Below are 57,124 nucleotides of genomic sequence, written 5' to 3' on the forward strand. Positions count from 1 at the left end.
CTCTGCGCGACGATGCGGTGACACTCGACGCCTACGTCGCCGACCGCCCCGAGCGCGTCGCCCTCGTCATGGGCTCGGAGGGCGACGGTCTCTCCCGCACGGTGATCGACAGTGCCGACACCGTCGTCACGATTCCGATGTCCGGTAGTGTCGACTCTCTCAACGTCGCCTCTGCAGCAGCCGTGGCGCTGTGGGCGGTGAAGGGCTGACCCCGGGTCAGTCCCGCGGCGGAAGGATGATCGGCGAAGGCTCAGGGCGCTTCGCGGCCAGGTTGTCGCCCGACGACTGGTGCCGCAGTCGACGAAGCACCCAGGGCATCAGGTGCTCGCGCGCCCACCCGAGGTCTTCGGATCGGGCCTCGCGCCAGGTCCGCAGCGGGTACGGCTCGGGCTGCATGGCCTCGAGGTCGTTCGGGACGTTCAGGGCACGGAGCGCCATGCGTGCGACCTCGTGGTGGCCGAGCGCGTTGTAGTGCAACCGGTCGTCGTCGAAGAACCGCATGTCCTGCACGACCTTGAGCGCCCACTGGTCCGCGACGATGCAGTCGTGGCGCTCGGCGATCGCGCGGACGTTCTCGTTGTAGATGGCCACCTTGCCGCGGAAGGCGCGGAACACCGGCGTGAAACCGGTGTCGATGCCCGTGAACAGGAGGACGGCCGCTCCCGTCGATGACAGCCGCGCCACGGCATCCTCGAGCTGACTCGCGATGGCGTCGGGGTCGGTGCCCGGGCGGATCACATCGTTGCCCCCGGCACAGATCGAGACGAGGTCGGGACGCAGCGCGACGGCCGGTTCGATCTGCTCGGCGACGATCTGCGCGATGAGCTTCCCGCGGACGGCGAGATTCGCGTAGGCGAAGTCGTCCACCTGGGCGGCGAGCACCTCTGCCACCCGATCGGCCCAGCCGCGGTGGCTGCCGGGGTGCGCCGGATCCGGGTCTCCGATGCCCTCCGTGAACGAGTCTCCGGTGGCGACGAAACGGCGCCACGGGTGTGCGGTCTCGTTGGGGATGTACGGGGTCCGAGTCGAATCCTGGTCGGTCATCCAGCTCTCCTTCGCGAACGTCTGCCGAGGCGGCGGTGGCCGCAGCGCAGTGACCGAGCCTACTCGCACGCGCCGGCCCGAGGGAGGGGCGCGCGCGAGAAGCGCGGCACGTGCGCCAGTGTCCGCAGCACCGATTATCGTGGAGTCGATGCTCTCTCCGTCCTTTCCCCAGCGTGCCCCTTGGGGAACCGCAAGCAAGCTGCGCGCCTGGCAACAGGAGGCGCTGGAACAGTACTTCGAAGCCGATCAGCGAGACTTCCTCGTCGCGGCGACACCCGGTGCAGGCAAGACCACCTTCGCCCTCACCCTCGCGGTCGAGCTCATGCGCATCGGCGAAGTGAACCGCATCATCGTGGTGGCGCCGACCGAGCACCTCAAGACACAGTGGGCGGATGCGGCGGCTCGCGTGCACATCCGGCTCGACCCGCGATTCCGCAACAGCGACTGGGCGCCGGCACGTCACTACCACGGTGCCGTCGTCACCTACGCGCAGGTGGCTGCGAAGTCGTCCGTGCATCGGCATCTGACGGAAGACGCCAAGACACTCGTGGTTCTCGACGAGGTCCATCACGGTGGGGACGCGCTGAGCTGGGGCGACGCCATCCGCGACGCCTATGGCCCCGCGAAACGCCGACTGCTGCTCTCCGGAACGCCGTTCCGCAGCGACACAGCGCCGATCCCGTTCGTGGAGTACCACCCCGACGAATCCGGCGCACGCGTCTCGCGCACCGACTACAACTACGGCTACGGCCGTGCCCTCGCCGATGGGGTCGTGCGCCCCGTGCTCTTCCACATGTACGCGGGCAAGATGCGCTGGCGCACCACCACCGGCGATGAACTCGAGACGCACCTCGGCCAGGACAACACGAAGGACGTGACGTCGCAGGCCTGGCGCACGGCGCTCGACCCCGAAGGCGAGTGGATGCCGGCCGTGCTGTCGGCCGCAGATCGCCGCCTCACCGAGATCCGCCACCATGTTCCGGACGCCGGCGGCCTCGTGCTCGCCACCGATCAGACGGTCGCGCGCGCGTACGCGAAGATCCTGCACAGCATCACGGGGCAGCAGCCGACGATCGTGCTCTCCGATGACGCGACCGCCTCGGAGCGCATCGAGAAGTTCAGCGCGAACGACTCGCGCTGGATGGTCGCGGTCCGCATGGTGTCGGAGGGCGTCGACGTACCGCGACTCGCGGTCGGTGTGTACGCGACGTCGTCGTCCACCCCACTCTTCTTCGCACAGGCGATCGGCCGATTCGTGCGGGCCCGTCGTCGGGGCGAGGCCGCCAGCGTGTTCCTGCCACAGGTGCCCGTGCTCATGGGTCTGGCGAACGAGATGGACAAGCAGCGAGACCATGCGCTCGACCGGCAGTCCAAAGAAGAAGACGGACTCGACGACTCCTTGCTCGAAAGCGCCAACCGCGAAGAGGAGACCTCGGATGCGCTGACGCAGGAGTTCAGCTACCAGGCGCTCTCCTCGGTCGCGCACTTCGACCGCGTCGTCTTCGAGGGCCAGGAGTTCGGCCAGCTGGCTGAGCCCGGCACCCCCGAGGAGGAGGAGTTCATCGGTTTCCCGGGTCTTCTCGAACCCGAGCACGTGCACGAGCTGCTCATGCAGCGCCAGTCGCGACAGTCCCGGTTGAGAGAGGCGCGCGAGGCGTCCACCGGGCCGACGGAGACGACGACGCTTCCGCCGCCCCTCCATCGCACCCTCAAGGAGCAGCGGCAGCTCCTGAACAGTCTGGTGGGCCTCTATGCCCGGCAGAGAGGCGAGCCCCACGGCGCGGTGCATGCCGAGCTCCGGCGCATCTGCGGAGGACCGGCAGTGGCGCAGGCGACCGTGACGCAGCTGCAGTCGCGCATCGAAGTCCTGCGCAAGCGCGTGCGCTCCTGAGCGATCGTCTGCCGGCCTTGTTCGGCGGCCGTGCTTCGGATCCCCGAAATGCTGTCAATCCGCGTCTGAGCGCGGTCGCGTCGAGCCTCCGAGGCTAGCGTTGAACGGTTGCCCTCGCATCGGGCACCGGACACCTGGAGGATCCATGACAGCGCCTGCTGCCGCCGACCCGACCCCTGCTGATCGCAAGCGATGGGCCCGCTACCTCGTCGAGGAACGAGCCGAGGGCGCCGTGTATCAGAAGCTCGCGGCACGCCGCACGGGGGAGGAGCGGGAGATCCTCCTGAGGCTCGCCGACGCCGAGCGCCGCCACGAGCAGCACTGGCTCGACCTTCTCGGGGCCGAGCCCGCACGGTTGCCGCGCGCCGGCTTCCGCTCCCGGCTGCTCGGCTGGATGGCGGGCCGCTTCGGGTCCATCTTCGTGCTCGCGCTCGCGCAGAGCGCCGAGGCGCGCTCGCCCTACGATTCCGAGCAGTACGCGACCCCGGCGATGCGCGCCGACGAGAAGGTGCACTACGAGGTCGTCCGCGGACTCGCCGCGCGGGGGCGGAGGCGGCTCTCGGGGTCGTTCCGCGCCGCCGTCTTCGGCGCCAACGACGGTCTCGTGAGCAACCTCGCGCTGGTGCTCGGCATCGGTGCGACCGGGGTCAGTTCCGGATTCGTCCTCTTCAGCGGCATCGCCGGGCTGTTGGCCGGCGCGCTGTCGATGGGGGCGGGGGAGTTCGTGTCGGTGCGTTCGCAGCGCGAGCTGCTGGCCGCGACAGAGGCGAATGAGGACGCTCATGCTGCAGCCGGCGACCTCGACATCGATGAGAACGAACTCGCGCTCGTGTATCGGGCGCGTGGCATGGATCAGGAGGAATCGCTGTCGCGCGCGCGACGCATCGTCGCGGCGGCGCAGGCGGGCGTCAGCCGTGCGGCAACCGGGCCTGTGAACATCCAGGCTGGAGGCGATCACGAGATCGTCGGAAGCGATTGGACGGCGGCGATCTCGAGCTTCCTGCTGTTCGCCTCAGGCGCGATCATCCCGGTCCTGCCCTGGATCTTCGGGCTCCACGGCACGGCCGCGATCATCGTCGCCCTGGTCCTGGTCGGTGTCGCACTGCTGAGCACCGGCGCGATGGTGGGCGTCCTCTCGGGCGGCCCGCCCCTGCGCCGCGCCCTCCGTCAGCTCGCGATCGGGTTCGGCGCCGCAGCCATCACGTACGTGCTCGGTCTCGTGTTCGGTGTCGGCACAGCCTAAGGGGCGTGCGCGGACTCACCCCTCCACACGATTGATCGCGGGGACCGTGTAGCGGCGGTCGAGAACGGCGGGATCGGGCTCGTACATCCGCATCACCGGCCGGAAGTCTCCGGCCGGTGCGGGAAGCCAGTTGGCCGCCGCCGTCGCGTCTTCGGGTCGCGCATGGCTGATCGTGATGGTGAGAGCGCCTTCCGCATCGCGGACCAGGCCCGCGGTCCTGTCGCCGATCGAGTACCGCGCGATGGGATTCTCCACCAGGTAGAACTCCGGAACTGAGTACATCGTCAATGACCAGAAGGCGGACACGGGCGGCTCGGGGTCCAGACGCAGCGTGTATGTCCGGGCACCGGTGAGCTGATCTCCGCGGTCGTCGACGTACGTCATGATGTACGCCGCTTCGTACGGGTGGTTGCCCCATAGACCGCCGAGCGCGGCAGCTGCGCGTTCGGCGATTCGTAGTTCGGGGTCGGTCATCTTGAAGCGGTCGTCATCCAGGGCACCGACCTCGAAGTAGTCGAGGTTGTAGTCGAAGGCGTGGAAGGTGAGCTTCCAGCCGTTCTCTTCCGGGCTGGAGCCGTGCGTCAGGATCGTATGGAGGGTCTCCTTGGCGGCGTCCATGTCGCCGACCAGGCGCGCGGCGTCGGAGAGCGGCATCGACGCATAAGGTGATGCGCCCCGCACGGCGATCCCCGTAGAGGCAAGCGAGTCCTGCAACGGACGATCACGCTGTGCGGGTGGGAACTGCTGCGACCAGACGCGGAGCTTCTCGAGGAAGAGCGCGCTCCCTGGCACGTCGGGATCCGGGATGGCAAGGCCTGCAGGAACGGCATCAGGATCTCGCGGCGTCAGCGTCGTGGCGTCCTGGAGTGCGTGTACTTCGGGGAGCTCGTGATCACCGCTCACTGCCCAGCGTCCGACTATCGAGGCGATCGTCGTCGGGAATCGGATCACGACCGTATCTCCGTCGTCGCCGGTCCAGGACGGCGGAACGAGGAGGAACGTCCCCGCGCCCGTTCCGGTCGCGCGATGTCCGACGTAGGCGAAGTTGTTCGTCCATGCGTCGACGAACTGGAGGACGTAGTAGCGGCCGGCAGTGTCAGGGACCTGCAGCGCGACCGGGCCGACACTGAGGTCGACCTGCGCCATCGAGTACAGCGTGTCGTTGTTGATCGTGACGAACGTATCGGCCGGCCCTGCGAGCGTCCGAGCGTGGCTGAAGGTGTTGAACCGGGCGGCGGGGTTGGCGCCGACTCCGGTCGTCGTGTATCGCGTGACCTGATCGAGGTTGAACACGAGCGGAAACCCGTAAAGGTAGGCCTGGGTAATCGTCGAACGATCGGCATCGAGGGCTGTCATGCGGATCAGGCTATCCAGAGCCGTTCGCGTGCAGGGGAGGAGATCATCCCCCTCGGATGAGGTCACTCGTGCGTTACCTCGCGTCGCGTGCGGACAAAGAAGAAGGCCCCGGATCTGTGGGATCCGGGGCCTTCTTTTACCTGTGCGCGGAGGGGGACTTGAACCCCCACGCCCTTACGGGCACTACGACCTCAACGTAGCGCGTCTACCATTCCGCCACCCGCGCAGGTTTTGGATGATCGTTGCCGACCGAAGAATGACATTACCACGTTCCCCGCGGCCTCTCGAACCGAGCGGTACGCCCGGGCGTGGCTCGCCGTTTCGATAGCCTGGAGCACATGACCGATCCCTCTCTTCCCGAGGTCGTGCGCATCGCCAGCGACCTCATCCGCTTCGACACATCCAACTTCGGTGGAGGGAATGCGAAGGGCGAGCGTGAGGCTGCGGAGTACGTGGGCGCCTACCTCGAGGAGCTCGGGCTGGAGGTCGAGTACTACGAGCCGATCGAGCGCCGTACCAACGTGATGGCCCGTGTTCCGGGCCGCGATCGGACCAAACCCGCACTCGTCGTGCACGGACATCTCGACGTCGTGCCCGCGATGGCCGACGACTGGAGCGTCGATCCGTTCGCCGGCCTCGTCCAGGACGGCATGCTGTGGGGACGCGGCGCTGTCGACATGAAGAACATGAACGCGATGATCCTCACCTCCGTCGCCGAGATCCTGCGGGCGGGGGAGCAGCCGGAGCGCGACCTCATCCTGGCGTTCTTCGCCGACGAAGAGAACGGGGGCGTCGAAGGTTCGGCTCTCGTCGTCCAGAATCGTCCGGAGTGGTTCGAAGGAGCCACGGCCGCGATCAGCGAGGTCGGGGGCTACTCGATCACCGTGGACGATCGGCGTGCGTACCTGCTGCAGGTCGGCGAGAAGGCGCTGATCTGGATCCGCCTGGTGGCGAAGGGTCGTGCGGGTCACGGCAGCCGCCTGCACGACGACAATGCCGTGACGAAGCTCTCGGAGGCCGTCGCGGCGATCGGCCGCACGCGCTGGCCTATCCGTCTGACGCCGACGACCACGGCACTGCTGGAGGGACTCAGCGCATTGAGCGGGCGCAGTGCCGACGACCCCGATGCCCTCGCCGCTGCCGCGGGCCCCGCGGAGGCGTTCCTGAGGTCATCGTTCCGGACGACCACGAATCCCACGGCTCTGACCGCCGGATACAAGCACAACGTCATCCCGGAGCGTGCCGAGGCACTCATCGATGTCCGCGTGATCCCCGGGACCGAAGACGATGTGCTCGCCGAGTTGCAGCAGATCGTCGGTGACGACATCGAGATCCAGACGGTCGTCCGTGACATCGGCATGGAGACACCGTTCGAGGGCGAGCTCGTCGAGGCGATGGTCGCCAGCATCGGTCGCCACGACCCCGGTGTCCCCGTGATCCCGTACCTGCTGGGCGCCGGCACCGACAACAAGGCACTCGCCTTCCTGGGGATCACCGGCTACGGATTCGCCCCGCTTCGGCTCCCGGCCGATCTGGACTTCACAGGGATGTTCCACGGAGTCGATGAGCGAGTACCCGTAGAATCGCTTGTCTTCGGCCAGCGGGTGCTGGCCGATCTGCTGCGCACGTACTGAGCGCTGCGCGCTCCGTGCCTCTCTGAACTGAAAGCTCTCCATGCACCTGCTCGAAGCACTGATCCTGGGCATCGTCCAGGGACTCACCGAGTTCCTCCCGATCTCCTCCAGCGCCCATCTGCGCATCCTCGGCACGTTCCTCCCGTCGGGCGAGGACCCGGGTGCGGCTTTCACCGCGATCACTCAGATCGGTACCGAGGCCGCGGTCGTCGTGTTCTTCTGGCGTGACATCGTCCGCATCATCGGCCAGTGGTTCCGCTCACTCGTCGGCAAGGCGCCGCGCAATGATCCCGATGCACGGATGGGCTGGATGATCATCATCGGCAGCATCCCGATCGTGGTGCTCGGGCTGCTCTTCCAGGACCAGATCGAGACCGTGCTCCGCTCGATGTGGATCGTCGCGATCATGCTCATCGTCTTCGGCATCCTGCTCGGTGTCGCCGACCACGTGGGGGCGAAGCGCCGGAAGTTGAACGACCTCACGTACCCGCACGGCATCGCCTTCGGATTCGCGCAGGCACTGGCGCTGATCCCGGGCGTCTCCCGCTCGGGCGGCACCATCACGATGGGGCTCTTCCTCGGTTACGAGCGCGCCGCCGCCGCCCGCTACGCCTTCCTGCTCGCGATCCCCGCGGTGTTCGGCAGCGGCTTCTACCAGGTGTTCAAGAGCTGGGACGAGCCGTCGTTCTTCTCGTTCGGCGACACGCTCGCGGCGACGGGCATCGCGTTCGTGGTCGCCCTCGGGGTCATCGCGTTCTTCATGAACTGGATCTCGAAGCGCAGCTTCCTGCCGTTCGTGATCTATCGGATCCTGCTCGGCACGGTGCTCCTGGTCCTGCTCGGTACCGGTGTGATCGCGGCCTGACCCGGACTCAGCGCTTGCGGTCTCCTGGACCGTCATCGCGACGGCGGAGATACCGCTCGAACGCCTGCGCGATCGCATCGCCGGACGCCTCGGGGGAGTCCCACGTGTCGCGCGTGCGCTCGAGCTGACGGATGTACTCGGCCATGTCTTCGTCCTCCGACGCGGCCGCATCGATCGAAGCCTCCCAGGCCGCGGCCTCGGTGCGCAGCGTCTGGCGATCCACGTCGGCACCGGTCAGCTCCTCGAGCCGGTCGAGCAGGGCGAGAGTCACCTTCGGCGAGGGCGTCGCCGACGCGACGTAATGCGGCACGCTGGCCCACAGGCTGGCGGTGGGGATCCCCGCGTTCTCGGCGAAGTGCTCGATGACGGAAAGGATGCCGACCGGGCCCTCGTAGAGCGAGCGCTCGAGGTCGTGAGCTTCCCGCACCTGCTCGTTCTGGCTGGAGGCGAAGATCGAGATCGGCCGGGTGTGGGGGACGTCCGAGAGCATCGCGCCGAGGGTGACGAGTCCGGTGATGTCATCGCGCAGAGCCACGTCGATGAACTCCGAGGCGAACGCCTGCCAGGTTCGCGCGGGCTCCGCGCCGGTGAGCAGCCAGAACTCGGGTCCCGGCCCCGGATCGCGGGGACGCCACAGCCCGGCCTCCGGCCATGTCAGTCGACGTCGCCCCTCGGCGTCCATCCGGCTCGACGGTCGCGTGTACTGGTAATCGAAGTACAGCTCGGGATCGACGGAGTGCACGAGGTCGTACTCCGATGAAGCCCGCAGCGCCTCGATGGCGCCACTCGCCGCTTCACCCGCATCGTTCCAGCCGTCGAAGGCGGCGATGACGATGCGCTGACCGAGAACATCCATCGTGGGCTCCCTTCGAGATCGTGGACGAGATCCTTCCAGGCTAGTCCGCGACGGCGGGATGCGGGCGGTACCCCGGCTAGCATGGGTTCAGTGAGCAGAAAGCCCAGCGCGGTCCTGTGGGACATGGATGGAACACTCGTCGACACCGAACCCTATTGGATGGCGGCCGAGACGGCGCTGGTCGAATCCTTCGGCGGATCGTGGAGTCACGAGGATGCGCTGCAGCTCGTCGGAAGCGGCCTGCTCGACAGCGCGGTGATCCTCCAGGGGGCCGGCGTCACGATGGAGGCCCAGGCGATCGTCGACCATTTGACCGACGCCGTGCAGGATTCGCTCCGCACCAGTGGCGTGCCGTTCCGCCCGGGAGCTCGCGAACTGCTCCGCGACCTGCGGAGCGCGGGAATTCCGACGGGTCTCGTGACGATGTCCCTGCGGAGGATGGCGCTGAGCGTCGTCGATCTGATCGACTTCGAGGCGTTCGACCTCGTCGTGGCCGGGGACGATGTGGACAACCCGAAGCCGCACCCGGAGCCCTACCTGCAGGCAGCGGCCCTCCTCGACGTCGACATCGCCGACGTGATCGTCATCGAGGATTCGCCGACCGGCGTCCGCGCCGGACTCGCCGCGGGCGCGCTGACGCTCGCCGTGCCGCACATCGTGCCGCTCGACCACCTCGGGGCGCACGAGCTGTGGCCGACGCTCGCCGGAAGGAACACCGGCGACCTCACCGATCTCTTCGACAGCATCAACGCCCGGACAGGAGCACCCCGATGACCGAGAGCCGCGTACCGAGGCCGAGTGGTCCTTTCCGACCAGGCGATCGAGTGCAGCTGACCGGTCCGAAGGGCCGCCTGCACACGGTGACGCTCCGCGAGGACGGGGAGCTGCACACGCACCAGGGCGTGCTGCGCCATCGTGACCTGATCGGCCTTCCCGACGGCTCCGTCGTGGCCAACAGCTCCGGACACGACTACCTGGCGCTCCGTCCCCTGCTGAGGGACTTCGCGATGTCGATGCCCCGCGGTGCAGCGATCGTGTACCCGAAAGATGCGGCGCAGATCGTGATGCAGGCCGACATCTTCCCCGGAGCGACGGTCGTCGAGGCCGGGGTCGGATCCGGGGCGCTCTCCCTTTCGCTCCTGCGGGCCGTCGGCCCGGTGGGAAGCCTGATCTCGTTCGAACGCCGCGAGGACTTCGCCGACGTCGCCCGCGGCAACGTCGAGACGTTCTTCGGCGAACACCCCGACACCTGGCGCGTCGTCGTGGGCGACCTCGTCGAGTCGCTCCCGAATGAGGTGCCGGCCGGCACCGTCGACCGGGTGGTACTGGACATGCTCGCTCCCTGGGAGTGCATGGATGCCGTCGCCGATGCGCTCACCCCCGGCGGTGTCGTCCTCTGCTACGTGGCCACGGCGACGCAGCTGTCGCGTGTCGCGGAGTACATCCGAGGCACCGGGCTCTTCACCGAGCCGGATGCCTCCGAGACGATGGTCCGCGGGTGGCATGTCGAGGGGCTCGCCGTGCGTCCGGATCACCGCATGGTCGCTCACACCGGGTTCCTGCTGACGGCGCGACGACTCGCGCCGGGCGCCGTCGCGCCTTCGGTCAAGCGACGCGCTTCCAAGAGCAGCTACGGCGACGAGGATGTCGAGGCATGGACCCCTGGAGCCGTGGGCGACCGGGAGATCAGTGACAAGAACCTGCGCAAGCGGGCGCGGGAGGCCGAGAAGGCTGCCGAGGGGGCACGCCTTGCTGCGGCGTCGCGCGATTCCGGGCACGCGACGGAATAGACTGGAGCGCGTGCGTAAAACGTCCGCCGTTCTGGCCTCTCTCAGCCTTGCCGTCCTCGCTCTGACCGGCTGCACCGCCGCGGCACCCGACGGTGGCGTCGCGTGTGATCGCGGGGCCGGATCGAACGAGATCCGTGACGCCGTGACCGTGGAAGGCGACGTCGGGTCGACGCCGGATGTGAGCGTGTTCAGCCCGCTGCACCTCAAGGAGACCGCTTTCGCCGACACGACGGTGGGCGAGGGCCGGAAGATCCTCGACAACGCGCAGGCTCTCGTGGTGGAGCTCTCGATCTTCAGCGGTGAGACCGGCAAGCAGGTCTACGCGACCTCGTACGACGAGTCCAAGGGTCAGGTCTCCACGGCCGACTATTGGGCGACGCAGTCGCCCGGGCTCAAGTCGGTGTTCGAGTGCGCGACGGCAGGGTCCCGGATCGTCGCCGCACTCACCCCGGAAGACTTCGGTGCGAACAACCTCGAAGGGTTCGGTCTCGCGGCCGACGACAACGCGGTGTTCGTCATCGATGTGGTCGATGTGTTCCTCTCCCGCGCCGAGGGTTCCCTGCAATTCAACGACGCGAAGGGCATGCCGACCGTGGTGCGCGCTCCTGATGGCACGCCGGGCGTCATCATTCCGGACAGCGCCGCACCCACGGAGCAGGTTGTCCAGACCCTCATCAAGGGCGACGGTGATGAGGTCAAAGCGGGCCAGATCCCCCTCCTGAACGTGATGGCTGTGGGCTGGGATGACAAGAAGGTCATCAACAGCACGTGGGGCCAGGGACCGACCGGTGATCTCTCGACCTCGGCACCGACCGTCGCAGAGGCGCTCATCGGCGAGACCGTGGGCTCGCAGATCCTCGTCGTGACCCCGGCAGGTGACGCCGGTCCTGCCGTGGCGTACGTCGTCGACATCCTGGGCGCAGTCACGGCGCCGACGCAGTGATGGCCAGTCGGATCCCCGCGGAAGAGCGCCTGACGAATCTCGTCGTGGCGCTGATGGCCACGGAGATCGGGCTGACCAAGCAGCAGATCCTCGACAACGTCTCCGGATATCGGCAGCGAGCGGATGCGGGCACGCGCTCCGACGCGCTGGAGAAGATGTTCGAGCGGGACAAAGACGAGTTGCGCACCCTCGGCGTGCCGATCGAGACGATCGGAGACGCGGCTGATCCGAACGACCTCCGAGAAGCCCGCTACCGTATTCCGCAAGCGGAATACGACCTTCCCGGTGACATCGAGTTCTCCGCCGCAGAAATGGCCGTGTTGCAGCTGGCCGGGAGCGTCTGGAGCGCGGAGTCCGTCTCTGGCGACGCGCAATCGGGCGTCCGCAAGATCCGTGCCCTGGGCATCGACGGGGACGAGCCGATCATCGGCTTCGCGCCGCGCATCACCGCCCGCGACGCCGCCTTCGCGCCGCTCCAGGATGCGATCGAGCGGTGCCGCGTCGTCGCCTTCGATTATCTGAAGCCCGGGGAGGATGCGCCTCGGCGGCGGCGGATCCGCCCGTTGGCACTGGTCGACTACGAGGCCCGGTGGCACGTGTTCGGCATCGACGTGGACGTCGAGGAGGACAGGACGTTCCTGCTCAGTCGCATCGTGGGCGCCGTCAAGGTGAGCCCCACGACCTTCGACTCCGCGCTCCGTGACGGAGCGGGGGAGCGGGCGCTCTCCGGCCTGGAGCGCGTGGCGGCTGCGAACTCGGCTCTGCTGGAGGTGACGCCCGGCACCGAGGCAGCACTGCGGCTCGGGCGTCGTGCGACGTCGGCGCCGCAGGGAATCCACGTCCCGTTCGTCGACCTGCACATCTTCGCCGATGAGCTCGCCTCCTACGGACCCGAGGTGCGGGTGGTCGAACCGGTCGCGTTGCGCGATGCGGTCATCGAGCGGCTGCGAGCGGTCGTCGAATCGCACACCGATCAGGCGGAGGCGTCATGAGCGCGAAGTCCAAGCCGTTGCTCGCAGCCGACCGCGTCCGCCTCTACCTCACTCTTGTGCCGTACCTGCTCGAGCACGGCCAGGTGTCTCTCACCGAAGCCGCAGAGGAATTCGGCGTGACGCCGCAGGAGATGCGCGGCATGGTCGAGAAGCTGACGGTGATCGGGCTCCCCGGGGAATCCGGTTATTGGCAGCAGCCGCAGGAGATGTTCGACATCAACTGGGATCTGCTCGACCTCGAGGACGTCATCGAGATCACCAACGACGTGGCCCTGCGTCGAGTTCCGCGCTTCACTGCCCGTGAGGCGGCGGCGCTCCTCGCCGGACTGCAGATGGTCGCAGCGGTTCCGGCCGTCTCGGACTCGGGGCTCGTCGCCGGGCTCATCTCGAAGCTGTCCCGCGGTGCCGCGGATGCTCCCGCCGAGGTGGTCGTCGCGCCGAGCGCCGTCGACGAGGTGCGCGAAGCCGTCGCTCGGGGGCTGCACGAGGGCGTCGCGATCGCCTTCACCTATCAGGCTCCGGATGCCGCGCCGACGACCAGAACGGTCGACCCGATGCAGATCCTCATCACGAACGGCCAGTGGTACCTGCAGGGGTGGTGCCATATGCGGCAGGCGATGAGGACGTTCCATCTCGACCGCGTCAGCGCACCGACCCTCACCGACATCCCGATCACCCACGGCGGTGAACACGTTCCCGAGGCTTTCGCCGGTCTCGACGACGAGCGCGAGGTCACCGTGCGTGTGCCGGAGCGCCTCGCCCCCCTTTTGAGCGGCTTCGTTCCCACCGGGCAACCCGACGTGGTCGACGGGGCGGTGACCACCACGCTCCACCTCGCCGATCCGCGCGGCGTCAAGAGGCTCGCCGGGCGATTCGGCGGCGCGATGGAGGTGTTGGAGCCGGGTATCGCCCGATCCGCCACGCGGGACTGGGCCGCGTCGGGACTCGCGCTTTATCGCCGCCCCGATGCCGAGCATTGATCTGTAGACTGAACCGAACGCTCATCGACGACGGGAATCCTTACATGTTCGCTGGAATGCAAGGCTGGCACCTTCTGATCGTGCTCGCCGTCATCCTCCTTCTGTTCGGTGCCGCCAAGCTGCCGGCGCTGGCGAAGAGCATGGGCCAGTCCGCCCGCGTCTTCAAGGGTGAGATGAAGGCGATGAAGGAAGAGGACGCGCCTCGCGCCGACTCGACCATCGCCGACCCCACGTCGGTCAAGGACTCGGGCGCAGACCCTGAGACTCCGCCTCGCGCCTGACGGCCGTGGCAGCCATCGAACCGACCGTGATGCCGAAGGCGGATCGGGATCGGCGGATGTCGCTGGGCGCGCATCTCGTCGAATTGCGCAAGCGTCTGATGTATGCGGCGCTCGCTCTGGTCGTGGGCATGGTCGTGGCGTTCATCGTCGCCGACCCGGTCATCCACTTCATCACGGAGCCCATCCGCATCATCACCGAGAAACGCGGTGATGACTTCAGCGCGCTCAACTTCGGCACGGTGACTGCCGCGTTCGACATGCGCATGCGGATCGCCTTCTCGATCGGCCTCTTCATCTCGGCGCCGGTCTGGCTGTGGCAGGTGTGGGCTTTCATCATGCCCGGCCTGACCCGCAAGGAGATCAAGTACACAGTCGGCTTCGTGGTCGCTGCCGTCCCGCTGTTCTTCGCCGGGTGCTACCTGGGCGTGATGATCATGCCGCACGTGATCGAACTCATGTGGAGTTTCACGCCCGACGGTGCGACCAACTTCTACTACGCGCAGGAGTACTACGACTTCGTCTTCAAGCTGATGATCGTCATCGGCGTCTCGTTCGTCCTGCCGGTGTTCCTCGTCGCGCTTAACCTCGCCGGGGTCATGTCGGGCCGGGCGATCCTCAAGGGCTGGCGCATCGCCATCATCATCGCGACGGTGTTCGCCGCGCTCGCGACCCCGGCCGCCGACGTGGTCAGCATGCTGATGCTCGCGGGGATCCTGATCGTCCTCTTCTTCGCCGCCGCGGGGCTCTCTTTGCTGTTCGACAGGCGCAAGCGCAAGCGCGACGAAGCGACCGGGCTGTTGCCGGACGCGGTATGAGTTCGCCGTCCGATAGGTACGCGCAGGCGCAGCAGGCAGCGGAGCACCCGGAGACCTCGGCGTTCGCGGCACTGCAGAAGTTCGAGCTCGATCCATTCCAGGTCGCGGGATGCCATGCTCTGGAGAACGGCCGCAGTGTGCTGGTGGCCGCACCGACGGGGGCTGGCAAGACGATCGTCGGCGAGTTCGCGATCCATCTCGCGATGCGGACCCCGAGCGACAAGGCGTTCTACACCACGCCGATGAAGGCGCTCTCGAACCAGAAGTTCCGTGAGTTGGTCGAGGTGTACGGAGCGGATCAGGTCGGTCTGCTCACCGGTGACACCAACATCAACGGCAACGCGCGGATCGTGGTGATGACCACCGAGGTCCTCCGCAACATGATCTACGCCGACTCCGCCGCGCTCCGCGACCTGCGCTACGTGATCATGGACGAAGTCCACTACCTCGCAGATCGTTTCCGCGGCGCAGTGTGGGAAGAGGTCATCATCCACCTGCCTCAGCGGGTGCGATTGGTGTCACTGAGCGCCACGGTCTCCAATGCGGAGGAGTTCGGCGACTGGCTCGACACGGTGCGCGGCGACACCGACGTCATCGTCTCCGAGATCAGGCCCGTGCCGCTGGAGCAGCACGTCCTCGTCCGCGATGACCTGCTTCCGCTCTTCGACGATCGTGCGGGCATCGCGACCGCGCAGGTGAACCAGGAGCTGATGCGCATCCGCTCGTCGACCGGGTCGAACTACGACAACAACCGGCAGGTGCAGTCGTACCGCAGTGACCGCCATGCCGGGCGACAGGCGAAGCGTCCGCCGCGGGGTGGACGGCGGCCCGTGCGCGCCGCCAACGCCCGCCGGATCGAGCGGATGGATCGTCCGGAAGTCGTGCACCTCCTGGAGCGAGCGAACCTCCTCCCCGCCATCTTCTTCATCTTCAGTCGCGTGGGGTGCGACGCCGCAGTGCAGCAGGTGCGGCGCGCCGGGGTTCGGCTGACGTCCGCCGAGGAACGCGCGGAGATCCGTGCACTCGTTGAGGACCGCACCCGGACTCTCCAGGACGAAGACCTCGACGTGCTCGGCTACTGGGAGTGGCTGGACAACCTCGAGCGCGGCGTCGCCTCGCACCACGCGGGTCTGCTGCCGGCGTTCAAGGAAGTCGTCGAGGAGCTGTACCGACGCAAACTCGTGAAGGTCGTCTTCGCGACGGAGACTCTGGCGCTCGGCATCAACATGCCCGCCCGCACCGTCGTGCTCGAGAAGATGGAGAAGTTCAACGGCGAGGCCCGGGTCGCGATCACTTCGGGGGAGTACACCCAGCTCACCGGTCGCGCCGGAAGACGGGGGATCGACGTCGAAGGTCATGCGGTCGTGCAGTGGACCGAAGGCATGGACCCACAGGCCGTCGCCGCGCTGGCGTCGCGCCGCACGTACCCGTTGAACTCGAGTTTCCGCCCCACCTACAACATGGCCGTGAACCTGATCGACATGTTCGGCAAGGCCAGGGCTCGTGAGATCCTCGAGTCGTCGTTCGCGCAGTTCCAGGCGGATCGCGCCGTCGTCGGACTGGCGCGCCAGGTGCGAGAAGCTGAAGCGTCGCTGGCGGGATACCAGAGCTCGATGGCCTGCGAGCACGGCGACTTCCCTGAGTACGCCGCCATTCGCCGGGAGCTCAGCGATCTCGAGAAGAAGAATCGTCAGGATTCCCAGGCGCCGCGGGCGTCGCGTGACAAACGGATGAAACGCATCCAGACGCTGCGCACGCAGATGCAGCGCCACCCCTGCCATCGCTGCCCGGATCGGGAAGCACACGCGCGCTGGGCGGAACGCTACTGGAAGCTCAAGCGCCAGACCGATCGGATCCGGCGTCAGATCGAGACCCGGACCGGGACGGTGGCGCGCGTGTTCGATCGGGTCGTCGAGGTACTCGAGACTCTGGACTACCTCACGGAAGTCGATGGCGAGACCACGTTGACGGAAGCCGGGCGCACGATGCGCCGGATCTACGGTGAGCGAGATCTCCTCGTCGCAGAGTCGCTGCGCCAGGGACTCTGGGCGGGCCTCGATGCCCCCTCACTCGCGGCGATGGCGTGCTGCCTCGTGTACGAACCGCGCCGTGACGAGGCGAACTCGGGGGAGCGGGGTCTCCCGCGTGGAGCATTCCGCACGGCCTGGGAGAAGACGACGACGCTCTGGGCCGAACTCGACGACCTCGAACAGGATCATCGCCTGCCGGGCAGCGAACCGCTCGCCGCCGGGCTCGCCGGCGCGATGCATGCCTGGGCTCGCGGCGGCATGCTCGACCGGGTGCTGATCGACGCCGACATGGCCGCGGGAGACTTCGTGCGCTGGGCGAAGCAGACGATCGACCTCCTCGATCAGCTGTCCATCGTGGCCGAGGATGCGGCTGTCGCTCGCACCGCACGCAGTGCCCTCGACGGTGTGCGCCGCGGCATCGTCGCCTATTCGTCGATGTGATGATGGCGACGACGTCCGCGAACGCCGCTGCGCCGGAGCGCGCGCTGCTGCCCCTGTGGGCAGCGGTGCCTACAGCCGCGCTCGGGGCACTGCTGATGAACCTCGCCTATCCGGGCGCCGCAGTATGGGCTCTCGCATTCCCCGCCACAGCTCTTGTGCTCGTGGCGCTGATCGGCAGACGGTTCGGCGGCGCACTTCTGGTCGGTCTGGTCTACGGCATCCTCTTCTTCGCTCTACTGGTCTCCTGGACGTCTCGCTACCTCGGGCCGATTCCGTGGGCGGCGCTCAGCGTCGTGGAAGGCGGTCTCACCGCCATCGCGCTCGTGCCCATCGCACTCGCCTACAGATGGCTGCCCCGTGCGTTTCCCGGCGCTGCAGGGCGTGTCCTGGGGCTTCCGACGGTCGTCGCGGCCCTGTGGGTCGGTCGGGAGCTCTTCGTCGGCTCCTGGCCGTACGGCGGCTTCCCCTGGGCGCGGATCGGGATGAGCCAGGCCGAGAGCCCCCTCGCGCCAATCTCCTCATGGCTCGGGGTGAGCGGTCTCAGTTTCCTGATGGTGCTGCTGGTCGCGATGCTGATCGAGCTCGTCCGCACGCGCGGGTGGCGTCGTCCGCTCGTCTTGCTGGTACCGGCGGTGCTGGTCGTGGTCCTGCTCTTCACTCCGCTGTTCCCAACCATGTCGTCGGGGTCGATGAGGATCGCCGCGGTTCAGGGCAACGGACCGACCGGGTATTTCGACGAACGCGAGCCGTTCTCGGTGATCCAGGCGCAGACCGACGCGACGGTACCGCTCTACGGGGAGGATGTCGATCTCGTCGTGTGGCCGGAGGGTTCTCTGGACGCCGACCCCTTCGAGAACGCGGCGATCGCCCGGAGGATGACTCTCGTATCGAACCGGATCGATGCGCCGCTGCTCGCGAATGCGGCGACCGCGCGGGACGATCTCTACTTCAACACCTCGATGCTGTGGACCGTCGACGGCACGGCCACGCAGACGCACGACAAACGACACCCCGTTCCCTTCGGCGAATACGTGCCCGACCGAGCGTTCTTCAACGCCCTGGCCCCCGACTTGATCGGCCTCATCCAGCGGGAGTACACGCCGGGGTCGAACCCGCCGATCGTCGAGGTCGACGGCGTCGCGATCGGGCTCGCCATCTGCTTCGACGTCATCTACGACGACGTGATCCGGGAAGGGCTGAACGACGGCGCCGAGGTGTTGGTCTTCCAGACCAACAATGCCGACTTCCGAGGCACCGACGAGAATCTGCAGCAGCTGTCCTTCGCCCGGATGCGCGCCATCGAGACAGGTCGCAGTGTCGTGAACGTGTCGACCGTCGGTACGAGTCAGGTCATCAGATCCGATGGATCGACCATGGCCAGCCTGGATGCAGGAAAGGCCGGAGCGCTGCTCGAAGATGTCGAGCTTCGTTCCGGCCTCACGGCGGGGGTTGTCCTGGGCCCCTGGATTCAGCAGTTCCTGCTGTGGGGCGGTCTGGGCGCGCTTCTCCTCGGGTGGTGGCGCGCCCGGGGCACTACGCCCCGATCTTCTCGCGGGTAGGGTCTTCTCCGGCGCCGCGGCGGGCGCGGATGAAGGCGAGTCGCTCTTCCAGCAACTCTTCGAGCTCCGCACGGGTACGGCGCTCCATGAGCATGTCCCAGTGGGTGCGAGCGGCCTTCTCATCGCTCGCTTCGAGCGTCACGGCCTGGCCGTCGACGTTCAGGCGTGCTTCGGCACCGCAGGCGCGGCATTCCCAGGTCTGGGGCGGTTCGGCGTCGGCCGCGAACATCAGGTTCGTGACGTGGCCGCAGGTGTCACAGGTGTAGGTGGTCTCACGGCGCTCCATGAAAACGACGCCCTCTTCGCTCTGTAGGCTCTGGGCGCCGAGTCGGATGCCGCGCAGGCTGCGATCTGCCATTTTGTGGTCCTCTCGTCGCTGTCAGGTATAACGCTCCAGCCTGTGCGCTTCATCCACGCGGGCGGCATCTCGGCGCGATTCACAGCTGAATCTCAGCGCCGGAGGTTATGGGGCGCGTCGGGAGTCGTCGGTTCAGGACAGAGTCCGAAGGGCGACGTCAGACCGATCCGAGACGATCCCATCGACTCCAGCGGCAACGAGACGGCGCATATCGGCGGGATCGTTGACCGTCCACACATGTATCTCGACACCGCGTCGGTGGGCGGCGCGGACGAGGGCAGGGGTGAGCACGGTGAGCGCTCCGTGTCGCTCGGGGATCTGGAGCGCGTCGATTCCCTGGAGCACGCGTGCGGAGGAGAGGCGGAGCGCGGACAGCGCGCGAAGCCCCGCGATCGTGCGGCTTCCGCCCGATGTCGCGGGCCGAAGCGAGGCGCCGGCCCGCAAGACGGAGGAGACGGCGGCGCGGCGGCTCGCGTCTGAGAAACTCGTGACGAGCACGCGGTGGGTGTGTTCGACCAGAATCGGTCCGAGCGGGTCGACAGCGGCGGGTGTCTTCACATCGATGTTGAAGCGCACATCGGGAAACGAGTCGAGCGCCTCCGCCACCGTGAGCAGTCCGCCGTGGGCGGAGAGGATCTCGCGTAGCTCCCGCGTGCGCACGTCCCGCACTGCTCGCGTGTCACCGACGAGCCTCTCGAGTGTCGAGTCGTGGAACAGCACCACATCGCCATCCGCCGTGACCTGGCAGTCGGTCTCGACATACTCGGCGCCCGCCGCGTGTGCGGCGGCGAAGGCAGCAGCGGAGTTCTCCCAGATGCCCGAATCCTCGCCCTCCGCGGTGACCAGACCGCGGTGAGCGAGGACCCGAGGATGCCGTGCCTTCGTGAAGTACGGGTGCGTCACGCGCCGGGAAGCGTGTTCGTCGGGCCCTGACCCGGCTTCGGAGTGAATGCGCTGCCGATGCCCTTGAGCGCCTCGGTGAGCTCACTCGGGATGATCCACAGCTTGTTGGACTGTCCCTCGCTGATCTTCGGCAGCATCTGGAGGTACTGGTAGGCGAGGAGCTTGTCGTCGGGCGCGCCCTGGTGGATGGCGGTGAAGACGTTCTGGATCGCCTCGGCCTCACCCTGGGCGCGGAGGACGGCGGCCTGCTTGTCACCCTCGGCTCGGAGGATCTCGGCCTGGCGAGCGCCTTCCGCCTCGAGGATCGCCGACTGCTTGGTGCCCTCCGCCGTCAGGATCGCGGCGCGGCGGTCACGCTCAGCGCGCATCTGCTTCTCCATGGAGTCCTGAATGGAGATGGGCGGATCGATCGCCTTGAGCTCGACGCGGCCCACGCGGATGCCCCACTTGCCGGTCGCCTCGTCGAGCACCACCCGGAGCTGGCCGTTGATGTTGTCACGGCTGGTCAGGGCTTCCTCGAGGTTGAGGCCACCGACGACGTTTCGCAGCGTCGTCGTGGTGAGCTGCTCGACGGCGCCGAGGTAGTTGGCGATCTCATACGTCGCCGCGCGGGCATCCGTCACCTGGAAGTACACGACCGTGTCGATCGAGACGACGAGGTTGTCCTCGGTGATCACCGGCTGCGGCGGGAACGAGACGACCTGCTCACGCATGTCGATCAGCGGCCGGAGCCGGTCGATGAAGGGGACCAGGATGTTGAGTCCGGGGGTGAGGGTCTTGTGATAGCGGCCGAGGCGTTCGACGACGCCGGCCGTCGCCTGAGGGATGATCCTGATGGCGCGTGCGACGGTGACCACCACGAAGATGATCACCGCGATGGCGAGGATCCAGCCGATCGCTGCGGGAATGAACGATGCGTCGTCCAAGGGGGTTCTCCTAGTCGTTGACGGGTCGGACGATGGCGGTCGCGCCGTTGATCGCGCTCACGGCGATCGGGGCTCCCTGAGGGATGGCGACCGGCGTAGCGGTGCGCGCGGTCCAGGTGTCGCCGTTGGCGAGCTTCGCCTGGCCGGAGATCTGCGTGATCTCGGCCAGCGCGATGCCGCGCAGATCGACGAGAGCGTCCACGTTGGACTTCGTCGGGTCTTCGCCGCGCCGGAGGCGCTTGAGCAACGGCGGTCGGAGGAAGAGGATGAACGCTGCCGCCGCCACGGCCGCGATGATCACCTGCACCCAGACCGGGACACCCAGCAGATCGGTCACCAGTCCGACGACACTGCCGAAGCTGAGCATGAGGAACGTGAAGTCCAACGAGAGCATCTCGATGACGAGGAACACGGCGATCAGGACCAGCCAGCCGATCCAAGCCCATTGGTCGATGAACGTGACGAATGTCGTGAAGTTGTCCATGCGGCCTCCTTTGTGGTCAACGTATCACGCGGGGGACCGCCGATCCGGGTGCCACAGCGCTCCCTTGATAGTGTGAGTGAGCCGTGCGATCACGGCCTTTTCGCGCATCATGAGGAGTCACCGTGACCGACGTTCTTCCCGCAGGTTCCCTCGACGGCAAGGTGGCGCTCGTCACCGGCTCATCACGCGGGATCGGCGCAGACACCGTCCGCTACCTCGCCGAGGCCGGCGCGGATGTCGTCATCAACTTCCGCAACAAGGCACCGCGCGCCGAGAAGCTCGCCGCGCAGCTGCGCGAGCTCGGACGTCGGGCGCTCGTGGTGGGGGCCGACCTCACCGATCCCGCATCCGTGGCCCAGATGTTCGACGCCGTCCGCGCGGAGTACGGACGTCTGGATGTCCTCGTACTGAACGCCTCCGGTGGCATGGAGTCGGGGATGGCCGAGGACTACGCGCTCACGCTCAACCGGGATGCGCAGCTCAACGTGCTGAACGCGGCGACCCCTCTGTTGGGCGACGGGGCGCGCGTCGTATTCGTCACCAGCCACCAGGCGCACTTCATCCGGACGACACCGACCATGCCGGAGTACGAACCGGTAGCCCTGTCGAAGCGAGCGGGGGAGGATGCACTCCGTGAGCTCATCCCGGCTCTCGCCGAGAAGGGGATCGGCTTCACGGTCGTCTCCGGCGACATGATCGAGGGCACGATCACCGCCACCCTGCTGGAGCGGGCGAACCCGGGCGCGATCGCCGAACGCCGGGAATCGGCCGGCAAGCTCTACAACGTCTCCGAATTCGCCGCCGAGGTGGCCAAGGCCGCGGTCGACCCGGTGCCCTCCGACAACACGCGGCTCGTCGGAGATGTGAGCGCGTTCGTCGCCGAGTAGCCGCAGACGAGAATCGGCCCCGTCCTGCTGAAGCAGGACGGGGCCGATTCGGCGATGGGGGGAGACGTCAGCTGACGGGCTCTCCCTGGACGGCGGCGACGTACTCCTTCTCATCCTTGCCGAGCGTGATGGCACGCACGATCTGGATGATTCCGAGCACGATCAGCGAGATGCCGAGCAGCAGCCAGAAGGCGAACCCGGCGATCAGCGGCGAGAACAGCACGATGATTCCCGCGATGATGCTGAGGATGGCGTACAGGACGGTCCAGACCCGCGAGCCGTCGCTGCCGAGGAGCGTCAGGGCGACGACGCCGTCGACGATCCAGCTGACACCGATGAAGATCACGACGACGAAGGCCAGCGTTGCCGCCGCGGCGCTCAGGTTGAAGAACGCGATGACGCCGGCGACGACGTAGAGCAGGCCGAGGACGATGTGTCCGACGCGAGCCCATCCGCCCTTCGCGCCCGAGAAGATCCCGAGGCCGATGTAGACCAGGCCCGCGATGACGAGGTAGGAGGCGAAGATCGCCGTCACGATGACCGCGGACTTCACCGGCCAGACCAGGAGGACGATTCCGGCGAGGAGAGCGAGAACGCCCGCTACGGCCAGCGAGACACGGATCGACTTGAACAGTGACTTCGCCTGGGTGAGTGGTTCAGACATGGTGGGGACCCCTTTCTGAGAAGTTCCTGTGAGGATGCACCCTCAGGGTAGCGCTCTCGCAGGCGGACGTGGGGCAAGCTCCGCCGACCGTGTTGCTCGAAGTAATCGCGGGACTCGGGGCGACATGACAGGATCGACGGGTGACAGGCCCGGACGAGACGCGTTTGCGCGAGCTCATCGTGATGCGCAAGGTCAGAGACCGGATCGATCGGGAGTACGCGAAACCCCTCGATGTGGAGGCGCTCGCACGCGGAGTGCACATGTCGGCGGGGCACCTCAGCCGGTGCTTCCGGGAGGCATACGGCGAGTCGCCTTACTCCTATCTGATGACGCGTCGGATCGAACGCGCGATGGCACTGCTGCGACGCGGAGACCTCACGGTGACGGAAGTGTGCTTCGAAGTCGGGTGTTCGTCGCTCGGAACCTTCAGCACGAGATTCTCGGAGCTGGTGGGTGTCCCACCCAGCGTGTACCGTGAACGCGCCGCGAACGTCGAGGGGATTCCCTCGTTCCAGGTGAAGCAGGTCACCAGACCGATCAGGAATCAAGAAGCACCGCGCACCGACACGCATCTAACGTGAACACCATGAAGATCAGCATCCATTACGCCTTCCTTCCCCACACCGACGCCGAGGCCGCTCTCGCCTTCTACCGGGACGCCCTCGGGTTCGAGGTGCGCAACGACGTCGGCTACGACGGTCTCCGCTGGCTCACGGTCGGTCCCGAGGGTCAGCCGGAGACCTCGATCGTGCTGCATCCGCCGGCAACCGACCCGGGGATCACGGAGACCGAGCGTCAGACGATACTCGAGCTCATCGCCAAGGGCAGCTACGCGGCGCTGACCCTCGCGAGCGATGACGTCGACGATCTGTTCTCCCGCCTCGTCGACAGCGGTGCCGACGTCGTGCAGGAGCCGATGGATCAGCCGTATGGCGTGCGCGACTGCGCGTTCCGCGACCCCGCGGGCAACCTGCTGCGTATCAATCAAGCAGCCTGAACACTCTCCGATTCACGAAGGACGCAGATGACCGACGACCAGCACCCCGCGGACACCCATGACCTGATCCGCGTGCAGGGCGCACGTGAGAACAATCTGAAAGACGTGAGCGTCGACATCCCGAAGCGGCGGCTGACGGTCTTCACCGGGGTGTCAGGGTCGGGCAAGAGCTCGCTCGTCTTCGACACGATCGCCGCCGAGTCTCGGCGCATGATCGATGAGACTTACAGCGCGTTCGTGCAGGGGTTCATGCCGTCGGTGCCGCGCCCGGATGTCGACGTCCTGGAGGGACTGACCACCGCGATCATCGTCGACCAGGAGCGTCTCGGCGCGAACCCGCGGTCGACCGTCGGTACCGTCACCGATGCGAACGCGATGCTCCGCATCCTGTTCAGCAAGCTCGGCCAGCCGTACATCGGCGGTCCGACGGCGTTCTCCTTCAACATCCCCACCCAGAAGGCCAGCGGAGTGATGACCGGGCCCGGGGGAGAGAAGAAGATCGTGAAGGATGCGATCTACCTCGGGGGCATGTGCCCACGGTGCGAGGGCAGGGGAGCAGTCTCCGACCTCGACCTGGCTCAGATCGTCGATGAATCGAAGTCGCTCGACGAGGGCGCGATCATGGTGCCGGGCTACACCGCTGACGGCTGGATGGTGAAGGGGTTCTCGCAGTCCGGGTTCTACCCCGCCGACAAGCCGATCGCGCAGTTCACCGAGAAGCAGCGCCATCTCTTCCTCTACGGCGAGGTGACGAAGGTGAAGATCTCGGGGATCAACATGACCTATGAGGGTCTGATTCCGAAGATCACGAAGGCGATGCTCTCGAAGGATCTCGACGCGTTGCAGCCGCACATCCGCGCCTTCGTCGAGCGCGTCGCCACGTTCGCGGTCTGTCCCGAGTGCGATGGGACCCGGCTGACGGAGGGCGCGCGTTCCTCGAAGATCGACGGCATCAGCATCGCCGATGCCTGCCGGATGCAGGTCACGGATCTCGCCGCCTGGGTCCGCGGACTCGATCTTCCCGGAGCCGGACCGCTGCTCCAGGCGCTCAGCGCGAACCTGGACGCCTTCGTGACGCTCGGCCTGGGATACCTCAGTCTGGAGCGACCGTCGGGCACATTGTCCGGGGGAGAGGCGCAGCGGATCAAGATGTTGCGTCACCTCGGCTCGTCCCTGACCGACATCACGTACGTCTTCGACGAGCCGACCATCGGTTTGCACCCGCACGACATCCAGCGCATGAACGGACTGCTGCTCCAGCTGCGCGACAAGGGCAACACCGTCCTGGTCGTCGAACACAAACCGGAGACCATCGCGATCGGGGACCATGTCGTCGATCTGGGTCCGGGCGCGGGAAGCGCCGGTGGAGAGATCTGCTTCGAAGGCACGGTCGAGGGATTGAAGGCGAGCGGCACCAAGACGGGAGACCACCTCGATGACCGGGCGCAGCTGAAGGATGCTGTGCGGTCGGCATCGGGGGCGATCGAGGTGCGTGGCGCCACGGCCAACAACCTGCAGAACGTCGATGTCGACATCCCCACCGGTGTCCTCACTGTCGTGACCGGCGTCGCCGGGTCGGGAAAGAGCTCGCTCATCCACGGCTCGGTGTCGAAGCGCGACGGAGTCGTGGCGATCGATCAGGCCGCGATCAAGGGCTCCCGGCGGAGCAACCCGGCGACGTACACGGGGCTGCTCGAACCGATCCGAAAGGCGTTCGCGAAGGCGAACGGTGTGAAGCCCGCCCTGTTCAGCGCCAACTCCGAGGGCGCCTGCCCCTCGTGCAAGGGCGCGGGTGTCATCATCACCGAGCTCGGATTCATGGACACGATCGAGACCCCGTGTGAGGACTGCGGCGGCAAGCGCTTCCAGGCAGGCGTCCTCGAGTACAAGCTCGCGGGAAAGGACATCACCGAGGTTCTCGATCTGTCAGTCGCCGAGGCGCGAGTGTTCTTCAGCGAAGGGGAGTCCACGCTCCCCGCCGCCACGGCGATCCTCGGCCGCATGGAAGACGTGGGGCTCGGGTACCTGTCGCTCGGGCAGCCGCTGTCCACTCTGTCGGGCGGCGAACGCCAGCGGATCAAGCTCGCGATCCAGATGGGGGAGAAGGGCGACGTCTATGTGCTCGACGAGCCGACGACCGGCCTGCACCTCGCAGACGTCGACAAGATCCTCGGACTGCTCGATCGACTCGTCGACTCGGGGAAGACCGTGATCGTCATCGAGCACCACCAGGCGGTCATGGCACATGCCGACTGGATCATCGACATCGGCCCTGGCGCCGGCCACGATGGCGGACGGGTCGTCTTCGAGGGAGCGCCGAAGGATCTGGTATCCCAGAAGTCGACAGTGACGGGGGAGCACCTCGCGGAGTACGTCGGCGCCTGAGCCGATGAGTGCGATCAGGTTCGCGGAACCGCGCCCCGCCACGTCGTGATCGCAGTGCGCGTCTCACGATCGAGGCCGGCTTCCGTGAACCAGTCGTCGATGCGAAGGTTCTCGTACATGTCGCGGAAGGCCGAATCGGGTGTGTGCCCGAAACGGCCGAGGATCTGGTGTCTTTCCTCGACCTCGAACGAGCGTCGGTGCAGGAGCGCCATCCGTTCGGCGTTCGCGAACGATCCCATGTAGTCGCGAACAGCTGCATCGCTGGTGACGTCGAGCGCACGGAGGAGCACCGCGGCTACGAGCCCCGTTCTGTCCCACCCGGCAGAGCAGTGGAAGAGGATCGCACCATCGTCGGCGGATGCCAGCGCGGTGAGCACCTCAGAGAGGCGATGAGGCAGCTCTTGCAGATGTGCCAGGTAGTAGAGCGGCGTTCCCCACCGTCCGTCCGCTTCATAGGGCGCCCAGAAACCGACGTCGTCGCCGTCGAGGTCCACCCGTACGTGGGCGAGCGGAGACGGCACCTCGCCGCTGGACTCGTCGGGGCGACGGAGATCGATGACGGTACGCACTCCGTATGCGAGCAGAGCCTCCCACCCGGAAGCATCGACTTCATCGAGACGTTCGGCGCGAATGAAGATGCGATCGGGCGTGGTCGTTCCGTCCACGCGCTCGAGCCCACCGAGATCTCGGGCGTTGGCCAGGCCGTTGATGGTGAGGGCGGGCTTCATGCTTCCCATCCTCGCATCGGCCGGGACCGTCAGCCTCTGCGACGAACCCTGCGCACGATCAGGAGAAGGGCGCCTGTCAGCAGGGTGGCGGCACCGATCAGAACCAGGGGAGTGGCGTCAGCGCCGGTGACGGCGAGTGAGCCGTCCTGTCCTGCCGGGACGTTCGGCGTGCCGGGACTGCCCGGCGTGCCAGGGCTCACGGGCGAATCGGGGACCGAAGGCGGGTCCGTGGTCGGAACCAGCGACACCGGGTTCTCCAGGCTGATCGCGACGGTGTCGTCGGTGATCGTGAACGTCGCTGTGCCGTCGCGATTGTCGGTGACGCCGGTACCGGTGTAGATCGGCGTTCCGTAGATGACGTCCTCGCCCGCGGCGGAAGCCTCAGAGAGGGTGACGACAGTACCCACGGGCAGGTCGACGAGTCCATCGGTCGCGCCATCCGTGAGCCCGAACTCGCCGGTCGTCGCGGAACCGGCAACGATGAACGAGTAGTCGATCGTGTACTGAGCCCCATCGACCGCATTCGCGCCGTTCCCGCTCACGGTCTTGGTCACATCGAACCCACCGAGACCGTCACCGTCACCGTCACCTCCGGACGCGACGTAGGTGACGGGGCTTGCGGTGACCGTACGACCGGCGACCGTCATGGTGTTGCCGAAAGCCTCGCCATCTTGGACGCCGGACGGAAAGTCCATCACGGTGATGAACTGGTAGACGCGGTCATCGCTGGTCACCGGTTCGTTGAAGGTCACCGTGAAAGTGTGAGAAGCCGCATCCGCGACGAGGGAGTAGGTCCCCGCGCCCGTGCCGTGCGAAACGGTGTGCCAGACGTCGTCGCCCCAGTCCGAGTCGAGAGTCCAGCGTGCGGAGGTCGCCGCCGGATCGAAGGTGAGCTGCTCGTCGTACTCATCGACGATCGTCACAGGTTGGCCGTCGGCCGACGCCAAGACCTCGGCCGGGATGTTCAGAGCCCACGTCATGGACTCTCCGTCGAAGTTGACGGATCCCCATTTCTCCGGACTCTGGGGGAGGCTGGCAGCGTTGTCGCCCACGCCGCCGGGAGTCGCCATGTCGAACGTCAGGCCGTTGTCCGCGGTGAAGACGACGGACTCGTCATCGAATGCAGATGTGAAACGTGCCTGGAAGTGCAGCGAACCGCTCACGTTCGTGTGGGTCTCGACATAGTCCCCGAGTGTGCAGAGGAAAGACCCGGACGAGACGACGCAGCTTCCGACCTCAGCTCCGTCGTCGTCCCGCAGTGCGAAGGACGCCGCGTATCCGGACATCGAATCGGGAAAATCGAGGCTGAAGGTGTCGCCCGCCATCGCGGTGTCATCCACCGCCCAGGTCGCTTCGACCGTGTAGGGCGTTTCCGTCATAAGGGGTGGCGCGTTCATGATCTCTACGCCGGTGATCGCAGTCACGGGCGCCGCAGTCGCGGCAGCGGTGGCGATCAGCGCCGGCACGCTCCCTACGAGGATCGCGACCAATCCCAGGGCGAGTCGGCGTGTGATGCAGCGTCCTCTTGTCACGCGTGTCGTTCGAGAGTTCATCGGCGTCCTTCGCTCGAGGGGATCAGCTGATCTGTCGCCGTCACCAATACCGTATCGCGTAACATCTTACACATGACGGCGTTGATGCCGCGCGCGAGGACATACTCGGCGAGTGCGTGGGGCTGGCATGGGGCGCGGGCGTGTTACGTGTGGGAATGCGAGCAATCCGCGGGAAAGCTTGCGTCGCTCGCGACAAGGTAACTGCGAAGTCGAGAAGTCGACGCCGATACCGGGTTCCGTCTCCGGGGCGATCGGATGCGGGAGTTGCGTGTGGCCTGAACTCGGCGGCGCGTGTCGGCTGAGCCTCGTGAGGTCTTCCTGCGCCATCGGCGCTCGATCTCCTGGAGCACGGTCTCGGTTGATCTATAGCCGATAATGTACATTATGTCAGATGGCGTCAGGATGGCCACCGCCGGCTCAGCCAGCGCTCCTCTGATTCGCGGTAGAGGCATCCCCCCTGAGCGGGACGTGAATCTACTGCGCGGACCAGACCCCGAGCTCGTTGCCGCTGGGGTCGGAGAAGTGCAGGCGTCTTCCGCCGGGGAACGCGTACGGGTCTTGCAGAATCGTGCCACCGGCGGCGATGATGCCGCTCATCGTCGCGTCGAGGTCGTCCGAGTAGAGCAGTACCAGCGGGCCTCCGGCCGGACGCGGCTCGTCGGCGAGCAGGAGCCCACCGACCTCGCTGCCGTCACCTCGCGGCGACATGATGCCGGCATAGCCCGGCCCGTAGTCGGTGAAGCTCCACGCGAACGCCTCGGCGAAGAACCGCTTCGATGCTTCGAGATCGGTGACGACGAGTTCGACGTAGTCGAGTGAGTGGTGCAGCGGTGAACTGGTCATGGCGTCACGCTAGTCGCCACCTCCGACATCGACCACGGACGGGGCGCCGCCGTCGCAGGAGTAGCGTTGATACGTGCCGCAGGTCCCCCACTCCCCCGTGTCCACACCAGGAGTTCGCGCATGGATCATCTGGTCCGTCGGTGTCGCGGCCTATGTGCTTTCCATCACGAACCGCACGTCGCTCGGTGCCGTCGGAGTGGAGGCCGCTGACCGCTTCGACGCGGATGCGTCGACACTCGCACTGTTCGCCGTCGTGCAGCTCGCGGTCTACGGAGGGATGCAGATTCCGATCGGGGTCCTGCTCGACCGCTTCGGTTCTCGCCCGATCATGACGATCGGCATGCTTCTGATGGCGGCGGGGCAGCTCACCATGGCCCTCTCCCCCAGCATCGGTATCGCGATCTTCGCGCGGGTTCTGCTCGGTGCCGGCGACGCGGCCATCTTCCCTGCGGTGCTACGACTCGTCGCGACCTGGTTTCCCGCGCAGCGGGGTCCGATCATGGTGCAGTTCACCGGGATCATCGGGCAGACCGGTCAGCTGATCGCCCTGGTCCCCCTCGCTGCACTGCTGCATGCGACGACGTGGAGCATCACGTTCGGCAGCATCGCCGGGCTCGGAGTGCTGTTCACGATCCTCGTGGCGCTCGTCATCCGCAATCACCCGGCCGAGCGCGGCGCCGACGTCACCGTGAACACCGACACGGGCGTGATCCGCGTCGTCACCTCCGCGATCGACACGGGCGTCGGCATCCGCGCGGCGTGGGCTCACCCGGGAACCCGCCTCGCCTTCTGGTCGCATTTCACCACGCCGTTCGCGGGTACCGCGTTCGTCCTGCTGTGGGGAATGCCGTTCCTCACAGCGGCCGAAGGCCTCGATGCCGCACATGCTGCGGGGATCATCTCTGTATATGTCGTTTCCGGCATGCTTCTCGGGCCCATCATCGGAGATCTCTCCCGTCGATTGCCCAATCACCGCTCGCTCGCGCTCGTGCTTCCCGCGGTCGGTGTGCAGATGGCCGCCTGGATCGCTGTCATCGCGCTGCCCGACACCGCTCCCATCTGGCTGCTCTACGTTCTCGCCGTCGCGCTGGCAACCGGTGGGCCCGCGTCCATGATCGCGTTCGATCATGCCCGCACCCACAATCCGAGCCATCGGTTGAGCACCGCCACCGGCGTCACCAACGCCGGCGGGTTCATCGCCGCTCTCATCGCGATCTTCCTGATCGGACTCGCTCTCGACCTTCAGGGCGCGGGTACGCCCGAGACATACACGCTCGAGGCGTTCCGCCTCGCCTTCCTCATGCCGATCCCCCTCTGGATCATCGGTACGACCTTCATCCTCGTCGAGCGCAAGCGGACGCGGATCCGGATGGGCCTCGACCCTGAGCGTCGTCGCTGAGCGCCGCTTCTCACGACGTCCACCGCACGCGGGCTCTACGCCCCGTGCGGCTTCGCCGTGCCGGATGATCCGAAGCGTTACATGGTGACGCAGATGACGCAGGGCGGGGCTGACTCGCCGGCGGGGGTGGCGTCGGGCTGGGGACTCAGCGGAGCAGGTGCTGCAGCGTCTCGACGATCAGCTCGACGCTCACGCGTTCGGGAACCTCGGTGTCGCCTGCTTCGAACTCCGCGAGCTCGACGCCTCGGACGGAGCCCGATGACAGAGCGGCGAAGATCGCCGCGATCTGGTGCGGCAGCAGACCACCTCCGACGCGGTACGCGGCCGGGATGTACCCCGGTTCGAGCACGTCCCAGTCGACGTGGATCCACACGGGCCGACCGGAGACGAGCTCCAGCACCCGCTCCGGTGTGCTCTCGGAGGGGGCGAGCACCGTCACGCCCGCGCCGGCGAGCAGCTCGCCCTCGGCCGGGTCGATGTCGCGTCCGCCGACAACGACGACCTGCCTCGGATCGAGCCCTGATCCGTGGCCGCTGTCCCACAGCCCGCATGCCGCCGCGAGAACCATTCCGCCCAGGTAACCGGACCCCGTCGTTTCCGGGGTGTTGAAGTCGCCGTGCGCGTCGATCCACAGCAGCATCGCATCGGGATGGTGCTCGGCGACCGTCGGAAGCGTGCCGAGACTCGCCGCGCAGGTGTTGGTGATGAGCAGCGGTGTCGCTCCTGCGCTGAGGGCACTCCGCAGCGCATCGCGCAGTCCGGTCAGTGTCTCTTCCGCTTGCGGGAGCGCGACGGACCAATCGTCTTCCGTGCTCGCCGTCGGCGTTCCGACGATCTGAGGGACGAGACCGAGCAACGACGACACCGCCTCGCCGACTCGATGAGCACCGATGAGGGCGCCGTCGGTACGGTCGGCGACGCGACCCTGAGAGACGATGAGCGAGTACGCGGATGCCATGCGTCCAGCTTTTCACTCGTGGGACGACCGACCAAACGGGCGATCACCGCACCGTCGTTGCGTCCTCTGCAGAAGTCGCCCGGCGGCGCGGCTCACTGCCTGCGTGGCGTCCACCCGGAAGGCAAGGGGCCGTCCTGCACGGCTCGTTCCCGGTCTCCCTGGGCCGACCACCCCTGGGCCTCCCCCGGAATGTCGAAGGCTCCCCGCGCAAGCCGGAGACCCACGTCCTCGTGATGCATGCGCGGCGCTCCCCCACGACGCACCGACGCGCGAACGCTCCACGCGTCGTCGGCGAACCCTCCGCCGCGGAACACGCGATAGTCGTCGTAACGGGCAGGATCCAGCAGGTCCCAGCACCATTCCCAGACATTGCCGAGCGTGTCGAAGAGACCGTTCAGGTTCGGGAGCTTGCCGCCGACGTCCTGCGGAGTGGACACGCCGTCCGCACTCGTCCACGCGGCGTCGGCGAGGGGCGCGTAGTGCGGACCCGTAGAGCCGGCGCGGCACGCGAACTCCCACTCCGCTTCGGTCGGCAGGCGGTAGCCGTCTGCGGTGGTGTCCCAGCTCACATCCTCGCCGTCGAACAGGTACACCCGGTCGAGGCCTTCCCACTCGGACGCGGCATTGCAGAAGTGCACGGCCCGCAGCCACGAGAGATCGGATGCGGGGCGCCGCGGATGGCGCATGGGGACGTCGAGAACGTCGGCGAGCTGTTCCTCCGTGACCGGATAGATCCCGATCTCGAACGGCTCGAGCTCGACCACACGCTGCTCTTTACGACGTGCATCGGTCAAGGTCACGACGCCCGCGTGGATGCGAGCCAGTTCGAGGTCGCTCACGGCCCTATCCGCCGTAGCCAGGCGGGTCTCACGCGGGAATCCGTTCGACCCAGGTGGGATACTTCGCGGCACGGCCGTCTCCGGATGACGTACGTGTCACGCGACGCCGCACCCACGGACCGACGAACTCTCGGTAGTACGCGAGACCGGAGGGACCGGCTCCCAGACGATCGCTCGGCGCCCACCAGGTCTCCGGAGGCTCGAAGCCCAGCGCGTGGAGCACCCGGGCGGCCACGCGGTGATGTCCGGCCGCGTTCATGTGCAGACGATCATCGGCCCAGTACGCGCCCCGGGAGAGTTCCCGGTCCGGCCAGTTGAGCGCTCGGATGACGTCGGGACGTTCTTCGATCCGACGTATCACCGCCTCGGAGAGCAGATCCCCCCTACGCTGCACCAGCGACCCCATCGGAAGCTGCCCGCTGGGGTTCGCGCCGGAGAGGAGGATCATCGTCACGCCCTCCTCGTCGCACCGGCGCAGCACCCGGCTGAACGCATCCGCGATGTGTTCGACATCGGTACGAGGGCGCAGCATGTCGTTGCCACCGCCGTTGAACGAAAGGTGAGTGGGTCGCAGCGCCAGCGCGGGTTCGAGCTGCTGCTCGACGATCGGCCAGGCCAGCTTGCCGCGGATGGCGAGATTCGCGTAGTGGATCGGGTGCCCGGCGGCGTCCGCCCACCCCTGCGCCGCGAGATCGGCCCAGCCGCGCTCCTGCCCGTTCGGGAGGACGTCGCCGACGCCCTCTGTGAACGAGTCGCCGATAGCCACGAAGCGCACATCTGCCATCGTCCCAGCCTATTGCGGCCCGACGACGCGGCGGTCGCTTCGCGGCGGTGCGCCCGCGTCGTCAGCGGTCGTCGAGAGCCTGTCCGCCGCGGTCGACCAAGCCCCAGGCGGCGGCGGCTGCGCCGAGGAAGCACACGCCGAACACCGCGAACAGCAGGGGCGCTCCCCCCGCGAGAAGGATGACGGGGACGGACAGCGGCGCCACGATCGAGGCGATTCGACCGATCCCGGCCGCCCATCCCGCCCCGGTCCCCCGCAGAGACGTGGGGTAGATCTCGGGCGTCACCGCGTAGAGCGCTCCCCAGGCGCCGAGGTTGAAGAAGGACAGCGCCATTCCCGCGCCGATGATCGCTCCCTCGGTGGAGGCCGTGCCGAAGATCACGGCCGACACAGCTGAACCCACCAGGAAGACCGAGAGGGTCAGACGTCTCCCCCAGACCTCGATCAGCCAGGCGGCGACGGCATATCCGGGGAGCTGGGCGAGCGTGATGATGAGGGTGAAGCCGAAGGACTTGACGAGGTCGAAACCCGCGTCCACGAGGATGCTCGGAATCCAGATGAACGCGCCGTAGTAGGCGAAGTTGACCCCGAGCCAGACCAGCCACAGGCACAGCGTCCGTAGCCGGAACTCCGGATTCCACAGGGTTGCGAGGCGTGCGCGCGCCGTGATCGCGATCGCCCGAGAGGGCGGCTCTTTCCGGATGGCCGGTGCCGAGACGACACCGGCATCCGCCTCGAACGCCGACACGATGCGGTCCGCTTCCGCGATGCGGCCCCGCGAGGCGAGCCAGCGCGGGGATTCGGGCATCCGCCACCGGACGAAGAGCGCGTACACCGCGGGAATCGCGCCGAGCGCGAAGGCCCATCGCCACCCGTCGTCGGAGGCCGGGATGACGAGGAAACCGATAACCGCCGCGGCGGTCCATCCGAGTGCCCAGAAGGCCTCCAGCACGACGATCAACCGACCACGAATCCGTGCGGGAGCGAATTCGCTCACGTAGGTCGAGGCGACGGGGAGCTCGGCGCCGAGGCCCAGACCGACCAGGAACCGCAGGACGAGAAGCGCAGCAAGTCCGCTGACCAGTGCGCTCGCTCCCGTCGCGACGCCGTAGACGAGCAACGTGAGCGCGAACACCTGCCGTCGTCCGAAGCGATCGGCGAGGAGTCCGCCGAGGGTGGCGCCTATGGCCATACCGACGAAACCGATGGACGCTATCCAGCCGGCATCGCTCTTGCTGAGATCCCACTGCTGGGTGAGCGCCGCGAGGATGAACGAGATGAGCCCGACATCCATCGCATCCAGCGCCCACCCGAGGCCGGATCCGGTCAGCAGGCGGAAGTGACGACGCGTGAACGGGAGGACGTCCAGGCGCTCAGCGAGCGACGCGCGGCTCGGCAGGGCGGTGTTGGCCATGCTCCTCATCGTAGAGCCGCGCCAACCCCGTCCCGCCTCGGATGACGCTCAGTCGCGGTCGGCGAGGATCCTGCGGACCCGCGGGATCACCTCGGTGCCGTAGAGCTCGATGCTGCGCATCATCGACTCGTGCGAAAGGGTACCGGTGGCGTATTTCAGGTCGAAGCGGCCCAGACCGAGAGTGGTGACTGTGTCGGCGATCTTCGCCGCGACGCGATCGGGGGAACCCGCGTAGATCGCGCCCTCCGGTCCGACATCGTTCTGGAATCGCGCGCGACTGTACGCGGGCCATCCGCGCTCGCGTCCGATGGTGTTGTTCATCGCCTCGAAGCCGGAATACGCGGCATCCCAGGCCTCGGCGTCGGTCTCACCGATGTGTCCTGGAGAGTGCACGGAGATCGGGTGCGATGTCGTCCCGAACGAGGCGACCGAACGGTGATAGAGGTCGACGAACGGCTTGAACCGGTGCGCAGGGCCGCCGATGATCGCCAGCATCAGTCCGAGACCGTGGCGCGCGACCCGCACGACCGATTCCGGGCTGCCGCCGACGCCGACCCAGGTGCGCAGGCCGTTCTCGGTCTTCGGGAACACGTTCGCGTTCTCGAGGGAGGCGCGCATCGTGCCGGACCAGGTGACCGGTTCCTCCTTCAGCAGCTCGACGAAGAGTTCGAGCTTCTGCTCGAACAGTGCGTCGTAGTCGCGGAGGTCGTAGCCGAACAGCGGGAAGGACTCGATGAAGGAGCCGCGTCCCAGGACGACCTCGGCCCGCCCGTTCGAGAGTGCATCGAGTGTCGAGAACCGCTCGAACACGCGCACCGGATCGTCAGACGACAGCACGGTGACAGCGGTGCCGAGTCGGATGTGCTCGGTGCGCGCGGCGATGGCGGCGAGCACCATCTCCGGCGCAGAAACGGCGAACTCGGTGCGGTGGTGCTCCCCCACTCCGAAGAAGTCCACACCGACGGTGTCGGCGAGTTCCGCCTGCGCCACGATGTTGCGGATCGTCTGCGCCCCGGTGAGGAGCTCTCCGCCCGCATCCCTCGTGATGTCGCCGAAGGTGTCCAGCCCGAATTCGATGCCCATGTCATGCCTTCCTATTCATGTGAATGAACACCTGAAGGTCGGGCCGCATTCCCGTCAGCGTGGCAGCAGCGCCGTGCGCAGGGTGTCGAGGCCGACGCCGCCGATGTCGAGCGCCCTCTTGTGGAAGTCCTTGAACGAGAACGACTCACCCACTGGCGTCCACCGGCGCTTCCACGGCCCGCTCGCCCGCCGCACCCCGCAGCAGGGCCGCGAGCACCTCGCCGAGCGCTACACCCAGTGCTCGACACTCCCTCTTAGCTGTTTGTGGTGCCAAGCCCGACCTCTCATGCGCCATCTCACGTTCACGAGCACATCAACGCTTACCGGAACATGCACACCCTCCGCCTCGAACTGGGCCCGCTTCGCATCGAACTGCGGGAGCACAGCGGGGAAATCCATGCTGATCGCGCCGCCCATCGCCTTGACAAAATCAGACCGCACCGAGGCAACGACGCCGTTCATCTCCGCGGATGCCGTCACATCGCGGGCGTTATCTAGACCCCGGTTCGTGATCGTTAACCGTGCGCGAGCCGGGTCTACGGACAGTTTCCAGTCGATGCCCGCCGCATCCTGTCGAGCCTCCACCCGATTTGCTCGGCGCTCCGCGGCGATTGCGACCACGAGCGACCCCCCGCCAAGCACACGCTCGCCACGAGCGCACAGACTGCGATGACATCCGACGCATCCATGGCGTCAACTCTAGAGAAGCCGAGACTCAAACAAGCTCGTGAACCCGAGCCGCATCCAGCTTTCCGTCGCTGAGCACGGGTGTCCGGCGCTGATCCCGGCGCGGCACCGCTCGCCAACCACGCGCGAGCGACGACCCACCCCTGGGGAGGGACTCCCCCGCCCCCGTCATCTCCCCGCCCGGAGGGGCATAGCGTCTGCCAGTGCGCGCGACTTCCAGGGTTCAAACACCGTGAACTCTGTGTGAGTGACTACCCACTCGTTGGCCATCGAAAACCGCTCCGGACGCATGGCGGCACTCCGCTACACGTCAAAGAACTTTGGCAATCCGCTGACTTCAACCGCTTCGCCGAACTCCGTAGCGACGGCCTGCGCGCACATCATGGCTCCAGCGCTGAAGATGCGCGCACACGCGATAGTCGGCCGCAGGTACAAGGCGCGCTTGCCCGCCGAGCCGACCCGGGCAAGGATGTCATCGTCATTGGCCGACGACAGCGCCGCGCCGCGTCCCTTCCTCGACACTGGGCCTGGCCAAGTCTCGCCACCGATGCCAGTCACCGCGCCATGCGCAAGGCAGTGCCGGACCTCAATCCAGCTCTCCGAGCGGGAGATGTCGACGGCTTATCCGCCCACGTTGTCGAGTGACCGTGCTGCTTTGGCAAGTTGACCAGCCACCCCGCAGGGGCCGCCACGCTAATCCCCGCGGCTTTATCCAGGTGCTGAGCCAGCGTCTTCACAGAGGGGTTCGATAAGTCGGAGTTGGCAGCGACATGCGCCCATCCATGTCCCTGACGCAAGAGGCTCGCGGCAAGCAGGTCTTCGGCGAACGCTTCAAACGCACCAGTGATACCAAGCACCACCGCGGCGCAGATAGCCGAGTGCTTCTGTGCAGGGCGTCCGCGGTCCCGCGGCGCTGGCCATAGATCGAAGAGCAGCCGGGGCCCTTTCAGTGCCTTGGCGTACTTGTCGATGACCGGCTGGACCTCAATGTCAATCGGCATCTTTGCACCTCCTCTTCACGAACTATAGGACCCCGAGAAAGGCACAACGTGACCACCGCATCAACACCGAGCACCTTCGTCGCACGCATCCAAGTCGCCCCTGGCCAGCCGGTCGTCATTCCCGCGACCCACGTCGCCCACGACACCGAGCACGGCTACCGCATCGTCCCCGACGCTGGCCGCCAGGCCTCCACCGCTGGAGCTGCCCGATGATCGCCGCGTCCGAGCCAGCACAGACCGCCGCCCACATCAAGGAACGGGGCCGCTGCATCATCGCCCTCGCCGCCGGCCTCGCCTCCGCCGCTGAGGTCCAGTGGCTCTCCCCGCCAGCGCCGCCCTCGGCTAAGCAGACCGACCGCCGCCCGCCCGCTGGCGGCATCACCCGCCCTACAGAAGAAGACGCGACCTCATCCCGCCGCCTCCGCGTGCGCGCTGCCATCGTCTCCGGCGAGCTGACCGCCGAGCGCGTCGCCGCAGACGCGACCACCGCCGCAGCCGAGCTGGAGGCCGCGGTAGCCGCCTGGGCCGGGGTCCGCGCATGACTGGACAGCACCACTACCGCCCGGAACGCTAGTTCGCCCCGGCGCGCTCCGCCGCATCGCGCTTGCTCGCAGGCAGCATCGCGTATATCTCTTCGGATCGCTTGGGGCGCGTGACAAGCTCCTCCACCAGCTCATTGATGGCCTGGAGGAAGGTCTCCGCTAGCTCGCCTTGCTCTTGGTGTAAGTACAGCGCAACTAGGTCGCCATCCTCACTGTGCAACGCATCGTTGCCCACAACGCGCAGCGCCGTAAGCACTTTCCACAGCGCTGGGTTGATACGCCCACTCAGCTCCCCAATACGCTTGTTCAAGTCGCGCTTAGCCCCGGACTCATCGACCGCCTTGAGTAACGCCTCCAGCGCCGCACGCCCCAGCGCCGCGGCAGCGCGCCGCGACCCATCAAGTACGGCAGCCGCCTCGTTGAACAGCACCGCAGCAGTTTCCGGCATGTCAGGATGCGCAGCCACCGCTGCCCGCGTCGTGCGGGGGAAGATCATCTGCGCTTCGCGCCAAAGCGACATCCGCTTGCACGCGGCACACAACGTCGCCTGCCATTGCACGCCCGGGATGTATGGGTCCCACATCTGGTCCCCTTCGCTCTCCGTTCGCCAGTCGGCGGCGACCACACTTGCGCCGCTCGGCACGAACCAGTCAGGCTCATCGACAAACGCCCAAGCCTCGCTGTCACTGCCCGACTCCACCAGTAACCGCGGTGTCACGATGAGTTGGTGAGCCTGCTTGCCACAGTGCGGACGATCCTTCGACTGAAAGACCTTGTCTCGCGCAGAGGGGTCTTCCTGCGAGTACCGGATGGATGCCATACTCGCGAGCTTAGCTACCGTCGCGCCCGATCCGGGTTCCTCCCATCACCGCTACATGCCCGCTAATGTCCGACCCGCTCCCTACGATGGCAGCCATGGGCAACCCCGGTCGCGCGACGATCTCACGGGACGAGTACCGCGCTTACATCCAGTCACCCGCATGGCGACAGGTCCGCGCCCGCTACTGGGCATCCAAACTGCCCCAGGCCTGTTACGTCTGCGACGCCCCGCGACGCCCAGGGATGCACCTTCACCACCGCACCTACAAAAACCTCGGCGCTGAGCGCCTCATGGACCTGGTCCCGGTCTGTCCGACTTGCCACGACCGCATCCACGACGCCCACAAGACGATCCCCGCAGCCGCCCGCAACGGCCTATGGGGCGCAACCAAGTATGTCCGCGCCGAGGTCCAACGACGGCGCAAGCGCTACGCACGCACGCGCTCCGAAGGCGGGGGCACTTCCGCTCCGGCGCCTCCTAAACTCCGCGCTCATGCGCTACCTAGAGACGCCGAATCCGGCCCCGTTCCCCACCGACGAGCAGCACACCGCGTCGGTACTACGGCCAGATTTAAGCCCTCAAATCACACATAACGTGAAGGTCATGACAGACCTACTCCCACCCGATGCCATTGCCCAGCTTCTCGCAGCGCGAGCCGCTCGACAGCCATTGCGCCGCGACACCCCGACGCCCGCCGCACCGCGACCCTCACCGTCGTCACGCCGTTGATCAGCAGACGGCGGCTTGTGCCGTCTCTGATTACGTGCCCAAGTGACGACGTGCACACGCTTGAACTTGAGGGCGAGTGTCCCGATTGCGGCGCTCTGGACCTCTCCACCGCCGCCTGGCGACACCGCATGTTTCAACGCATACCGAAGCCCTCGCGCTCCCGTAGACCGTCGACCACCGTGTCGCCGAGCGCCTCGGGTACGCTCAGCGCATGACCGACCTCTCCGCGCTCATCCCGCCGCACGAACCCTCCGAGGACACCTTCGCCACCGTCGGCGGCATGGCGCTGGACGCCATCCCTCTCCTCGGCCCTCTTGCCGGGCGCGCACTCGATCATGCCCTCGCCGCACGCGAGCGCGCGCGACGCCACGAGTTCGATACGGCAATCGTCGGCGAGGTCCAACGTCTCGCTGAACGGACCGAGGCGGCGCTCACGGTCGCCGACATAGTCAGCTCCGAGGAGTTCCTTGCCACGCTCGCCCGCACCCGTCGCGAGGCTGCCGAGACCGCCAGCACATCCAAGCGGCAGCGTCTTGCACGCGCCGCTGTCGCGAGTCTCGACTCGGACGCACTCACCCGCGCCGAGCGGGAGGATTACCTACGCCTCATCACCGAGCTGGACGACCTCCACGTATGGCTACTCGCGTTTTTCGCCGATCCCCGCGCATGGCTCATTGCACACGAACTCATGCACACCTTCGCGAGCGTCAGCGGAGGCAGCCCGAGCGGGCCGCTGGAGGTCGCCCTCGACCGCTTCGGCGTCACGTTCTCCGCAACCGTTGAGGCTGCCCTCGCTGACCTTGAGCGCCTCGGACTCGCCGACGTTCCACCCCGGACACTCCGCACGTTCATGACCGCAAGCGGGATGTTCGAGTCCCGCATCACTCGCCGCGGGCGAGCGTTCCTCCGATACCTGGACGAGGGCGACCCAGCCGAAGCAGAGCCGCCGAGCGTCTAGCCCCGCCTCCGACCGCGCTATCCTGCAAGGCTGCCCACCTGACCTAGGAGACGCCATGACCGCCAGCGCCGACCCCTTCCCCGCCTTCTCCTCCGAGGTCGCCGACTAACCGGCCGAGGCCGCACTCCGGCGCTACCGCGACTGTCCGACATGCGGCGCCCCTTTCGTGCCCGAGCACGTCGCCGACGACCCCGTCGGGCTGGCGTGGTCCTGCCCGGTGCATGGCATCTTGGACCTGACGCCGGACCCGTTCAACGCCGACTAACTGCACCCCGCAGCATCAACAAGGCCCCGCAGCTCACACGCGAGCCGCGGGACCTTCCGTCGTTCCGGCGCGGCGCCCCCTAGGATGGCCGCCAGAGGTCCCGAGGTGCTAACTCCACTTCGGGGCCTCTCGCGTCCGCTAAGCTGCCAGCGCCTCGCTCTGCTCCGCCTCCACTATCGCCACCAGCTCGCCAAGCTGGGCCGCGGCGATGCCTCCGCGCGCCGGACCCGCGAGCACCAGATCGGCGATGCCATAGACGCCGTCCCGGGCCAGTGCCAACTCCACCGTCCGGCGCAGCGGGTCGCCGAGCGTCCCCGCTCAACCCCAGGCCGCAAACTCCACCGCCCGCACTCCGTGGGCTGCCGTGAGTGCTCCGAGCTTGTCCATCATCGTCCCTCCCCGGCGGGCACCATGCCCGTTCCGATGAAGACATAACATCTCCGGAAACCGCTTCTGACCACGCAAGACTCCCTCCGCAAGGCTCCGCGCGCAAGACTCCTTACGTGGCCTCAGAGACCGTCGCGGCGAAGGCTACGCGCTTCCGAGCAACGCCGCGCGGAGAGTGTCCAGTCCCACCCCTCCGAGGTCCAGCGCCTTCTTGTGGAAGGCCTTCTCTGAGAAGGCCGCGCCCTCCCGCGCTTTGGTCTCATCATGTATTTTTTGCCAGATGCGCTGTCCCACCTTGTATGAAGGTGCCTGCCCCGGCCAGCCGAGGTAGCGGTTGACCTCGAACTGCACGAACTGATCGGACATGTTCACGTTGCGGCGCATGAAGTCGAGCGCGTAGTCCGCGTCCCACACACCGGTACCATCGAGGCGCGGCTTACCGAGGTGCACACCGATGTCGAGGACGACCCGCGCCGCACGCATGCGCTGCCCATCGAGCATGCCGAGACGGTCGGCCGGGTCGTCGAGGTATCCGAGCTGCTCCATCAGACGCTCCGCATAGAGCGCCCATCCCTCGGCATGGCCCGAGGTGCCCGCGAGCAGACGGCGCCAGGAGTTGAGCTCGGCACGGTTGTACACCGCCTGCGCGATCTGGAGGTGATGGCCGGGCACACCCTCGTGGAAGACGGTGGTGAGTTCGCGCCAGGTGTCGAACTCCGTGACACCCTCGGGAACGGACCACCACATGCGACCGGGACGGGAGAAGTCGTCCGTCGGGCCGGTGTAGTAGATCCCACCCTCCTGCGTCGGGGCGATCATGCACTCCAATGTGCGGATAGCCTCCGGGATGTCGAAGTGCGAGGCGCCGAGTTCGGCGACCGCACGGTCGCTGGTCTCCTGCATCCACTTCTGCAGCGCTTCCGTGCCGACGAGCTTGCGGGTGGGATCGGCCTCGAGATGAGCAACGGCCTCTTCGACCGAGGCTCCGGGAAGGATCTCGTTCGCGATCGCGGTCTGCTCCGCCACCATGCGCGCGAGCTCCTCACGGCCCCACTCGTACGTCTCGTCGAGATCGATCGTCGCGCCGAGGAACCGGCGGGAGTTGAGCGCGTACAGCTCACGCCCCACGGCATCGACGTCGCCGGCGGCCGGGGCGAGCTCCTCCGCCAGGAATCGACGCAGCTCGTCGTAGGCGACCCGTGCGGCGGCGGAATTGTCGGCGAGCGTACGAGCCAGGGAGGCGGGAAGCTGACCTTCGTCCGGGTCGGCTTCCGCCACGAAGGCGGCGAAGAACCCGTCATCGGCGGTGTAGCGGTCGATCTGGGTGGCGACTTCGACCACCTGACGACGTGCGGGCATGACGCCCTCGGCGATGCCGGTGCGAAGCGTCTCGACGTAGCCGCGGAGAGCGCCGGGGACGGCGGCCAGGCGCGTCGCGACGACGTCCCAGTCCTCGACTGTCGACGTCGGCATCAGGTCGAACACCGAGCGCACGTCCTGCGCCGCGGAGGCGATGACGTTGAGGTCGCGCAGATGCCACTTGGCGTCGTGAAGCTCGAGGTCCAGGCGGAGCTCCGCGCTGAGATCGGTCTTGGTGACCTCGTCGATCGCGTCGACGGGCGTGAGAGCAGACAGCTTGTCGAGGGTCGATCGGGTCGCCGCGGCGATCTCCTCATGGCCGGCCGGGCTCAGATCGCCGAAACGATCGTTCACCTCGTCGCGGCCGATGTAGGTGCCGAGAGTGGGCGCCAGAACCGCGATCTTGTCGACCCATTCATCGGCGACGGCGTCGATGGCGGAGGGGGTGCGAGGAGCTGAAGTCATAACTGCCAGCCTAATCCCCGCCCCCCTTCCACCGCCGGAGGTCAGTGCGCGGCTTCGTTCCAGTCGCGACCACGGCCGACCTGCACGTCGAGCGGCACGGTCAGCTCGGCCGCATCTCCCATGCGCGCGCGGACGATGCGCTCGGTGGCATCCCACTCCCCCGGAGCGACCTCGACCACGAGCTCATCGTGGATCTGCAGCAGCACGCGCGAGGAGAGCTGTTCGGACCGCAGATCGTCGTGGATGTGCAGCAGCGCGATCTTCATGATGTCGGCCGCGCTGCCCTGGATCGGCGCGTTGAGCGCCGCACGCTCGGCGTTCTCCCGCAGCACCCGGTTCGGGCTCGCGAGGTCGGGGAACGGACGGCGACGACCGAAGATCGTCTCGGTGTAGCCGACTTCCTTGGCCTTCATGACCGACGCACGCAGATAGTCGCGCACTGCTCCGAAACGGGCGAAGTACTCGACCATGAGCTGCTTGGCCTCGGACTGCTCGATGCGCAGCTGCTTGGACAGCCCGAACGCCGAGAGTCCGTAGACCAAGCCGTACGACATCGCCTTGACCTTGGTGCGCATGGCGGGCGTCACATCGCTCGGATCGACGCCGAACACCCGTGCGCCCACGAAACGGTGCAGGTCTTCCCCGCTGTTGAAGGCCTCGATCAGCCCCTCGTCGCCCGAGAGGTGCGCCATGATGCGCATCTCGATCTGCGAGTAGTCGGCGGTGAGGAGAGCCTCGTAGCCCTCTCCGACCTCGAACGCACTGCGGATGCGGCGGGATTCCTCCGTGCGCACCGGGATGTTCTGCAGGTTGGGGTCGGTACTGGAGAGCCGCCCGGTCTGACTTCCGGTCTGCACATAGGTGGTATGGACGCGGTGGTCATCGCCGATCGCCGTGTCGAGCGATTCGATGATCTGACGCAGCTTGGTCGCTTCGCGGTGCTGCAGCAGCAGGCTCAGAAAAGGGTGCGGATGGCTCTCCTGCAGGTCGGCGAGCACGGCGGCATCCGTCGAATAACCCGTCTTCGTCTTGCGGGTCTTCGGGAGCTGGAGGTCTTCGAACAGGACCTCCTGCAGCTGCTTGGGTGAGCCGAGATTGAACTCGCGCCCGACGACGGAGAACGCCTCCTGCGCGAGCCCCTCGGCGCGCGTGGCGAGCTCGCCGGAGAAGGTCGAGAGCACTTCGTGGGAGACCGCCACGCCGGCGACCTCCATGTCGGCGAGGGTGAGCAGCGTCGGCAGCTCGATGTCGACGAGGACCGTGCCGACCGACTCCGGAATGTCTTCCCGCAGCGCATCGGCGACGCGCAGGGCGAACCAGGCCTCCTGCGAGGGCGTCGCACCCTCGGTCTCGGGCACGAGCTGGGACGGGTCTGCTTCGGGCAGCTTCTCGCCCAGGTATCGCTCGACCAGGTCGGCGAGGGTCTTGTCCGGGAAACTGGGGCGCAGCAGCCAGCCGGCGAGACTCGTGTCGTACGAAAGGCCGCGGAGGCGGAGGCCCTGACGGCTCAGTGCCTTGACCTGCGGCTTCGCATCGTGGAGCACCTTCGGCGCGTCGGATTCGATCCACTCGCGCAGGGCTTCGGCAGCGGTGTCCGTCCAGTCGGCCTCGCGCAGATCGGTCAGCGTGGCCGCACCGATGCGCACCGGGACGCCGCCCTGGGCGGTGACGCGAAGGGAGACATCGCCGTCCTGCGCTGCGGCCCAGGCCGCGAGATCGGCGGGCGCGACGTCGACCGGCGCAGGGAGGACGACGACGGAGGCAGGATCATCGGCGACTTCGCCGGCGCCGACGGCCTCGAACACCCGCGGCAGGAGGGTGCGGAACTCCAGACGCGCGAAGATGTCGCGCACCGCCTGTGCGTCGATCGGGGCGACCTCGAGATCAGCAGGTCCGACCGGAAGCTCGACGTCGGTGAGCAGACGGTTGAGCTTGCGATTGCGACGCACGTCTTCGATGTGATCGCGGAGGTTGCCGCCGACCACGCCCTTGATCTCATCGGCCCGTGCGATCAGCTCGTCGAGCGAGCCGAACTGCGTGAGCCACTTGACCGCAGTCTTCTCGCCGACCTTCGGCACACCGGGAAGGTTGTCGCTGGTCTCGCCGACCAGTGCCGCGATGTCGGGGTACTGCTCGGGCCGGACCCCGTAACGCTCCTGGACGGTCGTCGGGTCATACCGCTTGAGCTGGGAGACGCCCTGCACCGAGGGGTAGAGCAGCGTGACATCGTCGTTGACGAGCTGGATGGTGTCGCGGTCGCCCGAGACGACCAGCACGTCGTAGCCCTGTTCCGCGCCCTGGGACGCGAGCGTCGCGAGTATGTCGTCGGCCTCGATCCCCTCTTTCGTCAGAACCGGGATCGACATGGCGGCGAGGCAGTCCTGCAGGAGCGGGATCTGTCCCTTGAACTCCTGCGGCGACTCGGAGCGCGTGGCCTTGTACTCCGGATACTCATCGGTGCGGAACGAGTGCCGCGAGGTGTCGAAGGCGATGGCCAGGTGCGTCGGCTGCTCGGCTTTGATGAGGTTCACCAGCATCGACAGGAACCCGTAGATCCCGTTCGTGTGCTGGTTGTCCTTGGTCGTGAAGTTCTCGACCGGAAGGGCGAAGAAGGCACGATAGGCGAGCGAATGGCCGTCGACGACCATGAGGGTAGGCTTTGCGGAGTCCGTCACCCTGTCAGCCTAACGAGGACGACAGACACCCGCTGAGGAGGATGCATGAGCGACGTCGCGACGAGCGAAGGACTCGACTGGGCCACGGCCCGCGGGATGGGTGCTCTGGCCGAGAAGATGGGCATGGAGTTCGTCGAGTTCAGCGTCGAACGCTGCGTGGCGACGATGCCCGTCGAGGGCAACACGCAGCCGGTCGGGCTCATGCACGGCGGCGCGTACGTGGTGCTCGGAGAATCGCTCGGCTCGATGGCCGCGAACCTCCACGCCGGCGTCGGGCGGCTCGCGGTCGGCGTCGACATCAACGCCACCCACACGCGCTCGGCCACGTCCGGAGTCGTGACCGGCGTGTGCACGCCCGTGCACCTGGGCCGGAGCATCACCGTGCACGAGATCGTGGTGACCGACGATCAGGGTCGGCGCTGCTCGACGATCCGCATCACCAACATGATCAAGGACGTTCCCGCCGAGCGCTGAGCGGCTCCTCCAGCAGTCGCTGGAACAGTACGTGATCCTGCCACTCCCCCGCGATGCGGAGGTACTTCGGAGCCAGTCCGATGCGCTCGAAACCGTTTCCGAGCAGCACACGCTGGGATCCGATGTTGTGCAGCAGTGTCGCGGCCTGCATCCGGTGGAGGCGCAGCTCCATGCGCGAGTACTCCAGGATCTGTGACACCGCGCGGGTCGCGAGTCCGCGGTGCTGCCTCGCGGCGTCGACCCAATAGCCGAGGTCGGCGCTCCAGAACGCGCCACGGACGATGTTGTTGATGTTCATCCGTCCACGGATCTCACCGTCGTCCGACTCGATCACGAAACGGATGCTACGGCCGGACGCGGCGTCGGTGACGCACTCCTGAGCGTGGCGCTCCTGGGAGTCGATCGTGAAGAAGGACTCGCCACGAGTCGGCTCCCACGGTGCGAGGTGCTCCCGGTTCGACAGATACGCCCTCGAGAGCGCTGCACCGTCACCGATACGGACGGGCCGCAGGATGTGCTCGCCATCGAGCCGGAGGACTCCGGCGCTCACCGCTACTTCTTGGGGGCGAGCTGCTCGATGATCGCCTTGGCGACGTCCTGCATGGTCAGACGACGGTCCATGGACGCCTTCTGGATCCAGCGGAACGCCTCAGGCTCGCTCAGGCCCATCTTCTCGTTGAGCAGGCCCTTGGCGCGGTCGACGAGCTTGCGGGTCTCGAAGCGCTCGACCATGTCGGCGACCTCGGCCTCGAGCGTGATGATCTGCTCGTGGCGGGCGAGGGCGATCTCGATCGCGGGCAGCAGGTCGTTCGGCGTGAACGGCTTCACGACGTAGGCGAGTGCGCCTGCTTCGCTGGCCCGCTCGACGAGCTCCTTCTGGCTGAACGCCGTGAGGAGGACGACCGGCGCGATGTTGCCCTTGTGCAGCTTCTCGGCGGCGCTGATGCCGTCGAGCTGAGGCATCTTCACGTCCATGATGACGAGGTCGGGGCGCAGCTCGGTCGCGAGCGCGACCGCGGTCTCGCCGTCACCGGCTTCACCGACGACATCGAAGCCGTTGTCGCGGAGGATCTCGACGATGTCGAGGCGGATCAGCGACTCATCCTCGGCGACGACGACGCGTCGCGGGGCGGATGACGTGGGCTGGTCGGCCTGCTCTTCTTGCTCTGTCACAGAACCATCCTAGTGGAGAGGTCCGTGCGCGGGCTGTAGGTGCTCGCGGCGGAGGATCGCGCCCCGACCCTGCGCTAAAGTCGTAGACGCGACACACGAGCCGGCGTGGCGGAATGGCAGACGCGGAGCACTCAAAATGCTTTGTCCGAAAGGGCGTGTGGGTTCGAGTCCCACCGCCGGCACACGAATCGCGGTCGAGACCGCTGAATCACTCGCACAGCCTCAGATCGACCTCGTGTCCCGGGCCTGCGGACGCGATGACCGGAGGGGACTGCGATGACCTGGCCCGAAGACGAAGTGATCACTCGCCCTCAGCCGGTCGAACTCCATCCCGGCTGGGGCTGGGGTCTGCTGCTCGTTCCCGCGGCAGTGGGGCTCGCCGCCCTCGGCGTGTTCCTGTACCGCTCGCTCGGTTCGGGGGCGGGACTCCTGATCGGCGTCGCGCTCATCGCGTGGGCAGCATCCCTGGTGATGCCGTTCTTCGTCATCGCCTGGTACGCGGTACAGGCGACGTGGAAGGCATCGCGCGAAGCGCGTGGCCAGACCTTCGCCGCCCCATCGCAGGCGCTCCGCGGCATCGGTTTCCGCATCCGCTGGAGCCACGGTGCACGGCGCTTGATGTTCAATCCCGCGTCCTACGACGGACGTGACCTCCCGATGCTCGTCGCCGGTCGGGTCGTCCACGGTGTCGCGATCGGCATCCTGGTTCTCGCGGGCCTGATCGCCGCGTTCCTTTCTTTCACCTCGCGCTGAAGCGACTACTCGGCCAGCACGGCCAGTTCGGCCAGGACTCGAGGATGCGCAAGGATCCGGAAGTGTCCTCCGGTCTCGAGTCGGACGTTCTTGGCCCCGGCCAGCTCGCTCCCCTCCGGTATGTGGGGATCGAACGCCGCATAGATCGACACGATCCGTTCATTGACCGTGAGCTGCCGGGCGATGTCCACGATCGATGGGTCTTCCGGCGAGAAGGCGCGCAGGGTGCGCGACAGCATCAGACGGGCGTAGCGCGAGCCGCCGAACGGCGTAGCGATCGCGAGCATCGAGCGCACCCGCTCCCCCGCCGGGCCGGTCATGACGAGCTTGCCGGCGAGCCCTCCCTTGCTGTGTGCGACCAGGATCACGTCGGTGAGCCCTTGGCGCTCCAGGAACTCCGCGACAGCCGCCGCGATGTCGGCGACCGGACGCTCGTTCCGACGAAGCGTGTCGACGATGTGGACGGCGTGGCCGCGCGCGTGCATCTGCTCCACGAGGGGCTGCATGAACTTCCAGGTCTCGTACACACCCGGAAGCACGACGATGTGCGCAGCGCTCCCTGAGGCGAAGTTCGTGGCGTCTGTGCGGTCGAAGGTCGCGCGCAGCTGCCAGTAGCCCGCGTACGCGTAGTCAGCCAGCCACCAGCCCGCGTTCCTCAGCACGCTGATGATGCACTCCTCCGTCTCTGGGAAGCGGCCGATCGCACGCTCGGCGGCCACGGCCCGTCCGGGTTCGCCACGATGGCGGCGGCAACGGTACGAGGCGCGGAGTGCTGCACGACGTGGTGGCGTCCGGGCACCTCCACGAGCCGTGCAGTGCGCGCGGAGTCGCGAAGCCGCCGACACCATTCGCGCCCAGCCACCGGGTCATCGCCTCCCCTGATCACCAGGATGGGCCGCGTCAGCTCGGCGTACCGCTGCTCGGTCGGGTGCTCGATCATGTGCCGCGCCTGCTTCAGGTACCACCGGATGCCGCAGCGGAGATAGTCGGAGAACACGATCAGGTTGCTGGGCGGAGTCTCCCCGAGCGTGTCGATCGCGAGCGCCCTGGTCTGAGACACGAGGCTGCGATGGCTCTGATCGACGACAGGACCGATCGCGACGACGGCCTGCACGCGGTCCGGGCGGTGCAGAGCGGCCTCGGCCGCCCACTGCACTCCCATGGAGTGACCGACGACGATGATGCGATCCTCCCCCAGGGCGGCGATCACTTCCGCGAGTGCTCGTCCCATCCGCACCACATCGGGATTGCCGGAGGGCCTGGGCAGCCCCGCGAATCCCGGCAGGTCCACGGACACCACACGCGTGAGATCAGCAGGAACGTCATGCAACCGCGACAGGTAGCGATGCGACATTCCGATGCCGTGCACGAGCGCGATGGTGGGCGATTCCGCACCCGGCGGCCGCGGGCTGTCCCAGAGCCCGAAAGGCATCCCGTCGGTGACGATGCGACGACGGGAAGGACACATGTTGTGAAGCTACCGCAACGCGCGGAAACGCAGCACGGGCTTGACTGGCGCTCCGGTGCACGGCAGAGGGGGCGAGACCGAAGTCTCGCCCCCTCTCATTGCGGTTTCTGTCCGCGAGATCGCTGCACCCACCACTCGATACCGAAGCCGATCAGGATGAGCGACCCCGTGCAGATGCCGATGATCCACGGATCGATGTGGGTGGTCACGGCCAAGAGGAGTGAAGCGAAGAACAGGAGAGCGGGCCACCACCCACCCAGGAATGTAGGTTTAGGCACAGTTCGACTTCGCGACCTTATGGAGCCCCGAACCGACTGGGATTCGCATCGAGTAGCAGGAACTGCTTGCGAGTGAAGTGCCCTTGATCGCGCTTCGGACACCGGACCAGACGTTGGCGAGAGTCGGAGCGCCGATGAAACCGCAGAGCGTTCCGATCCAGCTGCCCACGCCCGGAATCTTGCTGGCACCACCGCAACCTCCAGCGAGCGCCACGCCTACAGTTGCCACGGATGCCGCCGCAATGGCCTGGGCTTGGTAGCCGTACATATTCCAGTAAACGCCAGGCCCGTCCGCGCCCCAGCCGACGGTGACTGCTGGGTCTGCGACCACGGGATAGGTCGCTTCCCGGGTATCCACGTGCTGAGTAATCATGTCGCCATCGAAAGAGTAAGACGTCGGTAGTTCTTTACCCCCCGCATCAACGGCCCAAGGGGCAGCGATCCTCCCCACCGTAATGGTGATCCCATCGAGATCGACGATCACGTCGAACCCTTCGTTGCTAGCCGACAGCTCTGCCCCCTCAGGCAATTCGATTGCAAAGTCAGTGGAAGTTTCTCCTGGATCCAGCAGGCTCATGACTCGCACTCCGTCCTCCAGCACAGTGGTTGACGTATTCAATTCTGCAGCACTGATCTTCAAATCGAATTCTCCGAGAGAGACGACAGCGCCTCCTTCGATGACTTCCGTCGTCACGCCCTGCGCCTGGTCTGGCGCATCCGTCGCAGATAAGCCTAGAGCCTGCTGAGCCGAGCCGAAGGGGTCCTCCTCGGTCGCGGCCCCCGTTGCTGCCTGTGCCGGCAGACCCCCCGTCGCGACGAGTGCGATCGCGAGCATCGCACTCCCCGCAGCCTTGGCGCCGCAACTGCAACTCGTGGCCAGTACTTTTCTCATTTGGCTTCCTCCTAAGAAATAGGTGAGCCGCCTCATGATGAATGCTTCAGCGATCACCCAGATTGATTTACACGCTGGCGAATCCACTGCTAGCACGTAACGGGTATAACGCTACTCGCCTAACCAGCCCTCGTCTGTCCCCCATTCGGCGGACATCGGCGGCTTCCCGGTCACGTAGAGGTCGGGGTGTGGCGGCGCGGGCAACGTTCCAGGACTGAAGCTGCGGATAAGCGCGGCGAAGCCTGGCCCGGAACAACAGCCAGTATCTTGCGTTCCTCAGCATGCCGATTCCACGCTCCTCATTGGAGGGCACCCTTCGGGTGTCAACGCTGCGGACCGCACGACAGAGGGGGCGAGACCGAAGTCTCGCCCCCTCTGGATGCTGAGTGTCAGACGCCGGCCTTGTAGATCGGGGCTGCACCGCGGATCGCATCGCCGACCTTGTGCACGCGGAGGTCGTTCGTCGATCCGATGATTCCGGGAGGGGAACCGGAGATCACGACGACCTTGTCCCCTTCCTCAGCGAGTCCGTTGCCGAGCAGATACTCGTCGACCTGGTGATACATCAGGTCGGTGTGCTGCACCATGTCGACCAGGGTCGAGCGGATGCCCCACGTGAGCGCCATACGACGGCGGATGTCCGGCTCCGGCGTGAACGCGATCATGGGGATGCGCGAGCGCAGACGCGACAGACGACGAGCGGAGTCGCCCGACTGCGTGAACACGCAGAGGAACTTCGCGTCGACGAACTCGGCGACCTCGAGGGCGGCCAGCGTGATCGCACCACCCTGCGTGCGGGGCTTGGTCGTCAGCGGCGCGATACGCTCCAGGCCGTGCTCCTCGGTGGATGCGATGATCCGCGCCATCGTCTCGACGACCACGACCGGGTAGTCCCCGACGCTTGTCTCGCCGGAGAGCATGACCGCGTCCGCACCGTCGAGGACGGCGTTCGCGACGTCCGAGGTCTCGGCGCGCGTGGGGACGGGGCTGCTGATCATCGACTCGAGCATCTGCGTCGCGACGATGACCGGCTTCGCCATGCGGCGGGCGATCTCGACCGCGCGCTTCTGCACGATCGGGACGGCCTCGAGCGGAAGCTCGACGCCCAGGTCGCCTCGGGCGACCATGATCGAGTCGAACGCGTCGACGATCTCTTCGAGTGCGTCGACCGCCTGCGGCTTCTCGACCTTCGCGATGACGGGGACGCGAACGCCCTCCTCCGCCATGATCTCGTGCACACGGGTCACGTCGGAGGCATTGCGCACGAACGACAGCGCGATCAGGTCGGCGCCGATGCGCAGACCCCAGCGCAGGTCGTCCTCGTCCTTCTCGCTCAGTGCGGGGACGTTCACGGCGACGCCGGGCAGGTTGATGCCCTTGTTGTTCGACACCGCTCCGGCGACGATGACCTTCGTCGTCACGGTCACGCCGTCGGTCTCCACGACCTCGACGCGCACCTTGCCGTCGTCGATGAGGAGGAAGTCACCGGGCTTCACATCCTGCGGGAGCCCCTTGAAGGTGGTCCCGGAGATCTCCTTGTTGCCGATGATGTCTTCGGTGGTGATCTTGAAGATGTCGCCCTTGGCGAGCTCGTAGGGGCCGTCCTCGAACTTGCCGAGACGGATCTTCGGTCCCTGCAGGTCGACGAGGATCGCGACCGGACGGCCGGCGTCCTCTGCGGCACGCCGCACGTTGGCGTAGTTGTTCTCGTGCACGGAGTAGTCGCCGTGGCTGAGGTTCAGTCGAGCGACATCCACCCCCGCGTCGATCAGTGCACGCACCGTCTCATAGGTGGAGGTGGCGGGGCCCAGGGTGGCGACGATTTTCGCGCGTCTCAAAGATTTCTCCAGGGTAGAAGTGGGGGAAGGTGAATCAGGCGACGGTGCCGGCCTCAGCCTACGCGGGCTGGAGACCGATCGCGACATCGCTCGGGCGCACCGGCTCGGGAAGAACCGTGGTGCCCATCAGGAACCGATCGACGTTCGCGGCGGCCGCGCGGCCCTCGGCGATGGCCCAGACGATGAGCGACTGCCCACGGCCGGCGTCGCCGGCCACGAACACGCCGGGAACCGTCGACTCGTAGCCGGAGTCGCGACGGAATGCGCCGCGGTCGGTGACCTGCGGAAGCGTCTCGTCGGTGTACCCGTCCTGCTCCGGTCCGGTGAAGCCCATGGCGATCAGGATCAGGTCGGCCGGGATCTCGCGCTCGGTGCCGCTCTTGGGAACACGACGACCGTCGATGTACTCGGTCTCGGCGACGCGCAGCGCACGGACCTCGCCCACCTCGTTGCCGAGGAACTCGACCGTGGACGCGAGGAACACCCGCTCGCCGCCTTCCTCGTGCGCAGAGGACACCTCGAAGAGCGTCGGCATCATCGGCCACGGCTGGTGGTCGGGACGTGCGTCGCCCGGCTGCTTGCCGATCGCGAGGTTGGTGACGCTCAGCGCGCCCTGACGGTGTGCGGTACCGATGCAGTCGGCGCCGGTGTCGCCGCCGCCGATCACGATGACGTGCTTGCCCTCGGCGCTGATCTGGTCGGTGACCTTGTCGCCGGCGACCGCGTGATTGGACTCGACGAGGTACTCCATGGCGAAGTGCACGCCGTCGAGGTCGCGTCCGGGGATCGCGAGATCGCGCGGAACCGTGGAACCCGTCGCGATGACGACTGCGTCGTAGCGGGCGCGCAGGTCGGGCCAGGAGATGTCCTTGCCGATCTCGACACCCGCGCGGAAGCGGGTGCCCTCCTCCTGCATCTGGCGCAGGCGCGACTCGAGCTGCGACTTCTCCATCTTGAAGTCCGGGATGCCGTAGCGCAACAGACCACCGATGCGGTCGTCGCGCTCGAAGACCGCAACCGTGTGGCCTGCACGCGTGAGCTGCTGGGCGGCGGCGAGACCCGCGGGCCCCGATCCGACGACCGCGACCGTCTTGCCGGTCAGACGCTCCGGCGGTTCCGCCTCGACCCAGCCCTTGGCGAAGGCCTCATCGATGATCGAGACCTCGATCTGCTTGATGGTCACGGCGGGCTGGTTGATGCCGAGCACGCACGAGCTTTCGCACGGAGCGGGGCACAGACGACCGGTGAACTCCGGGAAGTTGTTCGTGGCGTGGAGCCGCTCGATCGCCTCGCGACCCTCGCCACGCCACGTCAGGTCGTTCCACTCGGGGATCAGGTTGCCGAGCGGGCAGCCCTGATGGCAGAACGGCACACCGCAGTCCATGCAGCGACCGGCCTGACGACGCAGGACCTGCTTGTCGCCGGGCTCATAGACCTCTTTCCAGTCCATGATGCGCACGGGCACGGGGCGACGGGCGGGAAGTTCCCGCTCGGTCACCTTCAGAAAGCCTTTGGGGTCAGCCACCGGTCACCTCCAGGATGCGGTTCCACACGATGTCGCCGTCGGGGTCGATCCCCTCGGCCAGCGCTTCCTCGCGCATGCTCCGCACGGCGGCGAAGTCACGAGGCAGCACCTTCACGAACTCTGCAGCGGTCTCCTCGAAGCTCTCGAGAAGCGCGGACGCTCGCGGCGAGGCCGTGCGTTCGACGTGCGCGACCAGCAGGCTGCGCAGCACCTCGAGGTCGGCACGGTCGAGCGGTTCGAGCAGGAGCTCCCCGCTGCCGAGCGACTGCGCGTTCACCTTGCTCGTGTCGAGCGCGTGCACGTACGCCACTCCCCCGGACATACCGGCACCGAAGTTGCGTCCGGTCGATCCGAGGATCACCGCGAGCCCGCCGGTCATGTATTCCAGCGCGTGGTCTCCCACGCCCTCGACGACCGCGGTCGCGCCCGAGTTGCGGACGAGGAACCGCTCACCGACGACACCCGAGATGAACATCGTCCCCGAGGTCGCGCCGTAGCCGATCACGTTGCCGGCGATCACGTTCTCATGAGGCGCGATGGCAGCTCCGCGCGGCGGACGGATCGTGATGTCGCCGCCCGAGAGTCCCTTGCCGACGTAGTCGTTCGCGTCGCCCTCCAGGCGAAGCACGATTCCCGGCGGAAGGAAGGCACCCAGCGACTGTCCTGCGGTGCCGTGCAGCGTCACGTCGATCGTGCCCTCGGGCAGACCGGCGGCGCCGTGCCGGGAAGTCACCTGGTGCCCCAGCATGGTGCCGACGGCGCGCTCGGTGTTGGCGATGGGCAACTCGACCACGACAGGCTCGCCGTTGAGCAGTGCGCCCTTGGCGATGTCGATCAACTGCACGTCGAAGTGCTTCTCCAGCTCGTGATCCTGCGTGCGACCGCTGCGGCGCGGTTCGCCCGCCGGGAACACCGGTCCTTCGAGCACGGGGGTGAGGTCGAGTCCCTCGGCCTTCCAGTGCTCGACCGCGGCGTTGACCTCGATGAGGTCGGCGCGGCCGACGATCTCGTCGATCGAGCGGTAGCCGAGCTCCGCGAGGAGCTCACGCACCTCTTCGGCGATGAACTCCATGAAGTTGACGACGAACTCCGGCTTGCCCGTGAACCGCTCGCGCAGCACCGGGTTCTGGGTAGCGACGCCCACCGGGCAGGTGTCGAGGTGGCAGACGCGCATCATGATGCACCCGCTGACCACGAGTGGCGCGGTAGCGAAGCCGAATTCCTCCGCACCCAGCAGCGCGCCGATGATCACATCGCGGCCGGTCTTGAGCTGACCGTCGACCTGCACCACCACGCGGTCGCGCATGCCGTTGAGCATGAGCGTCTGCTGTGTCTCGGCGAGACCGAGCTCCCACGGCGTTCCCGCGTGCTTGAGCGAGTTCAGGGGGCTCGCACCCGTTCCGCCGTCGTGGCCGGAGACCAGGATGACGTCGCTGAGCGCCTTGGCCACGCCGGCCGACACCGCGCCGATACCCGACTGGCTCACGAGCTTCGTGTGGATGCGCGCCTCGGGGTTCGCCCGCTTCAGGTCGAAGATGAGCTGCTTGAGGTCTTCGATCGAGTAGATGTCGTGGTGCGGCGGCGGGGAGATGAGCCCCACACCGGCCGTCGCGTGACGCGTTCGCGCCACCCACGGGTACACCTTGGTCGGAGGCAGCTGGCCGCCCTCGCCGGGCTTGGCGCCCTGAGCGAGCTTGATCTGGATGTCGTCCGACTCGGTCAGGTACAGGCTGGTCACGCCGAAGCGCCCGGAAGCCACCTGCTTGATCGAGCTGCGGCGCTGGGGGTCGAGCAGCCGGTCGGGATCTTCGCCGCCCTCGCCGGTGTTCGACTTGCCGCCGATGCTGTTCATCGCGATCGCGAGCGTCTCGTGTGCCTCACGGGAGATCGAGCCGTAGCTCATGGCTCCCGTGGAGAAGCGCTTGACGATCGCGGACACCGGCTCGACCTCGTCCAGCGGCACGGGCTTGCGGGTTCCGGTGCGCAGCTGGAACAGGCCGCGCAGCGTCTTCAGCTCGGCAGCCTGCTCGTCGACGAGCTTCGTGTACTCGCGGAAGATGTCGTAGCGCCGGGTGCGGGTCGAGTGCTGCAGCTTGAACACCGTCTCCGGGTTGAAGAGGTGCGGCGAGCCGTCGCGCCGCCACTGGTACTCGCCGCCGGTCCACAGCCGCTCGTGCGCACGCGCCGCGGCATCCTCCGGGTAGGCGTAGTCATGACGCGCCTGGTTCTCGGCGAAGATCTCTTCGATGCCGATGCCACCGAGCTTGGACTCGGTGCGGGTGAAGTACGCGTCGATGAACTCCTGGCTGAGGCCGATCGCCTCGAACACCTGGGCACCCGCGTACGACGACACCGTGGAGATGCCCATCTTCGACATGATCTTGAGCACACCCTTGCCCAGCGCGTAGATCAGGTTCTTGACGGCCTTCTCGGGCGTGATCCCGGTGATGTAGCCGGTGCGCACCAGGTGCTCGACCGACTCCATCGCCAGGTACGGGTTGACGGCGGAGGCGCCGTAGCCGATCAGCGTGGCGACGTGGTGCACCTCGCGCACATCGCCGGCTTCGACGATCAGGCCCACCTTCATCCGGTTCTCACGGCGGATGAGGTGGTGGTGGATCGCCGAGACCATGAGCAGCGAGGGGATCGGCGTCAGGTCCTTGTTCGAGTCGCGGTCGGACAGGATGATGAACTCGGTGCCGTTCTCGATCGCTTCATCGACCTCTGCGCACATCTCGGTGAGCCGGTCCTGCAGCGTCTGGGGGCCGGCGTCGAAGTGGTAGAGACCGCGGATAGTCGCACTCGACCGACCGGGCATGGCCTTGTCGATGTGACGGATCTTCGCGAGCTCATCGTTGTCGATGACGGGGAAGTCCAGCGACACCGTGCGCGTGTGCTCCGGACCCCAGG

The 57,124-nt window shown here is 67.0% G+C and carries 54 protein-coding genes and 2 tRNA genes (2 of these 56 only partly in view); 25 read left to right on the top strand and 31 right to left on the bottom strand.

Features of this window, described 5'->3' with window-relative positions:
• Positions 1-209, top strand: partial view of a TrmH family RNA methyltransferase gene (locus OC372_RS03285; RefSeq protein WP_262000921.1) — the end only. It extends 592 nt beyond the left edge of the window; only the last 209 of its 801 coding nucleotides appear in the window; the start codon falls outside the window, past its left edge; it ends in the stop codon at positions 207-209.
• A 7-nt stretch (positions 210-216) separates the two neighbouring features.
• Here the strand turns inward: OC372_RS03285 and OC372_RS03290 are convergent, their stop codons facing one another.
• Complete coding sequence (locus tag OC372_RS03290; protein WP_105709914.1) at positions 217-1,044, bottom strand: SGNH/GDSL hydrolase family protein; 828 nt, start codon at positions 1,042-1,044, stop codon at positions 217-219.
• Between the two features lie 148 nt (positions 1,045-1,192).
• On the opposite strand from OC372_RS03290, the gene OC372_RS03295 reads away from it, so the two are divergent.
• Together OC372_RS03295 and OC372_RS03300 are read left to right on the top strand one after the other, a co-directional pair.
• Positions 1,193-2,935: a DEAD/DEAH box helicase gene (locus OC372_RS03295; RefSeq protein WP_029263412.1), complete on the top strand. Its 1,743-nt coding sequence runs from the start codon at positions 1,193-1,195 to the stop codon at positions 2,933-2,935.
• A gap of 145 nt (positions 2,936-3,080) precedes the next feature.
• Positions 3,081-4,178, top strand: a complete 1,098-nt coding sequence (locus OC372_RS03300; protein WP_262000922.1) for a VIT1/CCC1 transporter family protein — start codon at positions 3,081-3,083, stop codon at positions 4,176-4,178.
• 15 nt (positions 4,179-4,193) lie between these two features.
• Here OC372_RS03300 and OC372_RS03305 read toward each other — a convergent pair whose 3' ends face one another.
• Positions 4,194-5,534: a DUF1254 domain-containing protein gene (locus tag OC372_RS03305; protein ID WP_262000923.1), complete on the bottom strand. Its 1,341-nt coding sequence runs from the start codon at positions 5,532-5,534 to the stop codon at positions 4,194-4,196.
• A 143-nt stretch (positions 5,535-5,677) separates the two neighbouring features.
• Positions 5,678-5,760, bottom strand: a tRNA-Leu gene (locus OC372_RS03310).
• A gap of 112 nt (positions 5,761-5,872) precedes the next feature.
• Between OC372_RS03310 and OC372_RS03315 the strand changes: the two genes are divergently transcribed.
• Entirely contained in the window at positions 5,873-7,168 is a 1,296-nt protein-coding gene (locus tag OC372_RS03315) for a M20/M25/M40 family metallo-hydrolase (RefSeq protein WP_262000924.1), read from the top strand.
• Positions 7,169-7,208: 40 nt separating this feature from the next.
• A complete protein-coding gene (locus tag OC372_RS03320; protein ID WP_029263409.1) occupies positions 7,209-8,033 on the top strand; it encodes an undecaprenyl-diphosphate phosphatase in 825 nt (274 codons plus the stop codon).
• Between the two features lie 7 nt (positions 8,034-8,040).
• On the opposite strand, the gene OC372_RS03325 is transcribed toward OC372_RS03320, so the two are convergent.
• Positions 8,041-8,889: a PAC2 family protein gene (locus tag OC372_RS03325; RefSeq protein WP_029263408.1), complete on the bottom strand. Its 849-nt coding sequence runs from the start codon at positions 8,887-8,889 to the stop codon at positions 8,041-8,043.
• Positions 8,890-8,970: 81 nt separating this feature from the next.
• Between OC372_RS03325 and OC372_RS03330 the strand changes: the two genes are divergently transcribed.
• From OC372_RS03330 to lnt, 9 genes are read left to right on the top strand one after another with little or no spacing between them, the layout of a single operon-like run.
• Entirely contained in the window at positions 8,971-9,663 is a 693-nt protein-coding gene (locus OC372_RS03330) for an HAD family hydrolase (RefSeq protein WP_410054849.1), read from the top strand.
• Positions 9,660-10,679, top strand: coding sequence for a tRNA (adenine-N1)-methyltransferase (locus OC372_RS03335; RefSeq protein ID WP_262000926.1), 1,020 nt, complete (start codon positions 9,660-9,662; stop codon positions 10,677-10,679). Before OC372_RS03330 ends, OC372_RS03335 begins: the two co-directional genes overlap by 4 nt.
• Positions 10,680-10,689: 10 nt before the next feature.
• The gene (locus OC372_RS03340; protein WP_262000927.1) at positions 10,690-11,622 is read left to right on the top strand and encodes a hypothetical protein; all 933 of its coding nucleotides are present in this window, start codon (positions 10,690-10,692) and stop codon (positions 11,620-11,622) included.
• Positions 11,622-12,614, top strand: a complete 993-nt coding sequence (locus OC372_RS03345; RefSeq protein ID WP_262000928.1) for a helix-turn-helix transcriptional regulator — start codon at positions 11,622-11,624, stop codon at positions 12,612-12,614. The genes OC372_RS03340 and OC372_RS03345 overlap by 1 nt, the downstream gene beginning before the upstream one ends.
• On the top strand, positions 12,611-13,594 hold the full coding sequence (locus tag OC372_RS03350; protein WP_105709922.1) for a helix-turn-helix transcriptional regulator: 984 nt from the start codon (positions 12,611-12,613) through the stop codon (positions 13,592-13,594). Before OC372_RS03345 ends, OC372_RS03350 begins: the two co-directional genes overlap by 4 nt.
• A gap of 44 nt (positions 13,595-13,638) precedes the next feature.
• On the top strand, positions 13,639-13,875 hold the full coding sequence (tatA, locus tag OC372_RS03355; protein WP_105709923.1) for a twin-arginine translocase TatA/TatE family subunit: 237 nt from the start codon (positions 13,639-13,641) through the stop codon (positions 13,873-13,875).
• Between the two features lie 56 nt (positions 13,876-13,931).
• On the top strand, positions 13,932-14,690 hold the full coding sequence (gene tatC / locus OC372_RS03360) for a twin-arginine translocase subunit TatC (protein ID WP_029263401.1): 759 nt from the start codon (positions 13,932-13,934) through the stop codon (positions 14,688-14,690).
• Positions 14,687-17,161 carry a DEAD/DEAH box helicase gene (locus tag OC372_RS03365; RefSeq protein WP_105709924.1) on the top strand — a complete coding sequence of 825 codons (2,475 nt, stop codon included), beginning with the start codon at positions 14,687-14,689 and terminating at the stop codon, positions 17,159-17,161. The genes tatC and OC372_RS03365 overlap by 4 nt, the downstream gene beginning before the upstream one ends.
• A gap of 2 nt (positions 17,162-17,163) precedes the next feature.
• Positions 17,164-18,720 carry an apolipoprotein N-acyltransferase gene (gene lnt, locus OC372_RS03370; protein WP_105709925.1) on the top strand — a complete coding sequence of 519 codons (1,557 nt, stop codon included), beginning with the start codon at positions 17,164-17,166 and terminating at the stop codon, positions 18,718-18,720.
• Here lnt and OC372_RS03375 read toward each other — a convergent pair.
• The 4 genes from OC372_RS03375 to OC372_RS03390 form a co-directional block, all read right to left on the bottom strand.
• On the bottom strand, positions 18,695-19,078 hold the full coding sequence (locus tag OC372_RS03375) for an RNA polymerase-binding protein RbpA (protein ID WP_029263398.1): 384 nt from the start codon (positions 19,076-19,078) through the stop codon (positions 18,695-18,697). The genes lnt and OC372_RS03375 overlap by 26 nt on opposite strands.
• 132 nt (positions 19,079-19,210) lie before the next feature.
• Positions 19,211-19,981, bottom strand: coding sequence for a glycerophosphodiester phosphodiesterase family protein (locus tag OC372_RS03380; protein WP_105709926.1), 771 nt, complete (start codon positions 19,979-19,981; stop codon positions 19,211-19,213).
• Complete coding sequence (locus tag OC372_RS03385) at positions 19,978-20,907, bottom strand: SPFH domain-containing protein (RefSeq protein WP_051662450.1); 930 nt, start codon at positions 20,905-20,907, stop codon at positions 19,978-19,980. The genes OC372_RS03380 and OC372_RS03385 overlap by 4 nt, the downstream gene beginning before the upstream one ends.
• Before the next feature lie 10 nt (positions 20,908-20,917).
• A complete protein-coding gene (locus tag OC372_RS03390; RefSeq protein ID WP_105709927.1) occupies positions 20,918-21,391 on the bottom strand; it encodes an NfeD family protein in 474 nt (157 codons plus the stop codon).
• A 122-nt stretch (positions 21,392-21,513) separates the two neighbouring features.
• On the opposite strand from OC372_RS03390, the gene OC372_RS03395 reads away from it, so the two are divergent.
• Entirely contained in the window at positions 21,514-22,278 is a 765-nt protein-coding gene (locus tag OC372_RS03395) for an SDR family oxidoreductase (RefSeq protein ID WP_029263394.1), read from the top strand.
• Positions 22,279-22,345: 67 nt separating this feature from the next.
• Here the strand turns inward: OC372_RS03395 and OC372_RS03400 are convergent, their stop codons facing one another.
• Positions 22,346-22,942, bottom strand: a complete 597-nt coding sequence (locus OC372_RS03400; protein WP_029273870.1) for an HdeD family acid-resistance protein — start codon at positions 22,940-22,942, stop codon at positions 22,346-22,348.
• A gap of 182 nt (positions 22,943-23,124) precedes the next feature.
• Here OC372_RS03400 and OC372_RS03405 point away from each other — a divergent pair, with 182 nt between their 5' ends.
• The 3 genes from OC372_RS03405 to OC372_RS03415 are packed head-to-tail and all read left to right on the top strand — an operon-like array spanning position 23,125 to position 26,324.
• Entirely contained in the window at positions 23,125-23,523 is a 399-nt protein-coding gene (locus OC372_RS03405; protein ID WP_051662469.1) for a helix-turn-helix transcriptional regulator, read from the top strand.
• A 5-nt stretch (positions 23,524-23,528) separates the two neighbouring features.
• Complete coding sequence (locus OC372_RS03410) at positions 23,529-23,939, top strand: VOC family protein (RefSeq protein ID WP_105710341.1); 411 nt, start codon at positions 23,529-23,531, stop codon at positions 23,937-23,939.
• A 27-nt stretch (positions 23,940-23,966) separates the two neighbouring features.
• Positions 23,967-26,324 (top strand): excinuclease ABC subunit UvrA, encoded by a 2,358-nt coding sequence (locus OC372_RS03415; RefSeq protein ID WP_262000929.1) that lies wholly within the window; start codon positions 23,967-23,969, stop codon positions 26,322-26,324.
• 14 nt (positions 26,325-26,338) lie between these two features.
• Here OC372_RS03415 and OC372_RS03420 read toward each other — a convergent pair whose 3' ends face one another.
• The 3 genes from OC372_RS03420 to OC372_RS03430 all read right to left on the bottom strand — a co-directional run bounded on the left by OC372_RS03420 (position 26,339) and on the right by OC372_RS03430 (position 29,448).
• A complete protein-coding gene (locus OC372_RS03420; protein WP_262000930.1) occupies positions 26,339-27,052 on the bottom strand; it encodes a tyrosine-protein phosphatase in 714 nt (237 codons plus the stop codon).
• A 29-nt stretch (positions 27,053-27,081) separates the two neighbouring features.
• Positions 27,082-28,431, bottom strand: a complete 1,350-nt coding sequence (locus tag OC372_RS03425; protein ID WP_262000931.1) for an Ig-like domain-containing protein — start codon at positions 28,429-28,431, stop codon at positions 27,082-27,084.
• 648 nt (positions 28,432-29,079) lie between these two features.
• Positions 29,080-29,448 carry a VOC family protein gene (locus OC372_RS03430; protein ID WP_029263387.1) on the bottom strand — a complete coding sequence of 123 codons (369 nt, stop codon included), beginning with the start codon at positions 29,446-29,448 and terminating at the stop codon, positions 29,080-29,082.
• Positions 29,449-29,521: 73 nt separating this feature from the next.
• On the opposite strand from OC372_RS03430, the gene OC372_RS03435 reads away from it, so the two are divergent.
• A complete protein-coding gene (locus tag OC372_RS03435; RefSeq protein ID WP_029263386.1) occupies positions 29,522-30,847 on the top strand; it encodes an MFS transporter in 1,326 nt (441 codons plus the stop codon).
• A gap of 145 nt (positions 30,848-30,992) precedes the next feature.
• Here the strand turns inward: OC372_RS03435 and OC372_RS03440 are convergent, their stop codons facing one another.
• From OC372_RS03440 to OC372_RS03470, 7 genes are all read right to left on the bottom strand, one after another.
• Entirely contained in the window at positions 30,993-31,805 is an 813-nt protein-coding gene (locus tag OC372_RS03440) for an arginase family protein (protein ID WP_029263385.1), read from the bottom strand.
• Positions 31,806-31,897: 92 nt separating this feature from the next.
• Positions 31,898-32,644 (bottom strand): formylglycine-generating enzyme family protein, encoded by a 747-nt coding sequence (locus OC372_RS03445; protein WP_262000932.1) that lies wholly within the window; start codon positions 32,642-32,644, stop codon positions 31,898-31,900.
• 28 nt (positions 32,645-32,672) lie between these two features.
• Positions 32,673-33,428 (bottom strand): SGNH/GDSL hydrolase family protein, encoded by a 756-nt coding sequence (locus OC372_RS03450; protein WP_181156197.1) that lies wholly within the window; start codon positions 33,426-33,428, stop codon positions 32,673-32,675.
• 61 nt (positions 33,429-33,489) lie between these two features.
• Positions 33,490-34,842, bottom strand: coding sequence for an MFS transporter (locus tag OC372_RS03455; RefSeq protein ID WP_105709934.1), 1,353 nt, complete (start codon positions 34,840-34,842; stop codon positions 33,490-33,492).
• A 48-nt stretch (positions 34,843-34,890) separates the two neighbouring features.
• Positions 34,891-35,925, bottom strand: coding sequence for an LLM class flavin-dependent oxidoreductase (locus OC372_RS03460; protein WP_262000933.1), 1,035 nt, complete (start codon positions 35,923-35,925; stop codon positions 34,891-34,893).
• A 228-nt stretch (positions 35,926-36,153) separates the two neighbouring features.
• On the bottom strand, positions 36,154-36,546 hold the full coding sequence (locus tag OC372_RS03465; RefSeq protein WP_262000934.1) for a hypothetical protein: 393 nt from the start codon (positions 36,544-36,546) through the stop codon (positions 36,154-36,156).
• A gap of 369 nt (positions 36,547-36,915) precedes the next feature.
• Positions 36,916-37,170 (bottom strand): hypothetical protein, encoded by a 255-nt coding sequence (locus OC372_RS03470; RefSeq protein ID WP_262000935.1) that lies wholly within the window; start codon positions 37,168-37,170, stop codon positions 36,916-36,918.
• Between the two features lie 491 nt (positions 37,171-37,661).
• Here OC372_RS03470 and OC372_RS03475 point away from each other — a divergent pair, with 491 nt between their 5' ends.
• On the top strand, positions 37,662-37,826 hold the full coding sequence (locus tag OC372_RS03475; RefSeq protein ID WP_262000936.1) for a hypothetical protein: 165 nt from the start codon (positions 37,662-37,664) through the stop codon (positions 37,824-37,826).
• A complete protein-coding gene (locus OC372_RS03480) occupies positions 37,823-38,155 on the top strand; it encodes a hypothetical protein (protein ID WP_262000937.1) in 333 nt (110 codons plus the stop codon). Before OC372_RS03475 ends, OC372_RS03480 begins: the two co-directional genes overlap by 4 nt.
• Before the next feature lie 28 nt (positions 38,156-38,183).
• Here the strand turns inward: OC372_RS03480 and OC372_RS03485 are convergent, their stop codons facing one another.
• Entirely contained in the window at positions 38,184-38,975 is a 792-nt protein-coding gene (locus OC372_RS03485; RefSeq protein WP_262000938.1) for a DUF4145 domain-containing protein, read from the bottom strand.
• A gap of 940 nt (positions 38,976-39,915) precedes the next feature.
• Between OC372_RS03485 and OC372_RS03490 the strand changes: the two genes are divergently transcribed.
• Complete coding sequence (locus OC372_RS03490) at positions 39,916-40,662, top strand: hypothetical protein (RefSeq protein WP_262000939.1); 747 nt, start codon at positions 39,916-39,918, stop codon at positions 40,660-40,662.
• Between the two features lie 403 nt (positions 40,663-41,065).
• On the opposite strand, the gene OC372_RS03495 is transcribed toward OC372_RS03490, so the two are convergent.
• The 3 genes from OC372_RS03495 to polA all read right to left on the bottom strand — a co-directional run bounded on the left by OC372_RS03495 (position 41,066) and on the right by polA (position 45,813).
• A complete protein-coding gene (locus OC372_RS03495; protein WP_262000940.1) occupies positions 41,066-41,212 on the bottom strand; it encodes a hypothetical protein in 147 nt (48 codons plus the stop codon).
• Positions 41,213-41,458: 246 nt separating this feature from the next.
• Positions 41,459-43,138: a DUF885 domain-containing protein gene (locus OC372_RS03500; RefSeq protein ID WP_262000941.1), complete on the bottom strand. Its 1,680-nt coding sequence runs from the start codon at positions 43,136-43,138 to the stop codon at positions 41,459-41,461.
• Positions 43,139-43,179: 41 nt separating this feature from the next.
• A complete protein-coding gene (gene polA / locus OC372_RS03505; protein WP_262000942.1) occupies positions 43,180-45,813 on the bottom strand; it encodes a DNA polymerase I in 2,634 nt (877 codons plus the stop codon).
• A gap of 45 nt (positions 45,814-45,858) precedes the next feature.
• On the opposite strand from polA, the gene OC372_RS03510 reads away from it, so the two are divergent.
• The gene (locus tag OC372_RS03510; protein ID WP_105709938.1) at positions 45,859-46,287 is read left to right on the top strand and encodes a hotdog fold thioesterase; all 429 of its coding nucleotides are present in this window, start codon (positions 45,859-45,861) and stop codon (positions 46,285-46,287) included.
• On the opposite strand, the gene OC372_RS03515 is transcribed toward OC372_RS03510, so the two are convergent.
• Both OC372_RS03515 and OC372_RS03520 read right to left on the bottom strand, forming a co-directional pair.
• On the bottom strand, positions 46,262-46,837 hold the full coding sequence (locus tag OC372_RS03515) for a GNAT family N-acetyltransferase (RefSeq protein ID WP_029273872.1): 576 nt from the start codon (positions 46,835-46,837) through the stop codon (positions 46,262-46,264). The genes OC372_RS03510 and OC372_RS03515 overlap by 26 nt on opposite strands.
• A gap of 2 nt (positions 46,838-46,839) precedes the next feature.
• Positions 46,840-47,460, bottom strand: a complete 621-nt coding sequence (locus tag OC372_RS03520; RefSeq protein WP_262000943.1) for an ANTAR domain-containing response regulator — start codon at positions 47,458-47,460, stop codon at positions 46,840-46,842.
• Between the two features lie 99 nt (positions 47,461-47,559).
• On the opposite strand from OC372_RS03520, the gene OC372_RS03525 reads away from it, so the two are divergent.
• Together OC372_RS03525 and OC372_RS03530 are read left to right on the top strand one after the other, a co-directional pair.
• Positions 47,560-47,642, top strand: a tRNA-Leu gene (locus OC372_RS03525).
• A gap of 94 nt (positions 47,643-47,736) precedes the next feature.
• The gene (locus tag OC372_RS03530) at positions 47,737-48,213 is read left to right on the top strand and encodes a hypothetical protein (protein WP_029263376.1); all 477 of its coding nucleotides are present in this window, start codon (positions 47,737-47,739) and stop codon (positions 48,211-48,213) included.
• Positions 48,214-48,218: 5 nt separating this feature from the next.
• Here OC372_RS03530 and OC372_RS03535 read toward each other — a convergent pair whose 3' ends face one another.
• The 6 genes from OC372_RS03535 to gltB all read right to left on the bottom strand — a co-directional run.
• The gene (locus OC372_RS03535; protein ID WP_262001227.1) at positions 48,219-48,884 is read right to left on the bottom strand and encodes an esterase/lipase family protein; all 666 of its coding nucleotides are present in this window, start codon (positions 48,882-48,884) and stop codon (positions 48,219-48,221) included.
• Entirely contained in the window at positions 48,869-49,681 is an 813-nt protein-coding gene (locus OC372_RS03540; protein WP_105709940.1) for an alpha/beta fold hydrolase, read from the bottom strand. The genes OC372_RS03535 and OC372_RS03540 overlap by 16 nt, the downstream gene beginning before the upstream one ends.
• A 270-nt stretch (positions 49,682-49,951) precedes the next feature.
• Positions 49,952-50,908 (bottom strand): hypothetical protein, encoded by a 957-nt coding sequence (locus OC372_RS03545; RefSeq protein ID WP_262000944.1) that lies wholly within the window; start codon positions 50,906-50,908, stop codon positions 49,952-49,954.
• 332 nt (positions 50,909-51,240) lie between these two features.
• The gene (gene pyk, locus OC372_RS03550; protein WP_029263374.1) at positions 51,241-52,689 is read right to left on the bottom strand and encodes a pyruvate kinase; all 1,449 of its coding nucleotides are present in this window, start codon (positions 52,687-52,689) and stop codon (positions 51,241-51,243) included.
• A 58-nt stretch (positions 52,690-52,747) separates the two neighbouring features.
• On the bottom strand, positions 52,748-54,214 hold the full coding sequence (locus OC372_RS03555; RefSeq protein WP_029263373.1) for a glutamate synthase subunit beta: 1,467 nt from the start codon (positions 54,212-54,214) through the stop codon (positions 52,748-52,750).
• Positions 54,207-57,124, bottom strand: the 3' portion of a protein-coding gene (gene gltB / locus OC372_RS03560) for a glutamate synthase large subunit (protein WP_105710343.1). The gene runs 1,606 nt beyond the window's last position; the window shows 2,918 of its 4,524 coding nt (coding positions 1,607-4,524); its start codon lies off the right edge, out of view — the gene reads right to left on this strand; its stop codon occupies positions 54,207-54,209. Before gltB ends, OC372_RS03555 begins: the two co-directional genes overlap by 8 nt.

The sequence above is a fragment of the Microbacterium sp. Mcb102 genome (genome assembly GCF_024519805.1).
GTDB lineage: Bacteria > Actinomycetota > Actinomycetes > Actinomycetales > Microbacteriaceae > Microbacterium.

What these genes read in the sequence shown, in the direction of transcription:
- OC372_RS03290 (WP_105709914.1), bottom strand. Translation starts at nt 1,044, where the DNA reads ATGACCGACCAGGATTCGACTCGGACCCCGTACATCCCCAACGAGACC.
- OC372_RS03295 (WP_029263412.1), top strand. Translation starts at nt 1,193, where the DNA reads ATGCTCTCTCCGTCCTTTCCCCAGCGTGCCCCTTGGGGAACCGCAAGC.
- OC372_RS03300 (WP_262000922.1), top strand. Translation starts at nt 3,081, where the DNA reads ATGACAGCGCCTGCTGCCGCCGACCCGACCCCTGCTGATCGCAAGCGA.
- OC372_RS03305 (WP_262000923.1), bottom strand. Translation starts at nt 5,534, where the DNA reads ATGACAGCCCTCGATGCCGATCGTTCGACGATTACCCAGGCCTACCTT.
- OC372_RS03315 (WP_262000924.1), top strand. Translation starts at nt 5,873, where the DNA reads ATGACCGATCCCTCTCTTCCCGAGGTCGTGCGCATCGCCAGCGACCTC.
- OC372_RS03320 (WP_029263409.1), top strand. Translation starts at nt 7,209, where the DNA reads ATGCACCTGCTCGAAGCACTGATCCTGGGCATCGTCCAGGGACTCACC.
- OC372_RS03325 (WP_029263408.1), bottom strand. Translation starts at nt 8,889, where the DNA reads ATGGATGTTCTCGGTCAGCGCATCGTCATCGCCGCCTTCGACGGCTGG.
- OC372_RS03330 (WP_410054849.1), top strand. Translation starts at nt 8,971, where the DNA reads ATGGGTTCAGTGAGCAGAAAGCCCAGCGCGGTCCTGTGGGACATGGAT.
- OC372_RS03335 (WP_262000926.1), top strand. Translation starts at nt 9,660, where the DNA reads ATGACCGAGAGCCGCGTACCGAGGCCGAGTGGTCCTTTCCGACCAGGC.
- OC372_RS03345 (WP_262000928.1), top strand. Translation starts at nt 11,622, where the DNA reads ATGGCCAGTCGGATCCCCGCGGAAGAGCGCCTGACGAATCTCGTCGTG.
- OC372_RS03350 (WP_105709922.1), top strand. Translation starts at nt 12,611, where the DNA reads ATGAGCGCGAAGTCCAAGCCGTTGCTCGCAGCCGACCGCGTCCGCCTC.
- tatA (WP_105709923.1), top strand. Translation starts at nt 13,639, where the DNA reads ATGTTCGCTGGAATGCAAGGCTGGCACCTTCTGATCGTGCTCGCCGTC.
- tatC (WP_029263401.1), top strand. Translation starts at nt 13,932, where the DNA reads ATGTCGCTGGGCGCGCATCTCGTCGAATTGCGCAAGCGTCTGATGTAT.
- OC372_RS03365 (WP_105709924.1), top strand. Translation starts at nt 14,687, where the DNA reads ATGAGTTCGCCGTCCGATAGGTACGCGCAGGCGCAGCAGGCAGCGGAG.
- lnt (WP_105709925.1), top strand. Translation starts at nt 17,164, where the DNA reads ATGGCGACGACGTCCGCGAACGCCGCTGCGCCGGAGCGCGCGCTGCTG.
- OC372_RS03375 (WP_029263398.1), bottom strand. Translation starts at nt 19,078, where the DNA reads ATGGCAGATCGCAGCCTGCGCGGCATCCGACTCGGCGCCCAGAGCCTA.
- OC372_RS03390 (WP_105709927.1), bottom strand. Translation starts at nt 21,391, where the DNA reads ATGGACAACTTCACGACATTCGTCACGTTCATCGACCAATGGGCTTGG.
- OC372_RS03400 (WP_029273870.1), bottom strand. Translation starts at nt 22,942, where the DNA reads ATGTCTGAACCACTCACCCAGGCGAAGTCACTGTTCAAGTCGATCCGT.
- OC372_RS03405 (WP_051662469.1), top strand. Translation starts at nt 23,125, where the DNA reads ATGCGCAAGGTCAGAGACCGGATCGATCGGGAGTACGCGAAACCCCTC.
- OC372_RS03410 (WP_105710341.1), top strand. Translation starts at nt 23,529, where the DNA reads ATGAAGATCAGCATCCATTACGCCTTCCTTCCCCACACCGACGCCGAG.
- OC372_RS03415 (WP_262000929.1), top strand. Translation starts at nt 23,967, where the DNA reads ATGACCGACGACCAGCACCCCGCGGACACCCATGACCTGATCCGCGTG.
- OC372_RS03420 (WP_262000930.1), bottom strand. Translation starts at nt 27,052, where the DNA reads ATGAAGCCCGCCCTCACCATCAACGGCCTGGCCAACGCCCGAGATCTC.
- OC372_RS03425 (WP_262000931.1), bottom strand. Translation starts at nt 28,431, where the DNA reads ATGACGGAAACGCCCTACACGGTCGAAGCGACCTGGGCGGTGGATGAC.
- OC372_RS03430 (WP_029263387.1), bottom strand. Translation starts at nt 29,448, where the DNA reads ATGACCAGTTCACCGCTGCACCACTCACTCGACTACGTCGAACTCGTC.
- OC372_RS03440 (WP_029263385.1), bottom strand. Translation starts at nt 31,805, where the DNA reads ATGGCATCCGCGTACTCGCTCATCGTCTCTCAGGGTCGCGTCGCCGAC.
- OC372_RS03450 (WP_181156197.1), bottom strand. Translation starts at nt 33,428, where the DNA reads ATGGCAGATGTGCGCTTCGTGGCTATCGGCGACTCGTTCACAGAGGGC.
- OC372_RS03455 (WP_105709934.1), bottom strand. Translation starts at nt 34,842, where the DNA reads ATGGCCAACACCGCCCTGCCGAGCCGCGCGTCGCTCGCTGAGCGCCTG.
- OC372_RS03460 (WP_262000933.1), bottom strand. Translation starts at nt 35,925, where the DNA reads ATGGGCATCGAATTCGGGCTGGACACCTTCGGCGACATCACGAGGGAT.
- OC372_RS03480 (WP_262000937.1), top strand. Translation starts at nt 37,823, where the DNA reads ATGATCGCCGCGTCCGAGCCAGCACAGACCGCCGCCCACATCAAGGAA.
- OC372_RS03485 (WP_262000938.1), bottom strand. Translation starts at nt 38,975, where the DNA reads ATGGCATCCATCCGGTACTCGCAGGAAGACCCCTCTGCGCGAGACAAG.
- OC372_RS03490 (WP_262000939.1), top strand. Translation starts at nt 39,916, where the DNA reads ATGACCGACCTCTCCGCGCTCATCCCGCCGCACGAACCCTCCGAGGAC.
- OC372_RS03500 (WP_262000941.1), bottom strand. Translation starts at nt 43,138, where the DNA reads ATGACTTCAGCTCCTCGCACCCCCTCCGCCATCGACGCCGTCGCCGAT.
- OC372_RS03510 (WP_105709938.1), top strand. Translation starts at nt 45,859, where the DNA reads ATGAGCGACGTCGCGACGAGCGAAGGACTCGACTGGGCCACGGCCCGC.
- OC372_RS03530 (WP_029263376.1), top strand. Translation starts at nt 47,737, where the DNA reads ATGACCTGGCCCGAAGACGAAGTGATCACTCGCCCTCAGCCGGTCGAA.
- OC372_RS03540 (WP_105709940.1), bottom strand. Translation starts at nt 49,681, where the DNA reads ATGTGTCCTTCCCGTCGTCGCATCGTCACCGACGGGATGCCTTTCGGG.